At 72.6% G+C, this 56,062-nt stretch carries 50 protein-coding genes, 2 tRNA genes and 1 pseudogene (2 of these 53 running past the window's edge); 20 read left to right on the forward strand and 33 right to left on the reverse strand.

Annotation, left to right across the window (positions count from 1 at the left end):
• On the forward strand, nt 1–419 hold the end of the coding sequence (gene serS / locus GA0070216_RS02965; RefSeq protein WP_091238281.1) for a serine--tRNA ligase. The gene continues 868 nt to the left of window position 1, outside the view; only the last 419 of its 1,287 coding nucleotides appear in the window; its start codon lies off the left edge, out of view; its stop codon occupies nt 417–419.
• 227 nt (nt 420–646) lie between these two features.
• Here serS and GA0070216_RS02970 read toward each other — a convergent pair whose 3' ends face one another.
• The 4 genes from GA0070216_RS02970 to GA0070216_RS02985 are packed head-to-tail and all read right to left on the reverse strand — an operon-like array spanning nt 647 to nt 5,341.
• Nucleotides 647–1,501, reverse strand: coding sequence for a cytochrome c biogenesis CcdA family protein (locus tag GA0070216_RS02970; RefSeq protein ID WP_091238284.1), 855 nt, complete (start codon nt 1,499–1,501; stop codon nt 647–649).
• The gene (locus tag GA0070216_RS02975; protein ID WP_091238287.1) at nt 1,501–2,130 is read right to left on the reverse strand and encodes a TlpA family protein disulfide reductase; all 630 of its coding nucleotides are present in this window, start codon (nt 2,128–2,130) and stop codon (nt 1,501–1,503) included. Before GA0070216_RS02975 ends, GA0070216_RS02970 begins: the two co-directional genes overlap by 1 nt.
• 59 nt (nt 2,131–2,189) lie before the next feature.
• Nucleotides 2,190–3,656: an NADH-quinone oxidoreductase subunit NuoF family protein gene (locus GA0070216_RS02980; RefSeq protein WP_091238291.1), complete on the reverse strand. Its 1,467-nt coding sequence runs from the start codon at nt 3,654–3,656 to the stop codon at nt 2,190–2,192.
• Complete coding sequence (locus tag GA0070216_RS02985) at nt 3,653–5,341, reverse strand: ferric reductase-like transmembrane domain-containing protein (RefSeq protein ID WP_245722260.1); 1,689 nt, start codon at nt 5,339–5,341, stop codon at nt 3,653–3,655. Before GA0070216_RS02985 ends, GA0070216_RS02980 begins: the two co-directional genes overlap by 4 nt.
• Nucleotides 5,342–5,691: 350 nt before the next feature.
• Between GA0070216_RS02985 and GA0070216_RS02990 the strand changes: the two genes are divergently transcribed.
• Entirely contained in the window at nt 5,692–6,579 is an 888-nt protein-coding gene (locus tag GA0070216_RS02990; protein WP_091238296.1) for a L,D-transpeptidase, read from the forward strand.
• A gap of 52 nt (nt 6,580–6,631) precedes the next feature.
• On the opposite strand, the gene GA0070216_RS02995 is transcribed toward GA0070216_RS02990, so the two are convergent.
• The 4 genes from GA0070216_RS02995 to GA0070216_RS03010 all read right to left on the reverse strand — a co-directional run bounded on the left by GA0070216_RS02995 (nt 6,632) and on the right by GA0070216_RS03010 (nt 10,281).
• On the reverse strand, nt 6,632–7,255 hold the full coding sequence (locus GA0070216_RS02995) for a response regulator transcription factor (RefSeq protein ID WP_091238299.1): 624 nt from the start codon (nt 7,253–7,255) through the stop codon (nt 6,632–6,634).
• Complete coding sequence (locus GA0070216_RS03000) at nt 7,252–8,418, reverse strand: sensor histidine kinase (protein WP_141722998.1); 1,167 nt, start codon at nt 8,416–8,418, stop codon at nt 7,252–7,254. The genes GA0070216_RS02995 and GA0070216_RS03000 overlap by 4 nt, the downstream gene beginning before the upstream one ends.
• A 98-nt stretch (nt 8,419–8,516) precedes the next feature.
• Nucleotides 8,517–9,320, reverse strand: coding sequence for an ABC transporter permease (locus GA0070216_RS03005; RefSeq protein WP_091238304.1), 804 nt, complete (start codon nt 9,318–9,320; stop codon nt 8,517–8,519).
• Nucleotide 9,321: 1 nt separating this feature from the next.
• Complete coding sequence (locus GA0070216_RS03010) at nt 9,322–10,281, reverse strand: ABC transporter ATP-binding protein (protein WP_091238306.1); 960 nt, start codon at nt 10,279–10,281, stop codon at nt 9,322–9,324.
• A 258-nt stretch (nt 10,282–10,539) separates the two neighbouring features.
• Here GA0070216_RS03010 and GA0070216_RS03015 point away from each other — a divergent pair, with 258 nt between their 5' ends.
• Nucleotides 10,540–11,385 (forward strand): alpha/beta hydrolase, encoded by an 846-nt coding sequence (locus tag GA0070216_RS03015; RefSeq protein ID WP_091238956.1) that lies wholly within the window; start codon nt 10,540–10,542, stop codon nt 11,383–11,385.
• A gap of 73 nt (nt 11,386–11,458) precedes the next feature.
• Here GA0070216_RS03015 and GA0070216_RS03020 read toward each other — a convergent pair whose 3' ends face one another.
• Together GA0070216_RS03020 and GA0070216_RS03025 are read right to left on the reverse strand one after the other, a co-directional pair.
• Nucleotides 11,459–11,713, reverse strand: a complete 255-nt coding sequence (locus GA0070216_RS03020) for a hypothetical protein (protein ID WP_091238959.1) — start codon at nt 11,711–11,713, stop codon at nt 11,459–11,461.
• Nucleotides 11,710–12,027 carry a DivIVA domain-containing protein gene (locus tag GA0070216_RS03025; protein ID WP_091238309.1) on the reverse strand — a complete coding sequence of 106 codons (318 nt, stop codon included), beginning with the start codon at nt 12,025–12,027 and terminating at the stop codon, nt 11,710–11,712. The genes GA0070216_RS03020 and GA0070216_RS03025 overlap by 4 nt, the downstream gene beginning before the upstream one ends.
• A gap of 361 nt (nt 12,028–12,388) precedes the next feature.
• On the opposite strand from GA0070216_RS03025, the gene GA0070216_RS03030 reads away from it, so the two are divergent.
• The 4 genes and pseudogenes from GA0070216_RS03030 to GA0070216_RS03045 all read left to right on the forward strand — a co-directional run bounded on the left by GA0070216_RS03030 (nt 12,389) and on the right by GA0070216_RS03045 (nt 14,663).
• Nucleotides 12,389–13,267: a helix-turn-helix domain-containing protein gene (locus GA0070216_RS03030; RefSeq protein WP_176738814.1), complete on the forward strand. Its 879-nt coding sequence runs from the start codon at nt 12,389–12,391 to the stop codon at nt 13,265–13,267.
• A complete protein-coding gene (locus GA0070216_RS03035) occupies nt 13,260–13,487 on the forward strand; it encodes a DUF397 domain-containing protein (RefSeq protein WP_091238315.1) in 228 nt (75 codons plus the stop codon). The genes GA0070216_RS03030 and GA0070216_RS03035 overlap by 8 nt, the downstream gene beginning before the upstream one ends.
• A pseudogene (locus GA0070216_RS03040) lies at nt 13,480–13,679 on the forward strand (DUF397 domain-containing protein). The gene GA0070216_RS03035 and the pseudogene GA0070216_RS03040 overlap by 8 nt, the downstream one beginning before the upstream one ends.
• Nucleotides 13,680–13,919: 240 nt before the next feature.
• The gene (locus tag GA0070216_RS03045) at nt 13,920–14,663 is read left to right on the forward strand and encodes an NPCBM/NEW2 domain-containing protein (RefSeq protein WP_176738795.1); all 744 of its coding nucleotides are present in this window, start codon (nt 13,920–13,922) and stop codon (nt 14,661–14,663) included.
• A 134-nt stretch (nt 14,664–14,797) separates the two neighbouring features.
• On the opposite strand, the gene GA0070216_RS03050 is transcribed toward GA0070216_RS03045, so the two are convergent.
• The 5 genes from GA0070216_RS03050 to GA0070216_RS03070 form a co-directional block, all read right to left on the reverse strand.
• Nucleotides 14,798–15,205 carry a hypothetical protein gene (locus tag GA0070216_RS03050; protein ID WP_091238321.1) on the reverse strand — a complete coding sequence of 136 codons (408 nt, stop codon included), beginning with the start codon at nt 15,203–15,205 and terminating at the stop codon, nt 14,798–14,800.
• A complete protein-coding gene (locus tag GA0070216_RS03055) occupies nt 15,198–17,363 on the reverse strand; it encodes an ATP-binding protein (RefSeq protein WP_176738796.1) in 2,166 nt (721 codons plus the stop codon). The genes GA0070216_RS03050 and GA0070216_RS03055 overlap by 8 nt, the downstream gene beginning before the upstream one ends.
• A 93-nt stretch (nt 17,364–17,456) precedes the next feature.
• Nucleotides 17,457–17,996, reverse strand: a complete 540-nt coding sequence (locus tag GA0070216_RS03060) for a DUF6879 family protein (protein WP_091238327.1) — start codon at nt 17,994–17,996, stop codon at nt 17,457–17,459.
• Between the two features lies 1 nt (nt 17,997).
• Nucleotides 17,998–18,198, reverse strand: coding sequence for a hypothetical protein (locus GA0070216_RS03065; protein WP_091238330.1), 201 nt, complete (start codon nt 18,196–18,198; stop codon nt 17,998–18,000).
• A 201-nt stretch (nt 18,199–18,399) separates the two neighbouring features.
• The gene (locus GA0070216_RS03070) at nt 18,400–20,505 is read right to left on the reverse strand and encodes a prolyl oligopeptidase family serine peptidase (protein WP_245722261.1); all 2,106 of its coding nucleotides are present in this window, start codon (nt 20,503–20,505) and stop codon (nt 18,400–18,402) included.
• Nucleotides 20,506–20,583: 78 nt separating this feature from the next.
• Here GA0070216_RS03070 and GA0070216_RS03075 point away from each other — a divergent pair, with 78 nt between their 5' ends.
• The 3 genes from GA0070216_RS03075 (at nt 20,584) to GA0070216_RS03085 (ending at nt 22,448) form a co-directional block, all read left to right on the forward strand.
• A complete protein-coding gene (locus GA0070216_RS03075; protein WP_245722262.1) occupies nt 20,584–20,820 on the forward strand; it encodes a type II toxin-antitoxin system VapB family antitoxin in 237 nt (78 codons plus the stop codon).
• Nucleotides 20,817–21,236 carry a PIN domain nuclease gene (locus GA0070216_RS03080; RefSeq protein WP_091238336.1) on the forward strand — a complete coding sequence of 140 codons (420 nt, stop codon included), beginning with the start codon at nt 20,817–20,819 and terminating at the stop codon, nt 21,234–21,236. The genes GA0070216_RS03075 and GA0070216_RS03080 overlap by 4 nt, the downstream gene beginning before the upstream one ends.
• Before the next feature lie 75 nt (nt 21,237–21,311).
• Nucleotides 21,312–22,448, forward strand: coding sequence for a site-2 protease family protein (locus tag GA0070216_RS03085; RefSeq protein WP_091238340.1), 1,137 nt, complete (start codon nt 21,312–21,314; stop codon nt 22,446–22,448).
• 120 nt (nt 22,449–22,568) lie between these two features.
• Here the strand turns inward: GA0070216_RS03085 and GA0070216_RS03090 are convergent, their stop codons facing one another.
• Nucleotides 22,569–23,432, reverse strand: coding sequence for an AraC family transcriptional regulator (locus GA0070216_RS03090; RefSeq protein WP_091238343.1), 864 nt, complete (start codon nt 23,430–23,432; stop codon nt 22,569–22,571).
• Between the two features lie 164 nt (nt 23,433–23,596).
• Between GA0070216_RS03090 and GA0070216_RS03095 the strand changes: the two genes are divergently transcribed.
• Nucleotides 23,597–24,220 carry a phosphatase PAP2 family protein gene (locus tag GA0070216_RS03095; protein ID WP_245722263.1) on the forward strand — a complete coding sequence of 208 codons (624 nt, stop codon included), beginning with the start codon at nt 23,597–23,599 and terminating at the stop codon, nt 24,218–24,220.
• 192 nt (nt 24,221–24,412) lie between these two features.
• On the opposite strand, the gene GA0070216_RS03100 is transcribed toward GA0070216_RS03095, so the two are convergent.
• Nucleotides 24,413–25,660 carry an FAD-binding protein gene (locus GA0070216_RS03100; RefSeq protein ID WP_091238347.1) on the reverse strand — a complete coding sequence of 416 codons (1,248 nt, stop codon included), beginning with the start codon at nt 25,658–25,660 and terminating at the stop codon, nt 24,413–24,415.
• Nucleotides 25,657–26,415 (reverse strand): hypothetical protein, encoded by a 759-nt coding sequence (locus GA0070216_RS03105; RefSeq protein WP_091238351.1) that lies wholly within the window; start codon nt 26,413–26,415, stop codon nt 25,657–25,659. Before GA0070216_RS03105 ends, GA0070216_RS03100 begins: the two co-directional genes overlap by 4 nt.
• A 42-nt stretch (nt 26,416–26,457) precedes the next feature.
• Here GA0070216_RS03105 and GA0070216_RS03110 point away from each other — a divergent pair, with 42 nt between their 5' ends.
• A complete protein-coding gene (locus GA0070216_RS03110; RefSeq protein ID WP_091238355.1) occupies nt 26,458–26,832 on the forward strand; it encodes a hypothetical protein in 375 nt (124 codons plus the stop codon).
• A 76-nt stretch (nt 26,833–26,908) separates the two neighbouring features.
• Here GA0070216_RS03110 and GA0070216_RS03115 read toward each other — a convergent pair whose 3' ends face one another.
• From GA0070216_RS03115 to GA0070216_RS03130, 4 genes are all read right to left on the reverse strand, one after another.
• Nucleotides 26,909–27,838 carry an LLM class F420-dependent oxidoreductase gene (locus GA0070216_RS03115; RefSeq protein ID WP_091238358.1) on the reverse strand — a complete coding sequence of 310 codons (930 nt, stop codon included), beginning with the start codon at nt 27,836–27,838 and terminating at the stop codon, nt 26,909–26,911.
• A 90-nt stretch (nt 27,839–27,928) separates the two neighbouring features.
• On the reverse strand, nt 27,929–28,966 hold the full coding sequence (locus GA0070216_RS03120) for a hypothetical protein (protein ID WP_091238362.1): 1,038 nt from the start codon (nt 28,964–28,966) through the stop codon (nt 27,929–27,931).
• Nucleotides 28,966–29,235 carry a hypothetical protein gene (locus GA0070216_RS03125; protein WP_091238365.1) on the reverse strand — a complete coding sequence of 90 codons (270 nt, stop codon included), beginning with the start codon at nt 29,233–29,235 and terminating at the stop codon, nt 28,966–28,968. Before GA0070216_RS03125 ends, GA0070216_RS03120 begins: the two co-directional genes overlap by 1 nt.
• Nucleotides 29,236–29,452: 217 nt before the next feature.
• Entirely contained in the window at nt 29,453–29,869 is a 417-nt protein-coding gene (locus tag GA0070216_RS03130; RefSeq protein WP_245722264.1) for a hypothetical protein, read from the reverse strand.
• Nucleotides 29,870–30,060: 191 nt separating this feature from the next.
• On the opposite strand from GA0070216_RS03130, the gene GA0070216_RS03135 reads away from it, so the two are divergent.
• The 6 genes from GA0070216_RS03135 to GA0070216_RS03160 all read left to right on the forward strand — a co-directional run bounded on the left by GA0070216_RS03135 (nt 30,061) and on the right by GA0070216_RS03160 (nt 37,796).
• Nucleotides 30,061–30,366 carry a DUF6403 family protein gene (locus tag GA0070216_RS03135; protein WP_091238368.1) on the forward strand — a complete coding sequence of 102 codons (306 nt, stop codon included), beginning with the start codon at nt 30,061–30,063 and terminating at the stop codon, nt 30,364–30,366.
• Nucleotides 30,363–31,718 (forward strand): hypothetical protein, encoded by a 1,356-nt coding sequence (locus GA0070216_RS03140; protein WP_091238969.1) that lies wholly within the window; start codon nt 30,363–30,365, stop codon nt 31,716–31,718. The genes GA0070216_RS03135 and GA0070216_RS03140 overlap by 4 nt, the downstream gene beginning before the upstream one ends.
• Nucleotides 31,715–32,680 (forward strand): hypothetical protein, encoded by a 966-nt coding sequence (locus GA0070216_RS03145; RefSeq protein WP_091238372.1) that lies wholly within the window; start codon nt 31,715–31,717, stop codon nt 32,678–32,680. Before GA0070216_RS03140 ends, GA0070216_RS03145 begins: the two co-directional genes overlap by 4 nt.
• 205 nt (nt 32,681–32,885) lie before the next feature.
• A complete protein-coding gene (locus GA0070216_RS03150) occupies nt 32,886–33,917 on the forward strand; it encodes an endonuclease domain-containing protein (RefSeq protein WP_091238375.1) in 1,032 nt (343 codons plus the stop codon).
• Nucleotides 33,904–34,554 carry a hypothetical protein gene (locus GA0070216_RS03155; protein ID WP_091238378.1) on the forward strand — a complete coding sequence of 217 codons (651 nt, stop codon included), beginning with the start codon at nt 33,904–33,906 and terminating at the stop codon, nt 34,552–34,554. Before GA0070216_RS03150 ends, GA0070216_RS03155 begins: the two co-directional genes overlap by 14 nt.
• Nucleotides 34,551–37,796: an ATP-binding protein gene (locus tag GA0070216_RS03160; protein ID WP_091238381.1), complete on the forward strand. Its 3,246-nt coding sequence runs from the start codon at nt 34,551–34,553 to the stop codon at nt 37,794–37,796. Before GA0070216_RS03155 ends, GA0070216_RS03160 begins: the two co-directional genes overlap by 4 nt.
• 29 nt (nt 37,797–37,825) lie before the next feature.
• On the opposite strand, the gene GA0070216_RS03165 is transcribed toward GA0070216_RS03160, so the two are convergent.
• A complete protein-coding gene (locus GA0070216_RS03165; protein WP_091238384.1) occupies nt 37,826–38,818 on the reverse strand; it encodes a PaaX family transcriptional regulator in 993 nt (330 codons plus the stop codon).
• Between the two features lie 301 nt (nt 38,819–39,119).
• Here GA0070216_RS03165 and GA0070216_RS03170 point away from each other — a divergent pair, with 301 nt between their 5' ends.
• Nucleotides 39,120–40,508 (forward strand): extracellular catalytic domain type 1 short-chain-length polyhydroxyalkanoate depolymerase, encoded by a 1,389-nt coding sequence (locus GA0070216_RS03170; RefSeq protein WP_091238388.1) that lies wholly within the window; start codon nt 39,120–39,122, stop codon nt 40,506–40,508.
• Between the two features lie 137 nt (nt 40,509–40,645).
• Here the strand turns inward: GA0070216_RS03170 and rox are convergent, their stop codons facing one another.
• From rox to GA0070216_RS03195, 5 genes are all read right to left on the reverse strand, one after another.
• Nucleotides 40,646–42,079 (reverse strand): rifampin monooxygenase, encoded by a 1,434-nt coding sequence (rox, locus tag GA0070216_RS03175; RefSeq protein WP_091238392.1) that lies wholly within the window; start codon nt 42,077–42,079, stop codon nt 40,646–40,648.
• A 366-nt stretch (nt 42,080–42,445) separates the two neighbouring features.
• A tRNA-Ile gene (locus tag GA0070216_RS03180) sits at nt 42,446–42,519 on the reverse strand.
• Between the two features lie 154 nt (nt 42,520–42,673).
• Nucleotides 42,674–43,915: an NAD(P)/FAD-dependent oxidoreductase gene (locus GA0070216_RS03185; RefSeq protein ID WP_091238396.1), complete on the reverse strand. Its 1,242-nt coding sequence runs from the start codon at nt 43,913–43,915 to the stop codon at nt 42,674–42,676.
• Complete coding sequence (locus GA0070216_RS03190) at nt 43,905–46,031, reverse strand: MMPL family transporter (protein WP_091238971.1); 2,127 nt, start codon at nt 46,029–46,031, stop codon at nt 43,905–43,907. The genes GA0070216_RS03185 and GA0070216_RS03190 overlap by 11 nt, the downstream gene beginning before the upstream one ends.
• 196 nt (nt 46,032–46,227) lie before the next feature.
• A tRNA-Asn gene (locus GA0070216_RS03195) sits at nt 46,228–46,300 on the reverse strand.
• A gap of 291 nt (nt 46,301–46,591) precedes the next feature.
• Here GA0070216_RS03195 and GA0070216_RS03200 point away from each other — a divergent pair.
• Nucleotides 46,592–46,975, forward strand: coding sequence for a hypothetical protein (locus GA0070216_RS03200; RefSeq protein WP_091238400.1), 384 nt, complete (start codon nt 46,592–46,594; stop codon nt 46,973–46,975).
• 54 nt (nt 46,976–47,029) lie between these two features.
• Here the strand turns inward: GA0070216_RS03200 and GA0070216_RS03205 are convergent, their stop codons facing one another.
• The 5 genes from GA0070216_RS03205 to GA0070216_RS03225 all read right to left on the reverse strand — a co-directional run.
• A complete protein-coding gene (locus GA0070216_RS03205) occupies nt 47,030–48,040 on the reverse strand; it encodes a sugar phosphate isomerase/epimerase family protein (RefSeq protein WP_091238403.1) in 1,011 nt (336 codons plus the stop codon).
• Between the two features lie 373 nt (nt 48,041–48,413).
• A complete protein-coding gene (locus GA0070216_RS03210) occupies nt 48,414–50,126 on the reverse strand; it encodes a ThuA domain-containing protein (protein WP_091238406.1) in 1,713 nt (570 codons plus the stop codon).
• A 60-nt stretch (nt 50,127–50,186) separates the two neighbouring features.
• Nucleotides 50,187–53,048, reverse strand: coding sequence for a ricin-type beta-trefoil lectin domain protein (locus GA0070216_RS03215; protein ID WP_091238409.1), 2,862 nt, complete (start codon nt 53,046–53,048; stop codon nt 50,187–50,189).
• 664 nt (nt 53,049–53,712) lie between these two features.
• Entirely contained in the window at nt 53,713–54,780 is a 1,068-nt protein-coding gene (locus GA0070216_RS03220) for a polyprenyl synthetase family protein (protein ID WP_091238412.1), read from the reverse strand.
• Nucleotides 54,777–56,062, reverse strand: the 3' portion of a protein-coding gene (locus GA0070216_RS03225; RefSeq protein ID WP_091238415.1) for an alkaline phosphatase family protein. It continues 235 nt past the right edge of the window; 1,286 of the gene's 1,521 nt are visible here — the last part of the coding sequence; the start codon falls outside the window, past its right edge; it ends in the stop codon at nt 54,777–54,779. The genes GA0070216_RS03220 and GA0070216_RS03225 overlap by 4 nt, the downstream gene beginning before the upstream one ends.

A 56,062-nucleotide genomic window follows, 5' to 3' on the forward strand; every position in this document is an offset into this window, starting at 1 on the left:
AGTTCACCCTGCCGGAGCAGGCCGACGCGGCGCTGGAGGAGATGCTCGGCCACGCGGAGAGCCTGGTCGAGAAGCTGGGCCTGCACTACCAGCGCAGCCTGCTCTCCGCCGGTGACGCCAGCGCATCGATGAAGAAGACCCTCGACATCGAGGTGTGGATGCCGAGCACCGGCAAGTACAAGGAGGTGTCGTCGGTCTCCTGGGCCGGTGACTACCAGGCCCGCCGGGCGGCCATCCGATACCGCGAGCCGGGCGGCAAGCAGACCCGCTTCGTGCACACGCTCAACGGGTCGGCGCTGGCCACCAGCCGACTCTTCCCGGCCATCCTGGAGCAGTTCCAGCAGCCCGACGGCTCGGTGCTGGTGCCCGAGGTGCTCCGCGACCGGCTCGGCACCGACCGGCTCACCCCGCTGCGCTGAGGCTTCCGGTGAGGGGCGGGGCCTCCGGGCTCCCGCCCCTCACCGCACGCACCGCCGACCACGCACTGCCGACCACCGCACGCACCGCCCCGGCGACCGGCCGGGCAGACCATCCCGGCGACCACCGACCCGCCGCGCACACCATCCCGGCAACCATCGACCGGCCGCGCACACCACCTGGTCGACCGGCCGCGCACGCCACTGCGGCGACGACCGACCCGCCGCGTTCACACCCGTTCGGTGTCACCGGTCCGGGTGCGGCTGCGGTGCAGCAGTGCCGCCACCGCGAGCAGCCCGACCAGCAGCCCGGCGAGCACCACCGGACCGGCCGCGTCCAGGGTCGTCACCAGCATTCGTTGGACCCGGGCCGCGCCGACGACCACCGGGTCGCCGAAGGCGTCGTGCCGGCCCTGGGCGAGCCGGACCTCGTACCAGCCGTACCAGGCGACGTAGCCGCCGGCGACGAGCAGCACTAGGCCGCTGAGGCGGGGCACCCAGGCACCGGCCCCGCGCAGCCCGCGTACCACCCGGCCACGGAGCAGCGCCACGCCGAGCGCCGCCACCGCCACCACCAGACCCATCCCGATCGCGTACGCGACGAACAGCGCCAGGCCGCGCAGGGTCGAGCCGGCCTGGAGGCTGGTCACCACGATCGCCAGGAACGGCGCGATCGAGCAGCTCAGCGACGCCAGCGCGTACGCCATGCCGAACAGCGCCATGGACGGCAGCGAGCGGGTCAGCCGGGGCGCGCGGGCCGACGGACGCGGGGTGGGCAGCCGGCGGCCGGCGAGCAGCCACAACCCGAGCGCCAGCAGGCCCAGCCCCAGTGTCACGGTCAGCCACGGCAGCCGGGGGCGCAGCCAGTCGGCCAGGGGCGCGACGGCCAGCCCGAAGGCGCCGAACACCACGACGTACCCGCAGGTCAGGCCGGCCGCCGCGGTGAGCGCCCGGCCGATCGCCCCCCGGCCGTCCGCCGGCCCGGCGACCAGCAGCGACAGGTACGCCGGCAGCATCGCGAAGCCGCACGGGTTGACCGCGCCGAGCATCCCGGCGGTCAGCGCGAGCAGCAGCGGGCCGGTCATCAGCCGGCCAGGGCGGCGACCCGGCGGGTCAGGTCCTCACCGTCGAGGAAGCCCTGGTGGACGACCTTCCCGTCCCGATCGATGATCAGGAAGGTGCTCTGTTCGACGACCTCGAAGCGACGCCACAGCGCGCCCGCCCGGTCGTCGATCTGCGTGGTGCCGCCGAGTTCGAACTCGGTGACGAAGCTGCGCATCGCCTTCTGCTCACCGAGGCCGGCCACCCCGACGATCGGCACGGTGTCCCGGTACTTCGGGGCGATCTCGGCGACCGTCCACGCCTGGCTGGCGCAGGTGGCGCACCACGGCGCCCAGAACCAGAGCACCACCGGCCGGCCGGCCAGGGCGGCGGCGGAGAAGGCCGTACCGTCGAGGGTCTTTGCGGTGAAGCGCAACGCGTCGGGCACCGGGGCGGGTGCGCCGGTCGCGGTGGGCGCGCCGGTCGGGGTCGGCCCGGCGGACAACGGCGACGAGGTGGCGATCGGCACGGCGACCTCGGCGGCGGGTTGCGCCGCCGTCGGCCCGACGGCGCACGCCGAGGCGGCCAGCAGGGTGCCGGCCAGGGTGGCGGCGACGGCGAGCCGGGCGGCCGGGCGGCCACCCGGCCGAGTCCTGGGGTACGACGACCGCATCCGAATCTCCTCTCGGTGGTGCTACGTGACCTGGACGGTGCCGGGTGACCTCGACGGTGCTACTTGACCTCGACCAGCCGCAGCGCGAGTTCGGGGCAGACCTTGACGGCCTTCATCGCCCCCTCCTTCAGCCAGGTCGGCACGGGGGTGGGCGGGAAGGCGGGGTAGCCGTTGGCGTCGAGCCGGATGAAGTCCGGTACGACGTGGGCGCAGAGCCCGTGCCCGTCGCAACGGGACCAGTCCAGGGTGAGCATCTTGGGGTTGGCGTCGGGGGCGCCGGGCAACCCCATCACGCCCTTGACCCGTTTGCCGCACCCCTCACCGGTGGTGTGCTGCCGCAGGTCGTCGGCGAACACCTCCATCGCGGAGAGCGCGAAGCGGGAGGTGCCGTCGGGGTGGCTGCACGCGCCCCGGCCCTTCACGTCGCCGGCGGCGGCCCGGACGACCTCCACCGGGGCGCTGCCCGAGACCGCCAGGTCGACGGCGCGGGCCAGGTCGGGCAGGCCCCGCTTGCACGGCCCGCACTGGCCGGCGGACTCCCCGGCCAGGTAGCGGACCACCTGGGCGGCCTCGCCGAGCGGGCAGGTGTCCCGGCCGAGCGGGATGATGATGCCGGCGCCGAGGGTGCCGCCGACGCTGGTGAGGCTCTTGCGGGTGAGCTCGGCCCGCTGCGCCGCCTCCCAGGTGATCCAGCGACCGTGGTAGCCGCCCATCAGGATGCCCGGCCCCTCCGGCACCTCGCACAGTTCGAGGATGTCCCGTAGCGGGGTGCCGGCGGCGCACTCCACCACGGCGGCGCGCTTGGCCTGGCCGGTCACGGTGAGCAGCACGGTGCCCGGCTCGTCGTCGGTGCCGAGCGCCGCGTACTCGTACGGGCCGAGCCGGGCGGCGATCGCCACCTGGGCGTACGTCTCGGCGTTGGACAGCAGGGTGGGCAGGTTACGTACGCCCGAGTCGCTGGACCGCTTCTTGGTGCCCGGCGGGATGTGCGGCAGTCCGTTGATCCCGTTGACCAGCGCGCCGCCCTCGCCGGAGATGAACCGGTGCGGCACGGTGACGATGGTGGTGGGCACCGGCATCCGGCGTTCGGCGAGGGCCTCGGTGAGCGATTCCCGGCCGATCAGGTCGTCGGCGACGCAGAGCACGATCTCCTCGGCGTCCAACGCGTAGGCGGACAGCGCGGCGCCGTCGAGGATCAGGTGCGGGGCCCGGGTGAGCAGCACCTTGTCCTTCCAACTGGCCGGTTCCCCCTCGGTGGCGTTGACCACCACCACGGCGGGCAGGTCCTGCCGTTCACAGGACTCCAGCACCGCCTTGAACTTGCGGTAGAACGGGAAGCCGGCCCCGCCCTTGCCCTTGAGCTGGATGGCCTCGGCCAGCCGGAGCAGGTTGGCGGGTTCCATCGGGCCGATCGGGCCGTGCTCCATCTCGTGTGCCATCAGGTCGAGCCGGCCGTACTCGGCGAAGCCGGCGGTGAGCCGGGGCTCGCCGATGCAGGCGACCGGGGGCACCTTGGTACGCATCACTTGGCTTCACCGCGCAGCCCGGCCCAGTACGCCCCGTCGACGGCGTCCGCGTTGGCCTTGCCCTTGCGCCGGCTCCGGCCGTCGCCGGTGGCCTTGCGGGCCCGCCGGGAGGCCAGGTCGACCAGGGTCGGGGTGTCGTCGACCGGGATGTCGTCGGCGACGTAGCGGGCCGGCGGACGCCAGTAGTCCGGCTCCTCGGGCACCTCCGGCTCGACGCTGTGCCGGCCGGAGCCGCTGCGCGGGGCGGCGGAGATCGGTTCGGCCGAGACGGGGCGGTTGGACTCCGACCACCGGCTCGGGCTGTCCCACGGCTCCTCGGGCTCCTCGGTGCGCCGCCGGGGCGGTGCCGAGTAGCGGGCGGCCAGGTCGTCGTCGTCGCGTCGGGCCCGGCGACCGGTGGAGACCGGGGCGATGTCCTCCTCGTACCGGGACCGGCGGGTGCCCGACACCGGGGCCACGTCCTCCTCGTAGCGGGCGCGGCGACTGCCGGAGACCGGGGCCACGTCCTCCTCGTACCGGGAGCGACGGGTGCCCGACACCGGGGCCACGTCCTCCTCGTAGCGGGCGCGGCGACTGCCGGAGACCGGGGCCACGTCCTCCTCGTACCGGGAGCGACGGGTGCCCGACACCGGGGCCACGTCCTCCTCGTAGCGGGCGCGGCGGGTGCCCGACACCGGGGCGACGTCCTCGTCGCGGCGGCGGGGCCGTTCGTCGCGCTCCTCGCGTTCGACGGTCCGGCGGCGGGCGGCCGGTTCCAGGTCGCGCTCGCGGCGGGGGTCCGGCGGCGTCTCCCGGGCGGGTCGGCCACCGCGGACGGGTTCCCGCAGGGTGCCGGGCTCGGGCACCACCGGAACGGTGAACCGCTCGGGGTCACGACGCCGGGCGGCGCCGGGCGGCGCGTTCCACGACGGGGCCAGGGCGGCCTCGGCCCAACCCGTCCGGCTCTCCCTGGTCTCCTCCTCCTTCTTGCGGCCGAGCCCGCTGAGCAGCGTCCGGCCCTTGCCCTCCTCGGTCGCCTTGGCGGTCATCGCCTTGTTCAGCGCGGCGGCCTGCTGCTGCTCGCGGGTGCGCTTGCCGAGGTAGACCGACAGCCGCACCATCAGCGCCACCACCACCAGCAGGACGCAGGCCAGGTAGCTGAGCACCACCCAGGACTTGGCGGCGCGGCCGGCGTTGAGGCCGTGGAACAGGGCGAACGGCCAGGAGAGGTAGGCCAGGGAGTGCAGGCTGCGCCAGAACCACTTGGGGCCGACGCCGGCGAAGCGGACCCGGACGATGCCGGTCCAGAAGACGCTCACCATGAGGAACGCGGCCACCGTGCCGAAGCCGACGTAGAGCCCGCTGCCGCCGATGAACGGGACCACGGCGTCGCTGGGCCCGGCCCGGCCGATCGCGATCTTGGTGATGACGTGGAACACCAGGCCGGCGACGGCGAGGACACCGGTGGCCCGGTGCGCGGACTGCAGCAGCACCCGGTGCCGGATCATGAGGACCAGCCGGTCGGTGGCGAGCAGGCCCATCATCACGGTGAGGCTGAGCGCCACCAGGGTGACCACCCCGGCGAAGAACTCGGTGAAGAAGAACCCGTACGCGTACATCACCGCACCGTTGCCGGTCATCTCCACGCCCGCCCAGAGCAGGCCCAGCGCGGAAGCCACCATCAGTGCCAGCACGGATTTCGACACGGTCCGGACACCACGGCTACTGGTGGAGGTCCGGACGGTCGCGGCCTTCTCATTCTGCTTTGCCCGGGCCATCTGCTCCTCGATCGTCTAACGGCGGCGCCACCACCGGCCGACCTTGCTCCCACCTCCAGTACGGACCGCCGGCGCGTACGGATCAGTGCGGGTGGTGAAAATTCTCGGTGGATTGTCGAACCACCCCGGCCCGGCGCACGTGTAGCCCCCGGCGCACCGCGTCGACAGCGCCCGGCGCAGCGACGGCCGTCCATCCGCTGACCGGCACCGCCCCGTCGGGCCACCCCGTCCGGACGATTCACGCCGATCGGAAGCTCTGCACCCGTTAGCCTTGCTTTGTGCTGTTTGACCGAATGATTGACCGGTGGGGGCGGGGTCCGCTCGCCGCCGTCGTCGGCGTACCGGCGCTGCTGGTGCTGGCCCTGCTGGTCGGCGCGGCGCTGCGGTACGACGCACCCGCACCGACCCGCCGGGCCGCCCCGCCACCGACCGCGACCGCCGCCCCGGCCGAGGACGAGACCGTGCCGCCCGCCGCACCGGCCCCCGCCGGGCTGCCGGTGATCGACTACGACCCGGCACCCGCCGGCTTCCCGGCCGACCCGCGCCCGCTCGACGTGACCCCGTTGACCGAGGGGCTCACCCCGACCCGGCACATCGCCGCGTACGACGCACCCGGCGGACGCCCCCGCGCCCTGCTCGCCCCCACCATCAACGGTGTCGAGCTGACCATGCCGGTGGTGGAACGCCGGACCGGCTGGACGGCGGTCCTGCTGCCCTCGGCGAGCCGCCGACTGGCCTGGCTGCCGGCGGGCGGCTGGACCCCGGTGGCCCTGCGTGACCAACTCGTGGTGCAGCGGCGGACCCACCGGCTCACCTGGTACCGGCACGGCAGCCCGCAGCACACCTGGCCGGTCAGCCTCGGCCTGCCCGGCCAGGAGACCCCGCTCGGCCGGACCTTCATCCTCGGCACCACGCCCCCACCCGAGCCGGTCTACGGCGGGGTGGACGTCTTCGCCCTCGGCGCGATCCCCGACGACCTGGACGCGGTGCCCACCGGCCTCAAGGGCGCGCACATCGGCCTGCACACCTGGCAGGACGACGACACCCTCGGCGAGAACGTCACCAACGGCTGTATCCGGCTGACCCGCACCGCCCAGCAGACCCTCCTCGACGAGGTCCGCCCCGGCACCGAACTGGTCGTCGTCGACGCCCTCCCCGCCTCCTGAGCCGGCGCACCGCCACGGCACCGGCAGCGCCGCCCCGGGCCCGGCCCGGCGGTCAGTCGCCGAGCAGCCAGCCGTTCTGTTCGGCAAGGCGGACGGCGGTGGCCCGGTTGCGGGCGCCGGTCTTGCCGATCGCCGCCGAGAGGTGGTTGCGGACCGTCCCCTCGGACAGGTGCAGCGTCGCCGCCAGGTCGGCCACCGTGCCGCCGCCCCGGGCCGCCCGCAGCACCTCGGTCTCCCGCTCGGTCAACGGGCTGGCCCCGGCGGCGAGGGTCTCCGCCGCGAGCGTCGGATCGACCACCCGCAGCCCGGCGTGCACCCGGCGGACCGCGTCGGCGAGTTGCCGGGCCGGGGTGTCCTTGACCACGAAGCCGCCCGCCCCGGCCTCCATCGCCCGACGCAGGTAGCCGGGGCGACCGAAGGTGGTCACCACCAGCACCCGGCAGCCGGGCAGCGCGGCCCGCAGCGCGGCGGTGGCGGCGATCCCGTCCAGCCCCGGCATCTCCACGTCGAGCAGCGCCACGTCCGGACCGGTGCGGCGGGCCGCGTCCACCACCTCGTCACCCCGGCCCACCTCGGCCACCACGTCGAGATCCGGCTCCAACGACAGCAGCGCGGCGAGCGCCCCCCGGACCAGCGCCTGGTCGTCGGCGAGCAGCAGCCGGATCGGGTCGCTCACCGCTGCCCCACCGGGACGGTGACCCGGAGCAGGAACCCGGTACCGTCCGGCCGCCGGCCGACCGTCACGGTGCCGTCGAGCCGCCGGGTGCGTTCCCGCAGCCCCAGCAGCCCGTGCCCGTCGGCGCCGTCCCCGTCGGCCGGCTCCCACCCGGTGGCACCGTCCGACCCGGCCGGTCCCCGCCCGTCGTCGGCGATCTCCACCCGGTCCGGGTGGACCCGGATCACGCACCGTCGCGCGCCACTGTGCCGTACCACGTTGGTCGCTCCCTCCCGGACCGCCCAGCCGAACAGTTCCTCCCGCGCCGCCGGCAGTGCCGGCGGATCGTCCGGCAGGTCACCGACGATGCCCGCGGCGGCCAGCGCCGACCGGGCCCCGGCCAGTTCGCCGCGCAGGCTGATCTCCCGGTACGCCCCGACGGTGCGCCGCACGTCGGCCAGCGCCTCCCGGGCCAGCCGCTCGACGTCGGCGATCTCGGCGGCGGCGCGGGCCGGGTCCAGCGCCAGCAGCCGCCCCGCCAGCTCCGCCTTGACCGCCACCACGGTCAGCGAGTGCCCGAGAATGTCGTGCAGGTCGCGGGCGGTGCGGGCGCGTTCCTCGGCGACGGCGAGCCGACCGATCTCGGCCTGGGCGGCCCGCAGCTCACCGTTGCGCTGTGCCAGCCGGCTCACGCCGAACATCGCGAACGAGGCGAGCAGCACCGCGAAGACGACCGTGCTCTCCGCCTCCCAGCCGGGCACCAGCGCGGCGGTGACCGGCGGGGTCGAGGCGGCGAGCACCACCACCACCAGGGCGTCCACCGGGGGCAGCAGGAACACGGCCGCCGCCGCGACGAAGACCAGCGTGGTCAGCCAGTCCCCCTCGGTGCCGGGGATGCCGGCCAGGCCGAGCCCGAGCAGCAGCCCCACGGACGCCCGGGCCCGGCCGACCGGGATCGGTCGGTGCGTCTGTCGCAGGCCACGCGCCCACTGGAAGATCAGCAGGTAGAGCACGCCGAAGACGACCAGGGTGGCCACGCCCACCGCCTGCCGCCAGGGCTGCGCCTGGTGCACGGCGGTGAACAGCGGAATGTTGAGGAAGAACAGCCACACCCCGGCGAGCAGCCACCCGGTGACCCGCCAGCGGCGGGTCACCGGGGAAGGCCTGTCGAACGGGAGATCCATCGGGTACACGCTAGTCTCCGTCGATCGGTGCACCGGCCCGGTCGGCCGGACCGCCACTCAGGCCGTTGGGTGTCCCGGCGGAACAGCCGGACCGCCGCTCAGACCCGTTGGGTGTCCCGGCGGAACAGCCGGGCCGCACCGAGGGCGAAGACCGCCGTCCAGCCGAGGACGTTGGCGAGCACCCCGAGGGTCACCGGGTCACCGGTCAGCGGCGCGCGGGCCAACTGACCCACCCCCCACACCGGGGTGAACTGGGCGAGCCGCTGCAACACGTCGGGCAGCGTCTCCACCGGCAGGAACAGGCCGCCGAACATGGCGAGCAGGGCGAGCACCGGCCCCATGAACTGCATGACGTTCTCCGCCGGGCCGAGGTAGCCGATGAGCAGTCCCAACGCGGCGAAGACCAGCGAGCCGAGCCAGGCCGCCAGTCCGGCCAGCAGCCAGACGTGCGCCGGCAGCCGTACCCCGGCGGTGGCGCCGACGGCGAACTCGATCACCACCGCGGCCAGTCCGAGGACCATCGCGGTGGCGACCTTCGTCGCGACGTAGGCGGCCGGGCGCAGCGGGGTCAGCCGGAGCTGACGGCTCCAGCCCAGGGCGCGTTCGGTGGCGACCGCCGCGCCCGCGCTGGTGGTGGCGACCATCGCGCCGTAGACGGCGAGGCTGACCATGATCCAGGCGAGCACCTGCCGGCCGTTGGGCAGCGTCTCGCCGCGCTGCGGGAGGCCGAACAGCAGGAAGAAGACCGCCGGCATGACCATGGTGAACAGCAGGGTCCGCCGGTTGCGCAGCACCCGGCGCATCTCGATCAGCAACACCGCCGGGGAGAACCCGCCGAGGGCCGGCGGCCGGCGGTCCGCCGTGGCGGTGCCGGTGGGGGTGGTCAGGGATGAGGTGGTCATCTCAGGCTCCAGCGGTGGGGGCGGCGGTCGCGGCGACGCGGGCCGGCACGGTGGTCGGGGCGACGTCGGCGGAGGCGTCGGCCGTCAGGGCCAGGAAGGCGTCCTCGAGGTTGCGGGAGGTGATCTCCAGGTCCCGGGCCGCGGTGCGGGTGAGCAGGTGCCGGGCGACGGCGTCCGAGTCGCCGGTGCGGATCAGCACGGCGTCGCCGCGTACCTCGACGGTGTCGACGCCGGGCAGCGCGGCCAGGCCGGCCTGGTCGGCCCCGGGCAGGGTGGCCCGGACGATCCGGCCCGCCGCCAGGTTCTTGATCTCGGCGGTGGTGCCGTCGGCGACCACCCGGCCCTGCCGGACCAGCACGATCCGGTCGGCGTACGCGTCGGCCTCGTCGAGGTAGTGGGTGGCGAAGACGACCGTCCGGCCGGACCGGGCGTCGGCCCGGATCGCCTGCCAGAAGTCGCGTCGCCCCTCGACGTCCATGCCGGTGGTCGGCTCGTCGAGGACCATCACGTCCGGGTCGGGCAGCAGGGCCAGCGCGAACCGCAGCCGTTGCTGCTGACCGCCGGAGCACTTGCCGACGAGCCGGTCGGCCAGGTCGGCGATCCCGGCCCGGGTGAGCACCTCGGCGACCGGTCGGGTCCGGCCGAAGAAGGACGCGGTCAGCCGGACCGTCTCGGCGACGGTCAGATCCTTGAGCAGGCCGCCGCTCTGCATGACGGCGGCGACCCGGCCGTAGCGGACGGCCTCGGCGGGGGTGCCGCCGAGCAGCCGGACCTCCCCGGCGTCCGGACGGGCCAGGCCGAGCAGCATGTCGATCGTGGTGGTCTTGCCGGCGCCGTTGGGGCCGAGAAAGGCCACCACCTCGCCCGGGTGGATGGTCAGATCGAGCCCGTCGACGGCGGTCACCGCGCCGAAGCTCTTCCGCAGGCCGCGCAACTCGACGGCCGGACAAGCACTGGTCATACGGGAAATCGTGCGCCCGTTGCCCGGTCCGTTCCCGGCCCTCCCGTCACCTCCCACCCATGACAAATGTCAGTCCTTCCCCGCCCGCTCCCTCTCCCCGCCCCTCCCCTGCTCTCGCGCCGTCGATCGGACCGCCGATCGCGCGCAGCCCGGTGGGCCGAACCCGGGCGCGGGCGAGCACCGGCGGACCGGGGCATCGGGGGGTGGAAGGTGGGTATGCGGCCGGGGTTGGGGGTGGGTGAGGTCGGGGAGGACGGCATGGGGAACACGTCGGGCGGGCGGGTCGACACGGTGGTGCTCGTGCACGGGCTGTGGATGACACCACGTAGTTGGGAGGGGTGGGCCGAGCGGTACGCCGCACGCGGGTTCCGGGTGCTCGCCCCGGCCTGGCCGGGCTTCGACCGGGAGGTGACCGCGCTGCGCGCCGACCCGGGAACGATCGCCGGCACCACCCTGCGTCAGGTGATCGACCACTACGCGGCGGTGCTCCGCGAGCTGCCCGGCCCCCCGATCGTGATCGGCCACTCGTTCGGCGGCCTGGTCGCCCAGGTGCTGGCCGACCGGGGCCTCGGCGCGGCCACCGTGGCGGTCGCGTCCGCCCCGGTCAAGGGGGTGCTCCGGCTGCCGATCAGCACGCTACGGGCGTCGTACCCGGTGCTGCACAGCCCGGTCAACCGGCACCGGGGGGTGCAGATCAGCCCGGACGAGTTCCGCTACGCCTTCGGCAACACCCTCCAGCCGGACGACTCCGACCGGGCCTGGCGGCGCTACGCCGTCCCCGCCGCCGGTCACGTGCTCTTCGAGGGGGCGTTCGCCAACCTCGACCCGCACTCCGCCGCGACCGTCGACACCGGCCGCAACGACCGGCCACCGTTGCTGCTGATCGCCGGTGGCGAGGACCACGTGTCCCCGCCGTCGCTGGTCAAGGCGAACGCCGGGCTCTATCAGAAGTCGCGGGCGGTGACCGCGTACCACGAGTTCCCCGGCCGCTCCCACTTCACGGTGGGTGAGCCGGGCTGGGGGGCGGTCGCCGACTACGCCCTGGACTGGGCGGTGCGGATGACGCAGGCCCCGGCGACGGCGGGCAACGCCCCCCGCCGGTGAGCCGGACGGCATCGTGGCGTCACGGTCGGTCGGTCGGCCCGGACGCGCGGCGCTGCCCTCACCGGATGCCCGCTCACCGCCACCCGCGCCGCCGGGAGCACTCGCCGTCGTGGTCGGGGCGGAGCAGGCAGCGCCGACCACCGGAGAGCAGCCGGTCACAGAACACCCAGTGGCGGGCGTTCTGGTCGTCCTCGGCGGAGACGGTGGTGCCACCCGGGTCGGTCTGCGGCAGGACGTGCGTCCAGTGCGCCACCACCCGGGCCAACCGTTGCGCGGAGAGCAGGTCGTTGGCCACCACCGGCAGGTGGATGACGAAGCGCCCGGTCACCGGTCCCACTCCCGCCCGTTGCGGCCGTGCGCCCGCTCGGCTTGCAGCTGGCACAGCGCGATCCTGACCCGGCCGGCCTCCCGCCGGCTCTGCCGCAGCGCGTCGTAGGCGGCGGTCAGCTCAGCGGCGACCTGGTCGAGGAACTCCCGCACCTCCTGCGGGTCGAGCCCGCGCCGCCCGAACCGCGCCGGCCGGAACCGCCGCTCCCGCACCTGCCACGGCAACAACCGAGGGGGTACGGCCGAATGGCGCTCGGCCGACGCCTGCACCGGTCGCCGGCCGCCTGCAACCCGGCGGCGGAAGAAGTCGCGCATGACAGGACCTGCCTCTCCTCGAGATTGACCTGTGGAGGGGTGGGCCCACCGACCCGCCGCGCACCGGCGGACCCACCCCGGCACCCACCGCCGCAGCCTCCACGCAGCAGTACGACAGCAGGGCCCACATGGCCACTGAGCAGCGATAACTCCCAGCGACCGCCGAAGCAGTCAAACACCGCAGGCAACTGATTGCAACGTCTCAATTGCGTTGCGCGACCAGACTCGTAGCCATGGATGAGCACCGTGTGTAATGTGTCCATTACTGCAGAGACAAGCGGTCGTCGAAATTGGACGGCCAGGTGTCCAGGCCAGCCGAGCCGGGAGGACGACGTTGTCACAATCAGTGACCGGGACGACCATGCTGCGACGCCAGATCGGGCGGAAGTTCGAGTCGTTGCGCCGGGCGGCCGGGCTGACCATGGAACAGGCCGCCGAACGCATGGACCGGGCACGGGCAACCCTGCACCGGATCGAGAACGGTGCCGAACACGTCCGCTACCGGCAGGCCGACGTGCAGCAGATGCTCGACCTCTACGGTGCCTCTACCGCGGACAGCGAGTTGCTCCTGGCCATGACGGCGGCCACCCGTGAGAACAAGAACTGGTGGCACGACTACGTCGGCTCCGGCCTGCCCCGGTGGTTCCAGCTCTACATCGGACTGGAATCGGCGGCCTCACACATCCGCCAGTACGAGTCGGAGTTGGTCCCCGGCCTGCTCCAAACCCGCGCCTACGCGGAACATGTCTCCCGACTCCCCAGCGGCGGGATCGACACCAGCGATGACGAGACACATCAGCGGGCCGTTCAACTTCGGGTGGAGCGACAGGCGTTGCTCACCCGGTTCTCCCCGCCGCAACTCAGCGTGATAATCAACGAGGCCGTGCTACGCCGGCCGGTGGGCAGCAAGGGGATCATGGCAGAACAGCTTCATCAGACCATCAAGGCCGCAGAACTACCCAACGTCACCGTGAGAGTGATGGAATTTTCTGCCGGACTACATGCCGGAATGACGGCTGGAGGCTTCTCGATGCTGGAGTTTCCGCGGGACGCCACCGGCAGGGAGGTGGAGCCGCCCGTGACCTACATCGAGTCCGCGACGGGGGCGATCTACCTGGACAAGCCGCACGAGACGGCCGTGTATGGCGCCATCTGGGCCGACATGACGAGCCGTGTCCTCAATGAGTCCCGGTCAATGAGCCTGATCCAGCGAGTAGCAGAGGAGTACTCCCGTGCCTGACCTGACCGATGCCGTCTGGCGCAAGTCCACCCGCAGCAACGCTGGCGGCAACTGCGTCGAGGTCGCCAACAACCTCCCCAGCGTTGTCGGACTCCGTGACAGCAAGGACCCCACCGGCCCGGCACTGGCCTTCACTCCTGATGCCTGGGCGGCCTTCGTCCACGGCGTCAAAGCAGAATCACTGAACCCGGAGGCCACCGGGGAGTACGCCCGTGCCTGACCTGACCGGCGCTGCGTGGCGCAAGTCCACCCGCAGCAACAACGGCGGCAACTGCGTCGAGGTCGCCGACAACATCCCCGGCGTCGTCGGGCTCCGTGACAGAAGGACCCGACCGGCCCCACTCTCACCTTCGCGCCCCGAACGTGGACGCGATTCCTGACGAGGATCAAGCAGCAGTCGCCCCGGCACTGAGAGGGACACCGCAGAGGCCGGGCTTCCCTGCCCCTCGTCCGGTGCTGGTGCCCGCCGCCGCCAGCGGGAAGCCCCTGCTGTCGTGGTCACGACCGCCGCCACCCGGCCGCGATGCGCGGGGCGGATGGCGTCAGCTTTGCGACACCCACCTCGACACGCCCGCCCGAACGGCACACAATCGGCCGCCCCGACCTGCACAGGCGAGGGGCACGTCAAGATTCGCCGCCCGGAAGGTGCACCGTGTCACGCTACTTCGGCTGGGTCAAGGATCATCAGAAGCTGGCTCTCGCCGGAGTCATCATCGGCGCGGCGAGCCTCTTGGTGGCGACACTCGGCTTTGGGCGTGATCTGTTCGATATCGAATTCCCGCAGGCCAACCATCCCGCACCCACCTCAGCGGCCGGGCCGAGCGCTTCCGCGTACCCACCGCCGCCAGCTTCCGAGGACCCGACCTCCGGCATCTCGGAGAGGCCGAGCGATCAGACACGCCCCACGCCCACCGACACGGTCGACCCCACCCCCACCCCCACCCCCACCCCGGAGGACAGTCCTGAGGAAACCTCGGTGCGTTACCTCGACGAACTCGACGCGGAGGACCGCAACGGCGGTTACGTCAAAGGGCTGGTGACCATGGGCAACAAGCCCTACGACCGGAGCGTCGAACTCAGCTGCAACGGCACCAACACCTACTTCATCTTTCCCGTCGCCGGGATGCGGACCCTCGACTTCTGGCTGGGCATCGACGACAACACCCCCGGTGCCTCCGGGCTGGTCGCCGACGTGGCCTTCTACCGGGACAGCGGAGGACAGCTCGACAGCAACAAGGTGGCCAAGCTGGGGCCCGCCACCCACATCAAGGTCAATATCACCGGTACCACCCAGTTGAAGATCCGCTGCACCGGACGGAATGCCAACTCGGGCCGTCAGGCCAACGTCGCCCACGTCGCCTTCGGCAAGGCGATGCTCACCGCCTCCCCGCGCTGAACGGCCGGCTCACCTTCGTCCCTCGGCGGACGTGAGTGGCGCAGAGGTGCCGAGACTCCGGCCACGGGCCCGGCCCGATGCCCGGCCAGGACACGCGGTCAGCGACCACCCGGCCCTTGTCACCGCGTCGGCGTTCAGGGCTGGTGGCGCTGTTGCGGAGGCAGTCCCACGTGCACCCCGCCGGAGATGTCGCGCGCCTGCACCACCGGGCCGGTGACCTGGCCCGACACCGTGTTGGTCACCGCGTCGGCCCGTACGGTCGCCTGCTGGAAGGTCGCCCAGCGGCGGCGTAGCTCCTGGTCGAAGTCCGGATCACGGGCGGCGGCGTCGCCCAGTGCCCGACGCAACTCCACGGCCCGGTCGTCGCCCTCCGGAGATGTGGGCTCGGCGACGAGCGAGGCCCGAAGCTCTCGGTGGCCGGTCGCCTTACGGCGAACGAGATGCATCAGCGACGCGAGGGCCTCCCTTCCCGCATCGGTCAGGCCCTCGACGGCACGGGTCGACAGTGCCACGGCGATCGCCGTGAGAATCGGGTCATCCATCCCGCTCCCCCTGGTCAGTTGAGGTGTCGTCGTGGTCGATGGCCGCCAGGCGTCGTTGCACGTCCGCCGCGAGGGGGTCGTCGAGTTCCAGCAGCGTCAGCAGCGCATCGGCCAGGGCTTCGCGGGCAGCGTGCGGCTGGTGGAGCCGGAGGTGGGCGTCACCCTCGTACGCGCGGGCCAGCGCGGCATGCCGGCGGTCACCGAGTTCGCGGAACAACGCGGCGGCCGAGGTCACCGCCGCCAACGCCTGTTCGGGCTCACCGGTGTGCAGCAGCGTCTGCCCACGGTGGAGTGCGACAAGCCCCTGGCTCCACCGGTTGCCCAGCCGCGCGAACACCGTCGTCGCGTCGTCGTACGAGACAAGGGCCTCAGCGAAGCGACCGGCGCCGCGTTGCGCGTTGCCGAGACTCATCAGGGCCAGGCCGGTGCCGCGTTCCTCGCCCAACTGCCGGAAGGTCCGCAGCGCCTCCTGGGCGTAGCGGGTCGCCTCGGGGAAGTCTCCCCGGTCCTCGTCCACCAGGCCGCATCCGCGCAGGGCGTACCCGGTGGTCCACGCGTCTCCGACCTCCCGTGCCGCGTGCAGCGAACCGGCGTAGCAGCGCCCGGCCTCGTCGAGGTCTCCCCGGTCCCACCAGGCGTCGCCGAGGCTGAGCAGCAACCACCCTTCGGCACGACGGTCACCCAGGTGACGGGCGCAGACCAGACCCGCCAGGTGGCTGTCGATCCACGCCTTCCAGTAGGACCTGCGCTCGAAGAAGGCCATGCTGGCGAGCGCGATCTGCCAGCCGAGCCGGTGATGACCCCACTCCGGCGCGGCACGGATGACGTCGAGCAGGTTGAGCCGTTCGTGTTCGCACCACCGCAGCGCATCGTCGAGCGTGGCGTCGGGTGGGATGTCGACGTCGGGCAGGGGGCGGCCCTGCGGAAGGATCGCCCGGTAGGCCGCGTAGGTGTGGTGCAGATACCTTCGCAGCAGTCGCTCCCGGGCGGCGTGGACGGCCTCCGGGCTCTCGTCGAAGGTCGCTCGCTCCATCGCGTACAGCCTCAGCAGATCGTGCAGACGGAACCGGTGCGGTCCGCTGCGGGTGAGCAGGTGTAGTCCGACCAGCGAATCGAGGTGGCGGCGCGCGACCGAGGGGGCGTGCGCGGTGAGGCGGGCTGCCGCGTCGAGCGCGATGTCGGCTCCGGGGTGCAGGCCGACCAGCCGGAACATCCGCGCCGTCTCGGCGCTCAACGCCTGGTACGACCAGGAGAAGACCGTCCGGACGGCCGACAGGTCGTCCTCCTCGACGGCCAGCGCGTCGAGGCGGCTCTCCTCGGCGGTCAACTCCTCCACCAACTCCGCGAGCGGCCGTTCCTCGTCGAGCCGGGCACGGTCGGCGACGATGCGTAGGGCGAGTGGCAGGTACGAACAGAGTTCGATCAGCCGGGCCACCACGTCGGGTTGCCGGTCGACCCGCTCGGTGCCGATCGTCACCCCGAGCAGCCGGATCGCGTCCTGGCGCGACAACACCTCCAGCACCGCCCGGATGGCGCCGTCGCGGACGGTCAGCCCCGACAGCCGGCTGCGGCTCGTGATGATCACCATGCAGCTCGGTGCGGCGGGGAGCAGTGGCCGCACCTGCTCGGCAGTGGCGGCGTTGTCGAGCAGGATCAGCATCCGCCGACCGGTGGTCAACGACCGGTAGAGCGCGGTGCGGTCGTGCAGGTCGCGCGGCACCTTCTCGGCGGGCACGTCCATCGCCCGGAGGAAACCGTCGAGGGCCTCGTGCGGGGTCAGCGGCGGAACGGCGTCATATCCGCGCAGGTTGATGTAGAGGTCGCCGTCGGGAAAGCGTTGCCGTACCCGGTGCGCCCAGTGCACGGCCAGCGCCGTCTTGCCCACCCCGGCGCTGCCCGAGATCGTGGAGATGGTGACGACGGGCAACTGCGACTTGTCGGTGATCAGTTCGACCTCGTCGAGCAGCGAATCAAGTTGCTGAATGTGCACCTCGCGGTCGATGAACCCCTTGGTCGCGGGCGGCAACTGCCGGGGCGACGGCAATGGCGTCTCCGTGACCGTGCGCAGGTTCACGTTGCCCTGAATGAGCCCGGCCTGGATCACCGCCCCACTGCGGCCGGAAAAGTCGTTGTCCACCCGACCCCGGTCGTCACTCATGACACCGTCTACCCAGGAGTCGACGGGCCGGCAGGGCGCCGATCGCATTGACGTCCGACAGTCCGTGTCGACCCCGCAACATCGTGGTGCCGGTCAGGCCGCTGCCGCGACGGTGGTCGGCGGCGCCGAGAAGGGGAGGGCCCTCGTCCAGGCCCGGTCGCGGCACTGGCAGTGCTTCAACACCTCGGCCGGATCTTCGGTGGTGCTGAAACCCACGAACTGGTCGTCGTCGGTGAAGTGCAGGAACGCGACCAGTTGCGAGTCGAACAACCAGAAGTCGTACTGCGGCAGCGCCAGCTCGGTGGCCCGGCGGCGTGCGAGGTAGCGGATGTCCTCGCCCGCCGCGATGTTGTGCGGCGTCACCGACAGCTCGAAACGCAGGTAGTCGCTCGGTGGCTCGTCGACGACCCGCACCCGCTCCACCCGTTTGCCCTTCGCCGTCTCGGCCCGCATCAGATCGAGCCACGACCGCAGCCAGGCGACGCCCGGGTCTCCCCCGGCGAGAAAGACCTGGAACGGCTCGTCCTCGGACGGCACGCCGTACGACCGGCGCACCTCCAGCTTGAAGGCGGCGTGGTGGAAGTCCTCGAAGAGGCGCTGGAACGTGGCGGGGTCGGTGACGAGCGACCCCATGTCAGTCTTTCTGCTCGAACCAGGACATCAGCGCCCGGGGCACCACGACGAAGGTCTCGTCGGGCAGCACGTCCCGCAACTGGGCGAGCGCCTCCGGATCGGTCAACTGGTAGCCCTGCACCACGATGTCACCGTTGTCGGTCTCGTACAGGCTCGGGCACGATCCCGAATTGCTGGACGTGGCGAGAAAGCGTAGTTTCATGGTCCCCCCCGAAGTCGGCAACTACAGATAGTAGTCAATCGAGTACCGCAACTCAATAGGAGTCCCCCATCGAGTCGCCTCGCCGACAAACGTGAATAATGCCGGGGAAACTAATTCATCTCCATCTTGGAAATCCCGTACCCGCCGATGCTGATGGTCTCTATTCCCGCAATATGAGGGATCGCCCCGTCAGCACAGCGGTCACCGGCCGCCCAGCCGCTGCCACAGAAAGCGCCACGTCAACGCCGACAGGAACGCCCGCTGCGCGTTGTTGCTCGCCGCCCCGTGCCCGCCCTCGACGTTCTCGTAGTACGCCACGTCGTGGCCCTGCGCGCGCAGCAGGGCGGCCATCTTGCGGGCATGTCCCGGGTGCACCCGGTCGTCGCGGGTCGAGGTGACGAACAGGACCGGCGGGTACGTCACCCCGGGCCGCACGTTGTGGTACGGCGAATAGTCCCGCAGGTAGGCCCAGTCGGCCGGATCGTCCGGGTCGCCGTACTCGGCCATCCAGGAGGCCCCGGCGAGCAGTTGGTGGTAGCGGCGCATGTCCAGCAACGGCACGTTCGCCACCACCGCGCCGACCAGCGTCGGGTAGCGGGTCAGCATCGCCCCCATCAGCAGCCCACCGTTGCTGCCGCCCTCGATGCCGAGCCGCTGCGGCGTGGTGATCCCCCGCGCCACCAGGTCGGCGGCGACGGCGGCGAAGTCCTCGTACGCCCGGGGGCGGTTCCCCCGCAGCGCCGCCCGGTGCCACTGCGGGCCGTACTCCCCGCCGCCCCGGATGTTCGCCACCACGTAGCTGCCGCCCCGGGCCAGCCAGGCCCGGCCGAGCACCCCGTCGTAGTGGGGCGTCAGCGAGATCTCGAACCCGCCGTACCCGGTGAGCAGGGTGGGCCCGGCGGACGCCGTCGGGTCGCCGACCACGGAGTAGGGCACCCGGGTCCCGTCGGCGGAGGTGGCGAAGAACTGGCGCACGGTCAGGCCGGTGGCGTCGAAGAACGTCGGCTCCTGCTTGAGGATCTCGACCGCGCCGCCGATCCGCCCCAGCCGCAACGTCGCCGGCCGCAGGTAGCCGGTCGAGGCGATCAGGTAGTCGTCGCCGAGGTCCGGGTCGGTGTCCACGATCCAGGTGTCGTCGTCCGCCGACACCCCGGCCAACGGCTCCCGCCGCCACCGGACCCCACCGGACGACCCGGCGTCGTCGCCGGGCCCCGGACCACCGGGTGACTCCGGGCCGTCGAGAGGCTCCGGGCCGTCGGGGGTCAGCACCTCCAGCCGCCGGCGTACGTCGACCAGGGTGGCCAGGATCAGGTGGTGCCGGGTCCAGACGTGGTAGCTCAGCGCGGTCCGCTCGTCGGGCTCGAACAGCACGGTGAGGTCGCGGTCCCCGGCGAGGAAGTCGTCGAACCGGGCCACCAGCAGGGCCCCGGCCGGATGGGTGACCCCGGCGACCTCCCACGGTGTGCGCGGCCGGATCAGCAGCCACTCCCGGTGCACGTCCCACCGGGCGTCGTCGGGCACCGGGATCGGGACCTGCCCGCCGTCGGGGGTCAGCAGGAAGCTGCGGGTCCGGTAGAAGTCCAGGCTGCGGCCGACGAAGTCGCGCACGAATCCGGGCGTCGGGTCGTGCGAGGCGTACGCGGAGACGTCGTCGACCTGTCCCTCGTACACGATCTCGGCCTCGGCCAGCGGGGTACCCCGCCGCCACCGACGGATCACCCTCGGGTAGCCGGAGGTGGTCAGCGAGCCGGGGCCGAGGTCGGTGCCGACGTAGATCCGGTCGGCGTCGATCCAGGTGACGTCGCTCTTGGCCTCGTCGAGGGTGAACCCGTCGGCGACGAAGACGCGGGTGTCCAGGTCGTACTCGCGGACCACCACCGCGTCCGTGCCGCCCCGGGACAGGCTCACCAGGCAGCGTCGGTGGCCGGGTTTGAGCACCGCCACCCCGCCCCAGACCCAGTTCTCGTCCTCGGCGGCGGCCAGCGCGTCGAGGTCGAGCAGGACGTCCCAGGCCGGCTCGGGCCGCCGGTACTCCGCCAGCGTGGTACGCCGCCACAGCCCTCGGGGGTGCGCCGCGTCCCGCCAGAAGCCGTAGTAGAACCCGTCGCCACGCCAGCCCGGGTACGGGATGCGATCGTCGGCGTCGAGCACCTGCCGGATCTCCGCCTGCCACGCGTCGAACGCGTCGTCGCCGGTCAGCGCCGCGACGGTCGCCGCGTTGCGCTCGCGGACCCAGCCGGCGGCGTCCGCCCCGTCCAGCTCCTCCAGCCAGCGGTACGGGTCGTCGCCCTCATCGATCAGCGTCACCCCTGCCACTATTCCCGACCTGGTCAACCCACCCCAGCCTGATATCAGATGCGCCGAATTTTGATATCATCGATCCGAATGCAACCTGCCCAGGAGGCGCCGATCATGTCCCGCACCATCCTCGACGTCGATGACGAACTGCTCGCCGAAGCGGCCCGGATCTTCGGCACCACCACGAAGAAGGCCACTGTCAACGCCGCCCTTCAGGCTGCGGTCAACCGGGAGAAGCGACGCGAGTTCGCCGACTGGCTCAAGACCGGCGGCCTGCCCGACCTGACCGGTCCGATCCGATCCACCGAATCCGACGCGGCGTGACCCGGGAGCGCTACCTGCTCGACAAGTCGGCCCTCGCCCGCTGGCCGAAACCGGCCGTCGCGCCGGTGCTCGACGAATTGTCCGATCGCGGTCTGCTGGCGGTCTGCGGCGCGGTCGAGGTCGAGGTGCTGCACAGCGCCCGCACCGCACGCGACGCGCAGCGGGCCCGCTGGCTGTTGCGCGGCTTCGACTGGCTGCCGATGCCCGACGACATCTGGGACCGCGCGATCGAGGTACAGGTGCAGGCCCTGCACAAGGGCAACCACCGCGCGCTCTCCCTGGCCGACCTGTTGATCGCCGCGACTGCCGAGCGGCACGGGGTGACGGTCCTGCACTACGACGGCGACTACGACATGATCACCGCCATCACCGGCCAGCCCACCACCTGGGTGGCTCCGGCCGGTACGGCGGACTGACCAGGCCCGGCCGGTCGTCCTCAGGGCGACCTTCCGCCCTGGCATGGGCGCGGCGTCGCCGGGTATGACGGGGGCATGAGGGCGAGCTTCCGGCTTGGCCGGATCGCGGGGGTACCCGTCGGGGTCAACTGGAGCGTCCTGGTCATCTTCGTGCTGATCGCGTGGCTGCTGTCGGCAAACCAGTTCCCCCGCGCGTACCCCGACCGGCCCGGCTGGGCGTACCTGCTGGCCGGGCTGGCGGCGGCGGTGGTCTTCTTCGTCGGTCTGCTGGCCCACGAGGTGTCCCACGCGGTGGTGGCGAAGCGCAACGGCCTCCAGGTCGAGGGGATCACGCTGTGGCTCTTCGGCGGCGTCGCCGAGCTGCGCGGCGAGGCCCCCGACCCGGGTGCGGAGCTGCGCATCGCCGGGATCGGCCCGCTGGTCAGCCTGCTACTCGGGGTCTTCTTCGGTGCGATCGCGGTGCTGCTGGCGTTGGCCGGGCAGGAGGGGCTGCTGCTCGGCTCGCTGTCCTGGCTGGCCGGGATCAACGTGCTGCTGGCGGTCTTCAACATTCTGCCGGCCGCCCCGCTGGACGGTGGCCGGCTGCTGCGCGCCGCCGTCTGGAAGGCCACCGGCGACCGGGCCAGGGCATCGGTGGTGGCCGCCCGCGCCGGCTGGGTGCTCGGCGTGCTGCTGATCGGCCTGGGCATCTGGCAGTTCCTGGCCGGCTACGGGGTGGGCGGGATCTGGTTGGCGCTGATCGGCTGGTTCCTGATCGGGGCGGCCGGGGTGGAGGAGCGGCAGGCCCGGCTGGGCAGCGCGCTGTCCGGCGTCCGGGTCGGTGAGGTGATGACCCCGCAGCCGCAGACCGCCTCGGCGGAGATGACGGTCGCCGACTTCGTCGACCACTACCTCTTCGCCTACCGGCACACGGCGTTGCCGCTGACCGAGGACGGTCGGCCGGTCGGCCTGGTCACCCTGGACCGGGTACGCGGCATCCCCGCCGACCGGCGGTCCGCCACCACGCTGGCCGAGGTGGCCTGCCGGGCCGACGACCTGGTGCTGGCCCGACCGGAGGAGCAGCTCAACGACCTGCTCCCCCGGCTCAACGAGTGCGCCGACGGCCGGGCCCTGGTGGTGACCGGCGACCAGCTCGTCGGCATCGTCTCCCCCAGCGACATCAGCCGCGCCGTCCAACGCAGCACCCTGCGCGCCCACCCCGCACGCCGCTGACCTGCCCCGCCCCGCGTATGGCGCGCAATATCGTCGATGTTGCGGTGTCCGGAGCGTCCGGATGCCGCAACATCGCCTCCGATAAGTCGATCAACCGGGTCGGACACCCGTCCGGAACCCCTAGCCGACCCGCTCGACCGGGATCCACAGCTCGGCGTCGGCGTGGGCGCCGTCGGCCGAGATCCGGGTGCTGGAGATCTCCGGCCCCGGCCGGCTCCGGTACGGGTTGGACGGGAACCACTGGGTGAACACGTCCCGCCACAGGTTCTGCACGGCGGCCGGGAACTCGCCCGAGGTCTCGAAGACCGCCCAGGTCCCTGCCGGCACGTCGAGCGCCTCCAGGTCGTCCGGCACGTCCGCGCCGGTCACCGCGCCGTACCAGTAGTCCAGCTCGACGCCCTCGGAACGGTCCTCGCCGAGCAGGTCGCTGACGTTGACGATGCCGGCGGGCTCCTGGTCGGACAGGGCCTTGATCCGGGCCGTCGTGTCCGCCGGGATGCCCCGGACGAACGCCACGATCGCCGGGTTCATCCCCTGATGGACCAGGGGCACCCGGGCCCGGCGACCCACCAGCCGGAACGCCGGCTTCTCCACCATCCGATATCGCATGCTGCCACTCCCTTCGACGACGAGTCGGAAGGACAACCGCTGCTGGGAGTGCAACACGGCCCCCGTACGCCGTGCCTCACCCGGCCCGATCCCGTGCATCGCCCGGAACGCCCGGGTGAACGCCTCGGTCGAGCCGTACCCGTGGCGGACCGCGACGTCGAGCAACGTCCGGTCCCCCGCCAGCACCTCGGCCGCCGCGACGGTGAGCCGCCGCCGGCGGACGTACTCCGACAGGGGCATCCCGGCCAGCGCCGAGAACATCCGCCGGAAGTGGTACTCCGAGGTGAGGGTGATCCGCGCCAGGTCGGCCACCTCGATCGGTTCGTCGAGGTGCCGTTCCACGTGCGCCAGGGCCTCGTTCAGCCGCTCCAGCACCTGTTCTCCTTCCGCTTACGTGGTCCACGCTAGGCAGCCGGGGGGCTGCGGACCCGACTTCTGCTGCCCGCTGCGATCGGGTTCCGGGACGGGTGACATGGTCACCGGATCCTCCACCGGATCTCCGGCACCGTCGACGACGTCAGTACGAGGAAGGGCACCACGTGACCGAGCAAGCCCCCGGCGTCACCCGCACGTCGACGCGGATCGCCCAGGCCGTCACCGAGGTACTCCAGCCCGCCGTGTGGGCGGCTGCCATGCCCGTCGTCGTCGCGGTGGTCGCCGCCCGGACCGTCCCCGCCGGGATCGGTTGGGGAGCGCTCGCGGCGCTGTTCACCGCCGTGGTGCCGTTCGGGGCGATCCTCTACGCCAAGCACACCGGCCGGGTCACCGACCATCATCTCAGCCGCCGGGAGCAGCGCCGTGGCGTCCTGCTGGTCGGTGTCGCCTCGGTCGCCGCAGGGCTGGTCCTGTTCGTGGTCCTGGGCGCTCCCCGGCCGCTGATCGCCGTGATCGCGGTGATGCTGGTCGTGCTGGCCGGCACCACCGCCGTCAATCAGGTGTGGAAGATGAGCGCCCACACGGCCGTCTCCGCCGGCGCCTGCACCGTCCTGGCCCTGCTGGTCGGGCCGGCGCCGGCCGTCGGCGTGGCGGCCGTCGGGGTGCTGGTCGTGGCGCTGATCGGTTGGTCCCGGGTGCATCTCGGTGCGCACACCGTCGCCCAGGTGGTGGCCGGTGCGGTCACCGGCGCGCTTCTCGCGGCGGGGTGCTACCCGGCTGTCGTCTGAGCGGCACGTCGACCGGTGTCGTTGCCGGGGTGCCGGGGGAACCCGTGCCGCGACGAAGGTGGGTGCTGCGGGACACTCCCACCCCCGGACCGGCCGCCACCCGGCACGCCGCAGGTGGCCTATCCCGTCAGGCGCGGGGGAACCGGCCGCCACCCGGGCACGCCGCACGGTCGGCCCCGGCAGCCCACCGCGTCAGGCGCGGGGGAAGTAGTGGTCCAGCAGGTCGGTGCGGAACACCCCGGCCGGGTCCAGCTCGGTGAGCAGGGCGGCGAAGTCGGCGTACCGGGGGAAGGTGGCGGCGACCACGGCCGGGTCGAGGTCGAACACCTTGCCCCAGTGCGGGCGGGGGTCGAACGGGGCCAGCCGGGCCTCGATCTCGGCCAGCACCGGCTGCACCGCCGCCGCGTCGTCGACCCAGGTGAAGTGCACGGCCAGGGTGTCGCGCCCCTGGTGGGGGCTGAGCCACAGCTCGTCGGCGGCGATGGTACGCAGCTCACAGATCTGCAGCACGGGGGCGATCCGGTCCCGCATCCCGCCCAGCGCGGCCAGCGCCCCGGCCCCGGCCGACCGGGGGAGGTGATATTCGGACTGCAGCTCGTCGCCGCTGCTCGGCATGAAGCCCAGCCGGAAGTGCGGCAGCCGCTCGTGCCACGGGCCGGGCTCACCGAACTGCGGGGTACAGCTGACCGGGTCCATCCCGGGCACCGGGTGCGCCGGCCGGTCGGCCGGGGCGGTGCCGAGCCAGTCCGGCTCCGGCGGTGGGGCCTCGGCGAGCTGCTTGCGCCAGACCTGGTCGATCTCCGCCGACCGCCAGGAGGTGAACCCGCTGACGCTGTACGCCGAGGCGAACGCCGCGTCCAACGCCTCGACGGGTAGGCCCTCGTGGACGTACTGGCGGATGTCGAAGGCGGGCAGCACGTCCAGGGTGACCCGGGTGACGACGCCCAGCGCGCCGAGCGAGACCACCATGCCGGCGAACCGGTCGCCGGCGGACCGGTCGGCGGTGAGCACGTCCCCGTCGGCGGTGACGATTTCCAGCCCGGCCACGGCGGCGGCCAGGTTGCGGTTGCCGTCGCCGGAGCCGTGGGTGCCGGTGGCGATCGCGCCGGCCACCGAGATGTGCGGCAGCGAGGCGAGGTTGGCCAGGGCCAGCCCCTGCTCGTGCAGCCGGGTCGCCACGTCCCCGTAACGCAGCCCGGCAGCCACGGTCACCGTGCCGCGTTCCCGGTCGATCTCGACGGTGGGCGGCAGACCGGCCAGCGAGACCAGGTCGCCGGTGGTGTCGCCGATCCGGTTGAACGAGTGGCCGCTGCCGACCGCCCGGAGCCGGTCGCTGCCGGCCACCAGCCGGCGCAGCTCGTCCAGCGTGGTCGGCTCGTGGAAGGCACGGGCGGCGTAGTGGACGTTACCGGCCCAGTTGCGACGCGCGACCCCGCTCACGCGTCGACGCCGTCGGTCGGGGTGGCGGTCAGCGCCACGTGCAGGGCGTCCAACGCCTCGTCCACCTGGCGCACGTCATAGCCGCGCAGGCCGATCGGCAGGCCGTTCGCCATCGCCTCGGCCAGCTCGTCGCGCACCGCCCGCCGACGCGCCGGGTCGTCCGAGTCGAGCGCCGTCCGGGCGTGTCCCACCAGTATGTCGACCACGTCGGCACTGTACCCGCGCAGACTGACGGAGAAGTCAGGAGCGGACCGGACCGGTGTGCCCCGGTCGTCGCGGAACCGGTCGCCGGCGTGCCGGGCCAACGCCGTCGCGATCTCGTCCGGCCTCTCCCGGACGTGGGCCAGGTCGAGCAGTTCGGTGGCCGGCCGACCGTCGACCCGGGCGTCGGGCGGCAACCCGACGGCACCGTCGACGGGCACGACCAGCAGCCGCAACCCACCGACGCCCACCGCCGGGCGGTCCAGCACGACCAGGGCCAGCTCGGCCCAGCGGAGCTGACGGCGCAGGCCCCGCCGCCGTACGGTCAGCCCGTCGGCGTCGATGACGAAGCGGAACGGTCGCAGGGTGGCGGCCAGCCCCGCCCCGCCCAACGCGACGCCACCGAGCGCGGCCACCGTCCGCAGCAACCCGCCACCGGTGGTCAACAACACCGTCCCGGCCAGTACGCAGACCGCCGGCAGCACCTGTCGGCCCGGTTCCCGGTGCAGCTCCACGTCGTCTCCCCCGTCCGTGAGCGCGCTCCGCTGCATCATCCGGCACGGTTGTCGGTGGCGTCCACGGGGAACCATGGCGCGATGAGCAGCTACCGCGACCCCATCCTGCACGGCGACGTCTATCCGTCGGAGGAGGAGATCGACCCGACCGGGGTCGGCCTGGACCCGGCGAGCGACCCGCCGGCGGCGTACCCGCAGCGGTCCGCGCCGGCACCCGAGCCGCGACCCGCGCCGGCACCCCCGGTGACGGGGACCGGGGCGCACTCGATCGTCACCCACCACCTGGACGGGTCGACGCAGGTGGTGACCGACCTGGACGGGGACGGGATCGCCGACGTGGTCCAGTTCGACCTGGACGGCGACGGCGTACCGGACATCACCTACCTGGACAGCGACCGGGACGGCCGGTTGGACACGGTGCTGCGCGAGCCGGGCGGGATCACCCGCCACCGCTGACCGCCTGCCGCGCCCACCGGTCGCCCGGCCTCCCGCCCGCCCCACCGGACGGGCGGGCCGGTAGGGCCCGTCGGGGTCACAGCTGCGGCATCACCTCGGCGGCGACCAGTTCCAGCTGGTCCAGGTCGGCCAGGTCGAGCACCTGGAGGTAGATCCGTTCGCTGCCCGCCTCGGCGTAGCGGCCGATCGTGTCGACCACCTCGGCGGGGGTGCCGGCGACCCCGTTCTGCCGCAGCTCGGCCGGTTCCCGGTCGAGCACGGCGGCCCGCCGGGCCACCTCGGCGTCGTCCCGGCCGCAGCAGAGCACCAACGCGTTGGACCAGCGCAGGGTGCCCGGGTCGCGGCCCACCTCGGCGCAGGCGGCGCGGACCCGGCCGAACTGGGCCACGGTCTCGTCGACCGAGACGAAGGGCAGGTTGAACTCGTCGGCGTACCGGGCGGCCAGGCGTGGGGTGCGCTTGGGTCCCTTGCCGCCGAGCAGGATCGGCGGGCGGGGTTGCTGCACCGGCTTGGGCAGCGCCGGGGAGTTGCCGACCGGGTAGTACCTGCCGGCGAAGTCGAACGTCTCGCCGGCCGGGGTCGCCCACAGTCCGGTGATGACGGCGAGCTGCTCCTCCAGCCGGTCGAAGCGCTCACCCACCGGCGGGAACGGGATGCCGTACGCGGTGTGCTCCTCGGCGAACCAACCGGCGCCGATGCCCAGCTCGACCCGGCCGCCGCTCATCTGGTCGACCTGGGCGACGGTGATGGCGAGCGGGCCGGGCAGCCGGAAGGTGGCCGCCGTCACCAGCGTGCCGAGCCGGATCCGGGAGGTGTCCCGGGCCAGCCCGGCCAGGGTGGTCCAGGCGTCGGTGGGGCCGGGTTCACCGGTGGACGAACCCATCGCCACGTAGTGGTCGGACCGGAAGAACGCACCGTAGCCGGCGTCCTCGGCGGCGCGGGCCACGGTGAGCAGTTGGTCGTAGGTGGCGCCCTGCTGGGGCTCGGTGAAGATCCGCAGTTCCATTCCCCGAGCATAGGGAGCCGGGCGGTCGGCCGCTCAGGCTCGGCCGGCGCGGTGCCCGCCCCGCTCCGGCCCCGCCCGATCAGCAGGCGGTCACCCGAACGGCCTGGTCGCGTACGCGGCGCGTAGCGCGGCCACCCCCGCCTCCTTCGGCGACAGGGTGCCCCAACCCGAGTTGAAGTAGTTCGTCCGCACGATCCGGGGTCCCCGCTCCGCGTTGAGCCGGGCCAGGGCCGGTGGCACGGTGGCGATCCAGGCCGCCTGATCGGGGAAGGCGGCGACCTGCACCCCCCACTCGGCGACGATCACCGGTCGGGAGAGCGCCACCGGCCCGAGGTCGGCCACCGCCCAGTCCCTGGCGCGGCGGAACCGCCCCAGCGCGGTGTGGGTGGGGTCGGTCGCGTAGACGTTCCACTGGAGGAAGTCCAGCAGGGACATCAACGCCTCCGGATGGGTACGCCGGAAACCCGCCCGGTCGAAGCCGCCCGCACCGACCGAGAAGGTGGTGCCGGCCGGCAGACCCCGGGCCCGCAACCAGGTCACCACGTACGTCAGCGCCTGCACCGCGCGGGCGTCCGACTCGGCCCAGGTGTACGACACCCCGGACTCGGTGGTGCCGAACTCGTGATCGGTGTCCAGCTCCGAGGCGAGTTGCAGGTTCACCGGGACGCCCATCGTCCGGTACTGCGACAGGGCGCGGGCGAGCAGCCCGTCGCACTGACCGGCGAGCACCTGCCCGTACCCGTACGCCCTGGGCCAGGTGGTGCCAGGGCGCTGCTGGATGGTCATCGCCGGTGCCGGCACGGTCCAGGTCACCCCGTCGACGGTGAACGTCTGCGCGCCGGGGTTGCCGGTGCCGTAGTGCTTCAGCTCCAGCACCACGTTCAGCGCGACCCCGGCCCGCCCGAGGTCGCGCAGCCAGGTCATCCCGTAGCCGGGGAAGACGTACCCGTCGGCGAGGCTGCGGTACTGGGTCAGCGAGCGGAAGTTCCCGCCCACCAGGTCCGCTGTCGGGTCGGCGTTGCCGGCCAGGTAGTAGCCGCCCCGGACCGGCGGGGCGACGGTGTAGTCGGCCGTCGCGCTGGCGGTGTGCCCACCGAAGTCGCGCACCGTCACGGTGACCCGGGGCATCAGGCCACCACCCGGTACACGGCGGTCGTCCCGGTGTCCGAGACCTTCGTCCAGGCCCGGCCGGAGTCGTCGGCGACGCCGACGGTGAGTGGGTCGATGACCGCGGTGACCCGCACCGGGGCGCTGCTGTTGCCCTGGGAGTCGGTCAGCACGATGGTGAGGGTCACGGGGCGGGTATCCGGGTCGGCATAGCCGACGGTGAGGGTGATCGGGTCACCCGGGGAGTAGGTCGACGCGTCGAGGCTGGCGGTCACGGTGGGAGCGGCCATTGCGGCCCCTCCTCTCTGGTTCACCCGGTCGACACGCGCGACGGTGACGGCACGCTCCGACCGGCGATGGTGACGTCGTTGTCCGGGCCGGGCGATGGCGGCCGGCGGCGGCACGGATGTCGCCCGACCGGCCGGACGGGCGGGCCGCGCCTCCCCGGCCACACCCTCATCCACCTGCGTAAACAATGACCCCTGCTACCCCTCGGCGTCCTGTCGGCTATCCGCCACCCGGGCCGGCGGTGTGTGGTCGGCGGGCGCGGTGGCGGCGGGTGAGATGGGTGCCGAGACTGACCAGGGTGCTGCCGGCCCCGGTGCCGAGCAGCACCAGGACCGCCCCCACCACCCAGAGCCCGGAGTCGTCGGTCGCCGCCGCGTGCCCCGACCAGGCGGCGGTGAACGCCACCGTCATCACCGGGGCCACCAGCACCGGGCTCAGCAGCCACCCGGCGACGGCGGCGACCACGACCAGGGTGAGCACCGCGCCGACCACCTGCCAGACCGCGTACGGCCCGCTGGTCGCGCCGGTCCGCGGGTCCGTCCGGTAGCCGCTCTCCCAGCCCAGCCAGGCCGCCCACGTGCCGATCGTCACGGCCGCGAGGAGCACACCGCCGAGGAGGGTACGGGTACGCGTCATCTGCACACCCCGATCATCGCCCGCCGGGTCGGCCACCGGATGAGCACCCGTACTCACGATCACCGTGGGAACACCCGGCGCAGCCACTGCGGCCCTGGTCGGGGCCGGTGCGGGCGGGGTTGACCTGATCAGCGAGACTCGGTCGGACCATCCCGGGGCGGTCCCCCGGACCCGGCGGACGGTTGGAGCCCATGGCACACCCCTACCTGTTCTGGCTGGCCGGCGCGGTGCTGCTGGTGGGTGCGGGCGTGCTGACCGCGCTGCTGCCGCACCGACGGGCGCGGGAGGAGCAGCGACGGACCGCCCGGTCGGCCGCCCGGGCGGCGATCGACAGCGCGGCCGTCAGCCGGGACGCGGCCCGGGGCCGGGTGCCCGAGGCGGAGCGGCTGCTGACCCGCGCCGAGTCGCTCGTGGGCGGGCGTGGCGGGGCGGACGCGGCGCGGGCGGCGGCCGGGCACGCCCGGCAGGCCGACCGGTTGTGGCGGCAGCACCGGTGAGCGCCCGGGGGTACCGCCGCTGGGCCGAGCCGTTGCGCTGGACGGTGCTCGGGGTCGCCGTACTCGTGCTGGTGGTGTTCCTGGTCGCCCAGCGGCAGAGCATCGACGTCAGCTACGGCCGGTCACCGGCGTCGTCGTCGGGGGTCGACACGGACACCGCCGGCGCCTCCGACCAGGCCACCGTGCCGTCGGTGACCGAGATGACCGCGCTGGTCGCCGCCGCGCCGGTGGTACGCCTGCCGGGCGCGGTGGCGTCCTGGAACGAGGAGCGGGTCCGGGCGGTGGCCGGCGACACCCGGATCCTGGTCGCCCCGCCCGGACTCGACAAGGACGAGCGCGCCCGGGTCCGGGACGTGGAGAACGCCACCATCCGGGTGGTCGGCACCGAGGTCTCCGGCGGCCTCTACCAGGCCAGCGCCGACACGCTGCCCGGCTGGCGGGCCCAGTTCGCCACCGGTGACGTGACCGACCTGTTGCTCACCCTGATCACCACGCTGCGCAAGGAGCCCGCCCCCGCCGACCGGGACGAGTTGCGCTGGCGCGAGCCGAGCGGGCCGGAGCTGACCGCCGTCCTGACCGACCTGCGGGCCACGGGGCGGCACGTCGCCCCCGGCGCCACCCTCACCGACATCCCCGAGACCGCCGCCCGCAACGCCTTCCCCGACGGCGCGTGGTACGTCGCGCTGCCCCCGCACCGCTTCGGCGAACCCCTGCCCCGGTACGGGCCGGCCCTGAGCGCACGCTTCCCCGACCAGCCGGTCGTGGTGATGTACGGCCTCTGGATCGAGTACCACGGGCCCGGCGCGGCCGACTTCGCGGAGTTGGCCGGGGCGAGCTTCTACGGCCAGTTCGCCGGCGTGCTCAGCCGCGCCGACTACCCGCAGCGCAACGTGCTCGGCGTCTACCTCCACCGGGTCACCGACATCCGCTACGCCGGTCTGTTCGAGCGGCCGTTGCCGTACCGGCCGGCCGATCCGCTGCGGGTGGCGCTGCCGGCGCTGCCGTGGCTCTTCGCGGGCTGCGTGGCGGCGTTCCTGATCCTGTCGGCCCGGTCGCTGCGCCGCCCCGACCGGGGGCTGGGACGCCGACGGGACACCGCCCCGGTCCGGCTGGCCGGGTTGACCGCGCTGGCCGTCGAGATGTCCCTGCTGACCGACGCCGGCAGCAACCCGGCGCTGACCCGGGGCATCGTCACACTCCAGGCCGCCCGGTCGGCCTGGGAGGAGAAACTGCCCGCCCGGCACGTCCGCACGCTGCTCGACGAGGCGGCGGCCGAGTTGGACGACACCGCCCGCCAGGTCGGCATCGCCAGTTACCGCCCGGACAACTACCTGCGGGGCAGACTCTCATGACCCGTCCCGAATCCCGGCGGCAACGCGTCACCGCTCTGCTCGGCACCCCGTTCGGCCTCGCCGTCCTGGCCTGCCTGGTGCTGGCCGGCTGGGCGGCGTGGAGCGGTGGGGCGCTGGACGGCCCGATCGCCCGGCAGGTGCGCACCACGTCGTTCTATGCCGACCCGGGGCTCGACGTGGACCGGGCGGCGGCCGAACGGATCATCGGCAACCGGCGGCTGGTGGTGGTGCTGCGCTCCCCCGACGCCGACCTGCGGGGCACCTGTAAGCAGGTGAAGCAGGCCGCCGACGGGACCGTCGTGCTGGTGCTCAGCCGCGACGGGGACGACTACGACACCTACGGCTGCGCCCTGGTGCCCGGCTACGACAAGAAGAACCTGGGCAAGGCCGCCGCCGCCGAGATGGTCATCGGCCGGGGCATCGACACCTTCGCCGACCGTCCACTGGAGGCCGTGAAGGTCATCGCCGTCAACTACGACCGGCTGGTCAAGGCCGGCACCGTACCCGACGGGGCCCGCACGATCAGCCCGTCGCTGCCCCGCTTCCTGCTCGCCGCCGCCGCCGTGCTGGGCGTCGTCGCCGCCGCGACGGCGCTCTACCTCGGCGGCCGGCGGGCGGGGCGGCTGGCGGCGGCCCGGCGGGTCCGCCGCGACGAGCTGACCGACAGCCGCAGCGCGCTCGGCGCCGCCACCGCCGGCCTGGCCCAGCAGATCATCGACCTCGATCCGCAGTACGCCCTGGTGCACGGCCGTCGGGGCGGTGACGACAGCAGCTTCGGCCGGCGCTACCGGCAGTTGACCTCCGACCATGCCGCGCTGCTCGACCGGTTGGCCGCCCTGGACGACGCCGACGAGGCGGCGGTGCGGAAGCTGGTCCGGCGGGTCGAGTCGCTCAGCCGGCAGGCGCAGGCGCTCGCCGACGGACACCCGGCCCCGAACGACCCGCCGCAGCGGGAGAAGTGACCGCCGGAGCTTCTCGGTTTCCCCTCGCGCGGTCAGGTGTCCGAAGGACGACTGACCGGGGGCGGCTATGGCGCTGGCGGTGAACCGCTTCGTAGTGTGTTCGGGTTCGTCCGATGGCCACACGGGGAGGATGAAGACCGCTGAGTTCCGCCCGATCCGCGCTCCCTCGGGAGAAGGCGGTCGCGGTCCGCGCCGGTGACCTGCCATGAGTCTCGTCCGCCAGCTCGCCGCGCTGCCGACGGATCGCGTCGTGCAGATCCGAGGGGTGCCCGCCGGCACGATCGCGGCCACCGTCACCGGGGCACCGGTCGGCCCGGCCGCCGTCGTGCTGCGACCCGGTCCCGCCCGCACCGCCGGCGCCTTCGTCCACTCCGCCCTGGACGAACTGGAGCGGGTGGCGGTGGCGCTGCTGCCGGGTTGGCTGCCCGAGGCCGCGGACATCCCCCGCGCCGACCCGTACGGACTGGCCGCCGTCCGGGCCGCCGCGGTCGGCCGGGCGCAGGGCTCCGCGCACTTCGCACCGTTCCTGGCGCACCTCGCCGCCGTGGCGCTGTCCGGCCGGCGACCGCCGGTCGACCCGTTCTCCGTGGAAATCCGCTGCTCCGGCCTGATCCGGGTGGTGGCGGAGGGTTTCGGTCGGCCCCGGGCGATCCTGCTGATCCAGGTGCCCGCCGACCTCGACCCGGCGGGGGAACGGGCTCTCGTCGCGGGAGCGGAATGGCTGTGCCACCACGGCCGGGTCGGCGTGTGGCTGGTCGGCACACCGTTACGGCACGAGGACCGGGTGGTCACGGCCGCCCTTCCGCTCGGCCGCCCGGCCGACCATCCTGCCGGACCGGTGGCGACGACCCTCCCGCAGGGGATCGGCCGACCCCACCCCGGCAGCGCGACCGAGGCGGCGCTGGAGGCCGCCCTGGCCGGCGAGGGCTGGGCGGTGGGCCGACGCTGGAACCAGTACCACCAGTCCCATCCCCTCTCGCCTCCGGTCTGCCTCGATCTGCTCTGGCCCGACGAGCGGTGTGTCGTCGAGATCGACGGCCCGGAGCACTGCCGGCCGGCCCGGTTCGAGGCAGACCGGCAGCGCGACGTGCAGTTGCAGTTGGACGGTTACGCCGTCCTGCGCTTCACCAATGCCCGAATCAACCACGACGTCGGCGCGGTGGTGCACCAGATCGGCACCTTGATCCGGGCCCGGCGACGCGACCTTGCGGAAGGAAGACCCCATGCCCGGCGATGACCTCACCCCCTCTGAGGCCGCGATCCTGTTCGTCCTGATGGCTGAGGCCCGGGAGGTGCCCAACGCCGAGCTGCGCAAGCGCTACGGCGTCGACGTCCGGAAGTCCTACCGGGACAAGCTCAACCGCCTCGGTTTCGTGGACAGCCGTCGGGAAGGCAACACCTTCCTGCACCAGCTCGCCGACAAGGGCTGGGTCCGGGTGCAGGAGGATCTGAACTTCCAGTCGTCGCAGGGCCGGATTCTCGGCGGGGCGCTGACGGCGTTGCAGGTGAACCTGCGGGACCGGGTCATGGGACGCAGCGACTACCGCACGTTCGGCGAGATGTTCGCGCTGACCGACGTGCGGGCCGGCACGGCGCAGCCGGGGCAGCAGCGCACCCTCGATCTCCGCATCCGGCAGGCGTACGCCGCGTTGGCCGCCGAGCCGGGAGCCTGGGTCAGCCTGACCCGGCTGCGGCCCTTCTTCGGCGACGTCGACACCGCCGACCTCGACGAGGCGCTGCGGGAGCTGGAGCGCGAGCCGGACGTGGACATCGTCCCGGAGTCCAACCAGAAGGTGCTGACCCCGGCGGACGTCGCGGCGGCGCTGCGGCTGGGTGGTCAGGACAAGCACCTGCTGGCGATCGGGGTGGGATGACCGGGGCGGAACACGCGGCCCTGGCGGCGCTCCGGTTCGACTGGGCACCGGTGCCCGACGACGTCTGGCGGCCCTCGCCGTTCCACGTGGAGGGCCTACACACCGCCGTGGTCCGCGACATCCTCGACGGGGTGGCCGATGCCCGCAACAGCGCCGACGGCAGCCCGATCGGGCTGGTGCTCCAGGGGCAGCGCGGCTCGGGCAAGACCCACCTGCTGGGTTGGGTCCGGCAGCAGGTCCAGCAGGAGGGCGGCTACTTCTTCCTGGTCGGCCTGCTCGACGCGCGCGGGTTCTGGGACAGCGTGCTCGCCTGCGTGCTCGACGGGCTGGCCCGGCCGGTGCCCGGCAGCGAGAGCCAGCTCCGGTTGCTGCTGCGTCGACTCTCCTCGATGGTCGGGGCGCCCCGGTCGGCCCGCCGGGCGGTGATGGGTGACACCGAGCTGACCCGGGCTGCCCTGGACGCCTTCATCGAAGGGCTCGTCGGGTACGCGCCCGACGTGGCCCGCTGCCGGGAGACGGCGCGGGCGCTGGCGCTGAGCGCCTCGGAGGATGTGGCCCACCGGGACGTCGCGGAGAACTACTTCACCTCCGGCGAGGAGGGGGAGCCGGGGGAACGCGGTGCGTGGGGCATGCGGCGGGCCCCCCGCAGCGCGCAGCAGATCGTCCAGGAGATCTCCTGGCTGCTGGCCCTGACCGGACCGTCCGTGATCGCCGTCGACCAGATCGACACCCTCATCGCGCAGTCCGTGGCCACCGGCGACGCCCTGCACCACCGGTCGGGCGGGCAGGACGACCCGGAGCAGGCCGCGGTGCACGCCCGGATCGCCGACGGCCTGATGTCGCTGCGCCAGCTCACCCGCCGCACGCTCACCCTGGTCGCCTGCCTGCCGAACTCATGGACGATCATCCGGAGCCGGACGGTGGACACGGTGAGCGACCGGTTCCGGATGGCGCCCCGGCTCACCACCATCCACGACGCCGCCCTGGCCCAGCAGATCGTCGAGCGTCGGTTCGCCGCCCGGTTCACCGAGGTCGGCTTCACACCCCCGTATCCGTCGTGGCCGGTGCGTCCCGACGCCTTCGCGCAGGCCGAGGGGATGACCCCCCGGCAGTTGCTGATCGACATCGATCGGCACATCCGGGCCTGTCTCGCCGTCGGCGAGGTACGGGAGCTGACCCGGCTCGGTGACCAGACGGAGCCGCAACGCCGCAGCCCACGTACCGCCCTGGTGGACGATCTCGAACGCTTCGACACAAGATTCGCCCAGCTCAAGAGCGCGGCCGACGTGTCCGGCCCACTGACCCGGGACAGCGAGGACAGCACCGTCCCCGCGCTACTCGCGGCGGGTCTGACCGCCTGGGTGATGGCGCGCGGCGAACAGGGCGGATCGTTCAGCGTGGATCCACCCCCGAGCGCCCAGCCGCCGCTGCACGCCCGGCTCCGGCTCACCCTGGACGAGGCCACCGAGGACCAGGTCCACTGGTGTTTCCGGGCGATCAGCGAGGAGCATCACGCCATCGCCGCGCTCGCCCGGCTCCGCAAGGCCTGCACGGTGGCGGGGCTCGACGCGCGGGTGACCCGACGCAAGCTCTTCCTGCTCCGCAACGGCACCTGGTCGAGCGGTGCCAAGACCCGGCAGGCGGTCACGGCCTTCACCCAGGCCGGCGGGACGATCCTGCCGCTGGACCACGAGGATCTCCGCATCCTCGGGGCCCTCAAGGTCATGCTCGCGGAGTCACCCGTCGACATCCGGGGTTGGCTGACCGCCCGTCAACCGACCCGGGACCTCGCCGTGTTGCAGCAGGCCCTCGGCTCCGTCGCCGACTGGCTCCCCGCCGCTCCCGGCGACGACCCGACCGATTCAGCGGTACGACCGGACCACACCGGCCCGGTCACCTCAGGACCGGCCGAGACGGGACCGGCCGAGACGCCACCGGTGGGCGCGGGGACGCCCGGCGGGCGGACGCACCCCGGGCAGGTCGATCCACAGCCGGTCGACGGTGGGGAGTCCGGCCCGCACCTCACCGTGGGGTACGACCACCGCACCGGTGCACCCGTGCCGCTCTCTCTGGAGGCCCTCCGCAAGCACACCACCATCTTCGCCGGCTCCGGGTCCGGCAAGACCGTGCTGATCCGGCGGATCCTGGAGGAGTGTGCCCTCGCCGGGGTCTCCGCCATCGTCCTCGACCCCAACAACGACCTGGCCCGGCTCGGTGACGAGTGGCCGGAGCCACCGCCGGACTGGCGGGCCGGGGACGCGGAGAAGGCCCGGGACTACCTCGCCGGTACCGACGTGCGGGTGTGGACGCCGCGCCGGTCGTCGGGACGCCCGCTGAGCTTCCAGCCGCTACCGGATTTCCGCAGCGTGCGCGACGACCCCGACGAGTTCCACGAGGCGGTCGAGGCGGCTGTCGCGTCGCTCGCGCCCCGCGCCCAACTGACCGGCCGGACCAACAAGGTCCACCTGGGTCTCGCCGTGCTGCGCAAGGCCGTCGAGCACTACGGCCGACGGGGCGGCAGCCGGGTGCAGGGGTTGATCGACACCCTCGCCGACCTGCCGGACGGGCTGCTGGACATCGACGGGGCGGACAAGATCGGCGTGGGGATCGCGCAGTCGTTGGCGGCGGCGATGGTCAACGATCCGCTGTTCGGCGGCGAGGGCAGCCCGATGGACCCGGGGCTGCTGCTCACCCCCGAGCCGGGCAGGCGGGCCCGGATCTCCGTCATCAGCCTCGTCGGGCTGCAATCCGACGAGGCCCGGCAGGGCTTCGTCAACCAGTTGCAGATGGCGCTCTTCGCCTGGATCAAGCAGCACCCGGCGAACGACCGGCCACTGCTCGGCCTGCTGGTGATGGACGAGGCGCAGACGTTCGCCCCCTCCGGCGCGATGACCGCGTGCACCCAGAGCACGCTGGCGCTGGCGGCCCAGGCCCGCAAGTACGGCCTGGGTCTGATCTTCGCCACCCAGGCACCGAAGGGGCTGCACAATCGGATTCCGGGCAACGCGGCGACCCAGCTCTACGGCCGGCTGAACAGCCCGATCCAGATGGAGGCCGCCCGGGAGATGGCGAAGGCGAAGGGCGGCGACGTCGCCGACATCTCCCGCCTCACCACCGGTGAGTTCTACCTCGCCGCGGAGGGCGCCCCACCGGTGAAGATCCGTACCCCGCTGTCGCTCAGCCATCATCCGCGCAGCCCGCTCACCGCCGAGGAGGTGCTGGACCGGGCCCGCCGCCGGTGACGGTCACCTGGCGCAGCCCGGTACGGCGGTCACCGGCGGGCGGACGCCGGGTCCGCCGCCTCGGCGGCGGCGCAGACACCGGCGAGGAGGTCGGCGGTGGTGTGCGCGCGGACGTCGGCGTACGTGCCGTCGGCGAACCGCGCCACGACGGCCCGGACGTGCCGCTCGGCGGTGTCGGCCAGTCCGTCGTAGACGGCGGCGAACGTCTCCCGGGCCGGGCCGCGCAGCCACCCGGCGGGCAGCAGCCGCAGCGGTAGCTGCGGGTCGAGGGTGGGGAAACGCCGGAAGGTGTCCATCACCTCGGTCCGGGCCCGTACCGCCTCGGCGCCGTCGACCTGGCCGGCGATGATCCGCGGCAGGAGGGGCCGCCAGCGCCGCAGGAAACTCTCGTACTGTGCGGCGACGGCGGCGACGTCCCAGGCGTCGAGCGGGTCGCGGCCGACGACCGCGTCGAGGTCGACCCGACGGCCCCGGAACACGGTGACCGCGCCGAGGTGGAGCTGGGTGAGCTGGGCCCGTGCCTTCGGGGTCAACTCGTGCGGGGAGATCCACAGTCCGTCGTACAGCGGCGCGTATCCCAGCCAGCGGAGCCGGCCGCGCAGGGCCCGCCGTTGCGCGCTGCGCTCCTGGGGCAGGGAGAAGGCGACGAGCGTCCAGCACTCGTCCCACGGTTGGGTCGTGGTGGTGGCGGCCATGACCCAGCTGCCGCCGACGGAGAGGCTGACGGCGGCGGACCGGCTGAGCCGGTACGAGCTGCGCCGCCCCTGCCGGCTGCCCTCCAGGACCCCCCGCCGGGCCAGTCGGCTGATCACGGTCCGCGCGCCGGCGAGGCTGACGTGCGACTCGGCGAGCAGCGCGACGATGGCGGCGGACGGCAACCAGGCACGGGTACGCAGGGTGTAGTCAGCCAGCAGGGTCACCGCGACGCCCTGCGGCGAGTTGCCGGCCTGCCGCCGGGGCAGCCGTACCGGGTGGTCCCCGTCGTCGGGAAATATCTCCTCGATGTCGAACGGGTGTGGCACAGGGGACGCTCCGGGCTCGGCTCGGTGACGGTGGCACCGACTGTAGACGGCGCACCCGTGCCCGCCTACCGGGCGCGGGTCCGGGGTGGACCCCGGCGCGCATCAGTGACCGACCAGTGTATCGAGCCCATTCGATTGACACTTGTCGGACCGAGGAGAACACTAAGTGCCATGCAATGCCACCTCGGGCCGGGGCAGGGCATGCCGGATGCAAGGGGCCGGCGCGGACGACACGGGCCACCGGGCGTACCCGTGCCGCACGACCGCGCGGCCGATCTCAACCTGTGAGGGAGTCACGCCCATGAGAATCAGACGGAGCATGCTGCTCGCCCTGGCGGCGCCACTGGTGGCCACGCTGACGGCAGCAGCACTGGTGGTACCGACGCTCCCACCGGCGTACGCCGCGTCGTTGATCGAGGTGACCAACTTCGGCGACAACCCCGGCCGGATGCGGATGCACATCTACGTACCGGACACCCGCCCGACCAACCCGGCGGTCATCGTGGCCATGCACGGCTGCGGCGGCACCGGACCGGGCTTCTACTCCGGCAGCGAGTTCGCCTCGCTGGCCGACCGGTACGGATACATCGTGATCTACCCGTCCGCCACCCAGCAGGCCGGCTTCGGCAACTGCTTCGACACCTGGTCGGACGCCGCGAAGCGCCGGGGCGGCGGCAGCGACCCGGTGTCGATCGTCTCGATGATCAATTACGCCCAGCGGCAGTACGGCGGTGACCCCCGCCGGGTGTTCGCCACCGGCAGTTCCTCCGGCGGCATGATGACCAACCACATGCTGGCGCTCTACCCCGACGTGTTCGCCGCCGGGGCCGCCTTCATGGGGGTGCCCTACAACTGCTTCGCCAACGCCGCCGACTACCCGCCCGGCGCCAGCCAGTGCACCAACGGCAGCATGAACCGCACCCCGCAGCAGTGGGGCGACGCGGTCCGCCAACAGGCGTACCCCGGTTACTCCGGTCCCCGCCCGAAGGTGCAGCTGTGGCACGGCACCGCCGACACCCTGGTGCCGTACTCGCTGCTCCAGGAGACCATCGAGCAGTGGACCAACGTGTTCGGGCTCAGCCAGACGCCCACCTCCACCGACACCCCCCAGACCAACTGGAACCGCCGTCGGTACGCCGACGCCAGCGGCAACGTCCTGGTCGAGGCGTACAGCGTCCAGGGGGCGGGGCACAGCCTGCCCTCCGGCGGGATGGCCGCCGTCGCCCTCGGGTTCTTCGGCCTGACCAACCCGACCCCGACCACGCCGCCGGTCACCACCCCGCCGGTGCCGACCACGCCGCCGGTGACCACCCCGCCGCCGACCACCCCGCCCGTTCCCACCACCCCGCCGCCGACCACGCCGCCCAGCTCCGGGGCCTGCCGGGTCACCGCCAGCGTCAACGCCTGGAACAGCGGCCTGACCGAGAACCTGACCATCACCAACACCGGTTCCAGTGCCGTCAACGGCTGGTCGCTGGTCTTCACGCTGCCCGGCGGGCAGACCATCACCTCCGGGTGGAACGCCGCCTACTCGCCCTCGTCGGGGCAGGTGACGGCCCGTAACGCCAGCTACAACGCCGCCATCCCGCCCGGCGGGTCGATCGACATCGGCTTCCAGGCCAACCACGCCGGCAACACCGCCAAGCCCACCTCGTTCACGCTCAACGGCGCGGCCTGCACGGTCGCCTGACCGACCCGGCCCGACTCCGGTCCGTCCCGGCCGCCCGGTCATGGGCGGCCGGGCACGGCGTCGCCGTGCCGGACGACGCCACCGGCGCCGGCTGCCTGCTCCCCCGCCCGGTCAAGGGCGGGGGAGCACGGCCACGGTCACCCCAGGGCGGTGCCGAACCACCGGGACAGCTCGGCGCGCAACTCCTGCTGATCGTCGCCGACCCACGCCACGTGTCCGTCCGGTCGCAGCAGCAGCGCCGGCACGTCCAGCTCCTCGCTGACGTCGACGACGCGGTCGACCCGGTCCGTCCAACCCGCCACCGAGAGCCCGCCGGTCTGATCCAGCAGCAGACCCCGCCCCCGGTGCATCAGCCCGTAGAGGCGTCCCCGCTTCAGCTCCACGTCGCGCAACCGCCGGCCACGCAGGTCGTGGCCCGCACCGAGGTCGTAGCGGACCGAGACCGCGGTGATCTTCTCGATCAGGTACCGGTTCACCTCCTCGAAGTCCATCAGCTCCGCCACCAGCTTGCGCACGGCCTGCGGACCCGCCTCCAGCGACATCAGCTCCGTCTGCGCGCGGGTGTTGTCCAGCACGTCCGCCGCCACCGGCCGCCGCTCCGCCTGGTAGGTGTCCAGCAGGCCCTCCGGCGCCCACCCGGCGACCTGCGCGGCCAGCTTCCAACCCAGGTTGAACGCGTCCTGGATACCGAGGTTCAGCCCCTGCCCGCCCAACGGCGGATGTACGTGCGCCGCGTCACCGGCCAGCAGCAGCCGACCGACCCGGTACCGCTCGGCGAGGCGGGTGGCGTCGCCGAAGCGGGACAGCCAGCGTGGCGAGTGCACCCCGAAGTCCGTGCCGGCCGTCGCCCGCAACTGCTGCCGAAAATCCTCGATGGTCGGTGCGACCGCGCGGTCCTCGGCCACCCCCGCGGCGGGTACGACGACCCGGTACAACCCGTCACCGTCGCCGACCGGCCCGACCCCGAACCGCAGCTGCGTCCGGCGGACCCGGGTCATCACCTCGACCACCTCGTCCTGCGGCGCGGTCAACTCCATCACGCCCAGCAGCGTCTCGTTCCTGGTGGGCTCGCCGGGAAAGCCGACACCCAGCAGCTTGCGCACCGTGCTGCGACCGCCGTCGCAGCCGACGAGATAGCGCGTCCGCAGGTGGGTGCCGTCGGCCAGCTCGGCGGTCACCGCCTCCTCGTCCTGGCGAAGCCCGACCAGTTCACTGCCGCGCCGGATCTCGACGCCGACGTCGATGGCGTGCGCGGTCAGCAGCTGCTCGGTGACGGGCTGGGGGATGCCCAGGACGTACCCGTGCGCGGTGTCCATCCGTTCCGGCCACGCCTTGGAGATCCCGGCGAAGTAGCCGCCGATCCGGAACTGCCTGCCGTGCGCGAGGAACAGCTCCAGCAGGCCCCGTTGGTCCAGCACCTCGATGCTGCGTACGTGCATGCCGAGCGAGCGCACCACACTGGTCGGCTCGGCGTCGCGCTCCAGCACCACCACCCGTACGTCGTGCAGTCGCAGCTCGGCGGCCAGCATCAGGCCGGTCGGTCCGCCGCCCACGACGATGACGTCGATCATGGAATCCCCGTTCGATTGCTCGCGCCGACTGATGCGTCGATACCGACGCATGCTTCGCGAATCTCAGATTTCGCCAGGTTCTGACGTCGAGTGCAGATTCTGCACCCGCACCGGGGTCTTGCCACAAGCCCCGGGGTGCGATATACGTTAGAAGTGGCAGGGGGAACTATGACTCCCTGCCTTTGTTTTTGCCGCAGCCAAGAACGTCGAAGTCCCATGGGCATGGTGCGGGCGGGCGGGAGACCGGGTTGCCGCAGTGCGTCGTGACCCGGGCCGCTGACCACGCCGCCCCAGGATGTCCCCACACCGTGGGCAGCGACCCCTCCGAAAGCCACGCCGGGGGCCGTCGTCGCTGCTGGGCAAGGGTGGGGCGGGCGGGGTTCGAACCCGCGACCGAGGGATTATGAGTCCCCTGCTCTAACCCGCTGAGCTACCGCCCCCGATACCGCGCCGGATCGTAACCCGCCCGACGGACCACCTGCCAGCATCCGAACCGGTACGACGACAGGCGTCGCCGGCACGATGGGCTACGCGAGAATAACAGTCAGCAGTCACTCCGGACGCACCCGAACCGGAGTTCCGCGCGCACCCGGATCAGCCCACCGCGCGGAGTTCCGCGAGCACCGCCCCGGCCGTACGCCAACCGCTGGCCAGGGCCCCCTGGATGGACGGACTGTCCCGGTGGTCACCGGCGACGAAGAGCCCGTCGCCGAGGGCCACCGGCTTGCGCAGCCGTCCCTGTGGCGGTGGCGCGGCGGGCAGCGCGTGCGGCACCGACACCGTGGTCAGGTGGTCCCAGTCCGCGGTGGAGCGTCCGTACAACCGGTCCAGCTCGGCCCGGATCGTCGGCTCGGGCGGGGCGCCGGGGCCGACCACGGAGGTCGCCACCAGGTGCCGGCCGGGCGGGGCGTACGACGGCACGGCCCGGCTGACCACCACCGTGTTGGCGACGAGTTCCCGCCGGTCACCGTCGACGAGCAGGATCGGTTCGTCGAGCGGCGCTTCGGGCGCGCTGTGGTAGTAGGTCGTGTAGCTGTGGGTGCGTACCCGGGCCAGGGTCGGCAGCAGCGTGGTCGCCGCCGTCGGGTCGACCGCGACCACGACGGCGCGGCAGTCGATCTCGCCGGCCGGGGTGCGGACCCGGCCGGGGGCGACCGAGGTGACCGGGGTGTCGCAGGTGATCAGGTCGGCGGGCAGCGGGGCGGCCACGGCCCGCGGCAGCGCGGCCATCCCCCGGGCGGGCAGGCCGATCCGCCCCCGGGCGAAGGAGCGCAGGATCATCGCCAGCACGTGGCTGGAGGTCTCCAACTCCCGGTCGATGAGCACGCCGGACAGGAACGGCCGGATCAACTCCTCGATGATGGTGTCGGAGAGCCCGGCCCGGCGCAGGGCCGCCTCGCTGGTGGTCTCCGGCGCGGTGAGCAGCCGGTGCGCCGGCAGGGTCGCGCAGCCGGTGGCGAGGGCGGCGAAGCGCAGCCGGTCGCCCAACGAGCCGATGCCGGCGAGCGCGGTGGCCGGTGCGCCGCCGGGTTCGCGGATCGGATGGACCAGCCGGTCGAGGCGGTCGCCGCGCCGGACCAGGACCCCGGAGGTGAACCAGCCCAGGTCGAGGGTGCCCAGGTCGAGCAGGGTGCCGAGCCTCGGGTACGCGGTGTTGAGCACCTGGAATCCCCGGTCGAGCAGGTACCCGTCGACGGCGTCGGTGGCGACCCGGCCACCGAGCCGGTCGCCGGCCTCCAGCAGCCGCCAGGGCACGCCGGCCCGGTGCAACCGGCGGGCGACGGCCAGCCCGGCGAGGCCACCACCGACGATCACCACGTCCGTCTCAGCGGGCACGTTCCACCTCCGTGTCGTTGCGCGCCGGTCGGGACAACCGGCTCGGCCACCACACCCTGGGCCCGATGTCGTACGACAGGGCGGGCACCAGCAGCGAGCGGACCACGATGGTGTCCAGTAGTACGCCGACCGCGACCGCCACGCCCAACTCCACCAGCACCACCAGCGGGAGTACGGCCAGCGCGGAGAAGGTGGCGGCGAGCACGATACCGGCGGAGGTGATCACCCCGCCGGTGACGGTCAGCCCGGCCAGCACGCCGGCCCGGGTGCCCCGGCGGGCCGACTCCTCGCGTACCCGGCTCATCAGGAAGATGTTGTAGTCGATGCCCAGGGCGACCAGGAAGACGAAGGCGAACAGCGGGAAGGACGCGTCGATCCCGGGGAAGTCCAGCAGGTACCGGAAGATCAACGCGCAGAGTCCGAGGGTGGCCAGGAACGACAGCACCACCGTCGCGATCAGCAGCACCGGCGCGACCAGGGCCCGCAGCAGCAGGGCCAGGATCACCGCGATCACCACCAGGACGACCGGGATGATCACGTTGCGGTCCCGGGTGGACGCGTCGGAGGTGTCCACGTCGATCGCGGTGAACCCGCCGACCACGGCGTCGGCGGCCGGCACCCGGTGCACCGCCTCGCGCAGGGCGCGGATGGTCCGCTCGGCGGCGTCGCTGTCCGGCGGATCGGCCAGGGTCGCCTCCAGCTGCACCTGTCCGTCGACCACCAGGGGCGGGGCGTCCGGGTCCGGCGGGCCGGCCTGGTCCCGCCGGGTCACCGGCCGGACGGCGGCCACCCCGGCGACGCCCTGGGCCACCTGGGCGACCTGCGGGGCGGTCTGCTGGCGGGTGAAGATGGTCGCCGGGCTGCCGGTGCCGGCCGGGTAGTGCCGGGCGATCACCTCCTGCCCGGCAACCGAGTCGGTGCGGTCGGTGAACAGCTCGGACTGGCCGAGGGTGGTGGCGCCGAGCTGGGTGAGGCCGAGGGTGAGCAGGGCCAGCACCACGGCGGTGGTCAACCAGACCACCCGGGCCCGCCGGGCGACGAAGCGGGCGATCCGGGCCCACAGCCCATGTTCCGCCTGCGGGTCCGCAAGGTCCACTCCGGGGGTACGCGGCCAGAACGCCCGCCGGCCGCCGAGCACCAGCAGGGCGGGCAGGAAGGTCAGCATCACCAGCAGGGTGGCGGCGATGCCGACGGCGGCCACCGGGCCGAGCGCCCGGTTGGAGTTCAGGCTGGACAACAGCAGGCAGAGCAGACTGACGATGACTGTCGCGCCGGAGGCGGCGATGGCCGGGGCGGCACCCCGCCAGGCGGCGCGCATGGCATCCCAGGGGCGCTCGTGCCGGTGCAGCTCCTCCCGGTACCGGGCGATCAGCAGCAACGCGTAGTCGGTCCCGGCGCCGAAGACGAGCACGGTGAGAATGCCCTGCGCCTGCCCGTTCAGCTTGATCACGTCGCTCTTCGCCAGGTGGTAGACGAAGACCGACGCCAGCGCGTACGACATCCCGGCCGCCAGCAGCGGAAAGATCCAGAGCACCGGGCTGCGGTAGACGATCAGCAGGATGACCAGCACCACCACCAGGGTCACCAGCAGCAGGGGTCCGTCGATCGCGGAGAACACCTCGATCAGGTCGGCGAGCAGACCGGCCGGGCCGGCGACGTCCACGGTGAGCCCGTCCCGCTCGCCTCCGGCGATGGCCCGCAGCTCGTCGACCACCTGGCCGATCCGCTCCCCCTCGGAGTCGTCGATCGGCACCACCACCTGCAGGGCCTGGCCGTCCTGGCTGGCGATCGGCGGGGGCAGCGGCCCCAGCACGCCTTCGACCTGGGCGAACCGGGCGCTGTCGGCAACGGCCCGCTGCGTGTCGGCGGCGGTGATCCCGCTGGTGCGCGCGTACACCACCAGGGCCGGGGTGGTCGGCTCGGCGACGAAGCCGGCGGCCAGGTCCTGGGCCCGGGTCGCCTCGGCGTCGGCGGGCAGGAAGGAGGCGTTGTCGTTGGTGGCGACGTCGCCCAGCTTTCCCGCGTACGGCCCGGCGATCCCGCCGACGACGAGCCAGGCCAGGACGACCGCCACCGCGAGCAGCGTGGCCGTGCCCCGGCCCCGTCCACCGGCCATCTTCCGGTCCACCCCTCGAATCGACGCCAATCGACACCGCAGGAGTCCAGGTCGACAGCTGTCATCCTGCCGCCCGGGTACGCCCTCCGGAGCCGAAACCGCCCATCCGCACCGGGCACCTCACCGTCGGACATTCCTGGCCTGGCATGCGGAAACGCCCGCCGGCAGGGCCGACGGGCGTGAGCTGGAGACTGGGCTCCCCCGTTTGGACTCGAACCAAAAACCTGCCGGTTAACAGCCGGCTGCTCTGCCAATTGAGCTACGGGGGACTGCTTCGTCGCGGTGAACCGGATCTCTCCGGCGCTCGGCGACGGCACAAGAGTACAGGACTTCGGGGGGGTTCGGTCCAGGGGGTTACCGCAATCGACCACTGCGCCACGGGGTGGGACGATCGACACCAACAATGCAGACAAATCGTCATCCCCGCACAACCAGGTATGACTGCGGAGCAGGATGGGTAGTTAGCTGTCGACCGAAAAATGTGGGGCGCGACGATGGTCGGTCCCGACCGGGCACACCGGGCGGGAGCGACGGGAGCGTCAGGTACGGAAGGAGCCGCCATGCGCGGAAAGATCATGTTTCTTGGCGGGCTGGCTGCGGGCTTCGTCCTGGGCGCCCGTGCCGGCCGGGAGAAGTACGAGGAGTTGGTCGTGCGGGGCCGTAAGGTGCTCGACCACCCGACCGTCCAGGAGGCGGCCGGGGTCGCGCAGGCCCAGGCCAACCGCCTGTACAGCGAGGGCAAGGACAAGCTCGGCCAGTCCAAGCTCGGCGAGAAGCTCAACACCGGCAACGGCGGCAAGCCGGAGCTGACCCCGGCGGATGAGGCCTTCGCGGGCACCCCCGCCACTGTCGGCGCCAAGTCGGGCGTCAGCCCGACCAGTTCGTCGGTGACCACCCCGAAGCCCAAGGCGCCGGGCACCGGCGCCAACGGCAGCACCCTCTGATCGTCCGTACGTCGTCGGGCCGGTCGCCAGGTGGCGACCGGCCCGAAGTACGTCTCAGTCCTTGCCGCTGCTGAACGCCGCGTCGAACGCCGCAGTCGGGGCGTCGAAGGCGAGCCGACGGACGAACTCCAGCGCCTCCGGCGCGCCGACCAGCCGGTCCATCCCGGCGTCCTCCCACTCGACGGAGATCGGCCCGGTGTAGCCGATGGCGTTCAACGCCCGGAAGCAGTCCTCCCAGGGGACGTCACCGTGGCCGGTGGAGACGAAGTCCCAGCCGCGCCGCAGGTCGGCCCAGGGCAGGTGGGAGGCGAGCCGGCCGCGCCGACCGTCCCCGGTGCGCACCTTCGCGTCCTTGCAGTCGACGTGGTAGATCCGGTCGGCGAAGTCGAAGATGAAGTTCACCGGGTCCAGCTCCTGCCACACGAAGTGCGACGGGTCCCAGTTGAGCCCGAACGCGGGCCGGTGGCCGATCGCCTCCAGGGTCCGCTTGGTGGTCCAGTAGTCGTACGCGATCTCACTCGGGTGCACCTCGTGGGCGAACCGCACCCCCACCTCGTCGAAGACGTCGAGGATCGGGTTCCAGCGGTCGGCGAAGTCCTGGTAGCCGCGTTCGATCATGGCCGGCGGCACCGGCGGGAACATCGCCAGGGTGTGCCAGATGGACGACCCGGTGAAGCCGACCACCGTGTCCACCCCGAGCTTCGCCGCCGCCCGGGCGGTGTCCTTGATCTCCTCGGCGGCCCGCTGGCGTACCCCCTCGGCTTCGCCGTCGCCCCAGATCCGGGCGGGCAGGATGTCCTGGTGCCGCTCGTCGATCGGGTGGTCGCAGACGGCCTGGCCCACCAGGTGGTTGGAGATCGTGAAGACCTTCAGGTTGTACTTGGCCAGCGTCTCCCGCTTGCGCTCGACGTACGAGTCGTCGGCGAGCGCCTTGTCGACCTCGAAGTGGTCGCCCCAGCAGGCGATCTCCAGGCCGTCGTAGCCCCATTCGGAGGCGAGCCGACAGACCTCCTCGAACGGCAGATCGGCCCACTGGCCGGTGAAGAGCGTGATCGGTCGCGCCATCGTCTGTCTCTCCCCTGTTGTGGTGGGGATTCCTGGGCGGGACCGGGGCGAGGGGGCCGGGCCGGTACGTCGGCGGCCGTGTCGGATCACCGGTGGGTGCATGCGCACCTGGGCCCAACGGGTTGCGCCTCCCGTCGGGTCACCGGCCACCCGCAGGTCGCCGCCCCCCACTCTAAACCCACCCCACCCCCCACGAAACCCCGCTCCCACACCCCCACCCCACACCCCCACCCCCACCCTGCACCCCACCCTGCGCGCCCCCGCCTACTGCGCCCCAACGATCAAGAGGTTTGCGTCACGACGGGCAGCCCGCGTGACGCAAACCTCTTGATCACCGATGCGAACCCCACGGGCGTGGCCCGGGGTGGGTGGGTTACTGGGGGAGGGTCCACTTCTGGTTGGCGGCGGAGGAGTTGCAGGTCCACAGCAGGACCACGGTGCTGTCGGCGGAGCTGTTGCCGGAGACGTCGAGGCACTTGCCGGAGGCGGGGTTGCGCAGGGTGCCGTCGGACTGGGCCGACCAGTTCTGCGGGGTGCCGCCGGTGCAGGTCCAGAGCTGGATCTTCGTACCGTTGGCGGTGCCGCCACCGGAGACGTCCAGGCACTTGCCGAGCGCCTTGATGGTGCTGTTCGGGGTGACCGTCCAGGTCTGGCGGGCACTGCCGTTACAGGTGAAGATCTGGACCTGGGTGCCGTCGGCGGTGGCGCCGTTGCGGACGTCCAGGCACTTGCCGGCCAGGCCCTTGATCGGGCCGGTGCCGTTGGTCGGCGTGGTGCCGCCCAGCTCCTTGATCCGGATGTTGCGGAACGAGGCGTCGTCACCGGTGCCGTGGTTCTGGATGCCGATGTGGCCGGCGAGCGAGCGGACCGGGTCGGTGTTGGTGAAGTCGTTGATCTTCGCCCCGTTGAGGAAGACCTGGAGGCGTTCCCCCTCGACCAGCAGCTCGTAGGTGTTCCACTCCCCCGGCGGGTTCAGCGCCGCGTCCCGGGCGGCCTGGTCGGCGGCCTTGAACGAGTAGATCGAGCCGGTGGTCCGGTCGACGGCGTCGGTGGCGTCGATCTGCACCTCGTAGCCGTTGTTCATCGCCGAGTTCGGGTCGCTCGACGGCGGGAAGCCGACGAGGACCCCGGAGTTGTCGTCCCCGTCCACCTTCCAGTCCAGCTTCAGCGAGTAGTTGGTGAACTGCTTCGCGCTGTACCAGAGCATGCCCAGCCCGCCGACCGAGCTGAGGGTGGCGTTGGAGTTGGTGAAGCTGCCCGGCCCGGCCTGCGACCAGCCGTTGGTGGACCCGTTGTACAGGGCGGTGTAGCCGGTCTCCGGCCGGCAGTCGGCCTTCGTCCGGCCGGCCGCGTACCGGATGCCGCCGAGCAGGTGGGAGCGGAAGGCCGGCTCGGAGTACGCCGACTGGTTGTGCCCGGCGCCGGTGTAGAAGGACCGGCCGCCGCTGTAGGTCTTGCACCAGACGTGCGGGTGGTCGGCCCCCATCCCGCCCCCCGAGTACGACGACTCGTCGAGGTTGGCCAGCACGTGCGCGGTGGAGCGGGCGTTGGTGCGGAAGTTGTACCACTCGTCGGTGCGCTGCCAGGTCGGGCCGAGGTGGGCGGTGGCCGCGTGCGCGCGGTCCTCCACCCGTACGGTGGCCTGCTGGATCGCCGGGTGGGAGGCGAACCACGCCCCGACCAGGTTGCCGTAGAACGGCCAGTCGTACTCGGTGTCGGCGGCGGAGTGCACGCCGACGTACCCGCCACCGGCGCCGATGTACGACTCGAAGGCGGTCTGCTGGCTGGCGTTGAGCACGTCACCGGTGGTGTTGAGGAAGATCACCGCCTCGAACCGGGCGAGGTTGGCGGTGGTGAACTGGTTGCCGTCCTCGGTGGCGGTGACGGTGAAGTTGTTCGCCGCGCCCAGGTCCCGGATGGCCTGGGTGCCGACCGCGATGGAGTCGTGCCGGAACCCGGCGGTCTTGGAGAAGACGAGCACGTCGTAGGCGACGTCGGCGGCCGACGCGGAGGTGGCCGGGGTGGTGCACGCGATGGCGGCGAGGACGGCAGCGGCCGCGCCGAGGATGGGTCGGAAGAGTCTCATGTAGTGCTCCAGTACGCCGGGGGCGCGGGGCCGGGCGAGCCCGGTCCCGCGCCCGTCAGGTCAGGGCAGGGTCCACTTCTGGTTGGCGGCGGAGGAGTTGCAGGTCCACAGCAGGACCACCGTGCCGTCGGCGGAGCTGTTGCCGGAGACGTCCAGGCACTTGCCCGAGGCCGGGTTGCGCAGGGTGCCGTCGGCCTGCGCCGACCAGACCTGCGGGGTGCCACCGGTGCAGGTCCAGAGCTGGATCTTCGTACCGTTGGCGGTGCCGCCACCGGAGACGTCCAGGCACTTGCCCAACGCCTTGATCGGGCCGTTCGGGGTCACCGTCCAGGTCTGTGCGGTCCCACCGTTGCAGGTGAGGATCTGGACCTGGGTGCCGTCGGCGGTGGCGCCGTTGCGCACGTCCAGACACTTGCCGCCCAGGCCCTTGATCGGCCCGGTACCGTTGCCCGGCGTGACGGTGCCGGTGTTCAGGGTGAACGCGTCCAGGTCGTAGAGCAACCCGGTGCCACCGGCGAAGGTCACGTAGAGCGTGGTGGTGCCGGTGGGTGCGCCGGACACCGTGCCGGTGACCGTGGTGAAGACGTCCCAGCCGCCGGTGACCGGCACGGTGGCCTGCCCGAGCACGGTGCCGGTGGGCGAGCCGGCGCGGATCTGGATGGTGCCGCCGGCACCGGCCGACGAGACCCGGGCGGTGAACGAGGTCACGTTGCCCACCCGGTACGGCGTGAACCCGATCCAGTCCCCGTTCTCGATGTTCCCGACGGTCTTCCCACCCTCGGCGGGGGCCTTGTCGAAGGTGGCGATGCCGGACGAGGTCTTGTAGTGCTCGGCCTGCCGGTGCCGGGGCTGGAGGGTGTACTGGGTGTGCGTGGTGAGCCCACCGGCGTCGGTGTACTCGGCGTCGAAGATGGCGAAGATGTTCGCCGCGTCGTCGTGCTCGCCGTCGACCGGAATGGTGATCGTGCCGGAGCAGCCGTTGACCGAGGTGATCTGGTGGCCGTGCTGGTCGTGGCCGAGCACGTAGGTCATCTTGACCTTGGCGCAGTCGACCGTGCCGTCCTCGGGGTCGGTGACGGTGATGCTGAACGGCACGCTGTCACCGAAGGAGAACAGCGAGCCGTCGACCGGGCTGTTGATCGTGACCGTCGGGGCGGTGTTGCCGACGTTGACCGTCACGCTGTTGGTGCCGGTCGCCCCCTGCGCGTCCCGCACGGTGAGCGTCGCGGTGTACGACCCGTCCGCGGTGTACGTCTTCGTCGGGTTGGCCGCCGTGGAGGTGGTGCCGTCGCCGAACGCCCACGAGTAGGTCAGCGCCCCGCCCTCGGGGTCGGCGGAGCCGGCCGAGGAGAAGTTCACGGTCAGCGGCGCGGGACCGGAGGTCCGGTCGGCGCTCGCCCGGGCGGCCGGCGCCCGGTTGCCGACGCCGACGTAGTCGAAGCGGTACAGGGCGGAGTTGGCGTCACCGTTGTAGTAGCCGGTGCCGTAGTCCAGCAGGTAGTACGCCCCGTCGGGGCCGAACGCGGAGTCCATCACCTGCTTGCCCACCCAGGGGAAGCTGTCGATGGTGCCGGGCGACCCGTCGGAGTTGAGGTGGATCGGCTTGACCCAGCCCCGGCCGAACTCGGTGGCGAAGAACTGCCCGTCGAAGGTCTGCGGGAACTTCGTCGCCGAGGGGTTGTTCGGGTCGTACCGGTAGACCGGGCCGGCCGCCGGGGACTCGGAGCCGCCGCCGAACGCCGCCGGGCTGCCGGCGTCGCCGCCGTACCGGATCCAGGAGGGCTTGGCCGGCGGGAGGGTGCTCAGGCCGGTGTTGCGGAACGAGTTGTTGGTCGGCCCGCCGGTGCAGTTGTACTTGGGGCCGGTGGAGTTGTTGGCGAAGTTCCACTCGTTGTACGTCTCGGTCGTGGTGTTGGTGCCGGTGCAGTACGGCCAGCCGTAGTTGCCCGGGCCGGTGACCCGGTTGAACTCGACCTGGCCGGCGGGGCCCCGGTTGGCGTTGGTGCTGCCGGCGTCCGGCCCGTAGTCGCCGACGTAGACGATGCCGGTGGGCTTGTCGACGCTGATCCGGAACGGGTTGCGGAAGCCCATCGCGTAGATCTCGGGACGGGTCTTCGCGGTGCCCGGGGGGAACAGGTTCCCGCTCGGGATGGAGTACGACCCGTCGGCGTTCACCTTGATCCGCAGGAGCTTGCCCCGCAGGTCGTTGGTGTTGCCGGCACCGCGCTGGGAGTCGTACGCCGGGTTGCGGTTGGTCCGCTCGTCCAGCGGCGAGTAGCCGGCGGAGTCGAACGGGTTGCTGTCGTCGCCGGTGGACAGGTAGAGGTTCCCGGCGGCGTCGAAGTCCATGTCGCTGCCGACGTGGCAGCAGATGCCCCGGTCGGTCGCGACGTCCAGCACGTCGACCTTGCTGGCCTGGTTGAGGGTGAAGTCGCTGTTCAGGGTGAAGCGGGACAGCCGGTTCACGCCCTGCCAGGCCGACCAGTTGCTGCCGGTGGCGGGCGCGTCACCGCCGGGGGTGGACAGCGGCGGCGCGTAGTAGAGGTAGATGAACCGGTTGGTGGCGAAGCCCGGGTCGACCCCGAGGCTCTGCAACCCCTCCTCGTCGTGGGTGTAGACGGGGATGGTGCCGACCACCCGGGTGACGCCGGCGGAGTCGGTGCGACGCACGGTGCCGTTGCGGGCGGTGTGCAGCACGGAGCGGTCCGGCAGCACGGCGAGCGACATCGGCTCGCCCATCTCGTTGACGCCCCGGGCCAGTTCGACCTGCTGGAAGTCGCTGGCGTTGATGGTGTGGGCGGCGGCCGGGGCGGTCGGGCCGGTGGTGGCGGCGACCGTGCCGGCCGTGACCGCCAGCAGTAGCACTGCGGCGGAGGGTAGCCACCGTCGGGAACGGCGACCGGTTGGGTCCTTTATGGACATTGGAGGGCTGTCCCTTCCTGACGGATCACGGCCAGGGCGGGACGCGTGCCGCCGCGCCGGATGCCGGGTGGTGGAGTGGTGTGGTGGTGGGGTGTGGCAGGGCAGGCCGGACGGCCGGGAGTGCCCGGTCGGCCGTCCGAACCCTCGACCGGAGCGCGAACCGCCCAGCGGAGGGTTGCTCGCCAAGGGGTTACCGCGCCGCCGGTTCACCTTGACGAAACATGCCCGTGATGCCACAAACATTAATGGTGACCTATGTCAATGTCCATACCTTGCACCCACCCTTGTGGGTTTCATCAGATGAAGCCTGCGCACCAGCCGTCACCCCGGTTCCACGCCGCGCGGCAGCGGACCGGTCGGCCTGATCGACGACCTGCGGGTCACCGCACGGTGCCGAGCAGTAACGCCCAGGGTTCACCCCGGGCGCAGGGACGTGCCGCCGCCTGGCGACGCGCGCCCGCCACGTGGGGACGCCCGCCCGTGCGGGAATCCACATTCATCTGATGAAAGTCAGCCGCCCGCACCGGACGGACAGGCGCTCCTGCCGGTCGGCGCACCGGCGAACCTCCGCGCACCGCACCGAGGAAGCCAGCAGCACGGTCAACGCGAACAGGTGCCCGGTCGTCCGCGCCCCGGCCCGACGAGGGGCGCGGGCCGACGCGGGTCAGTGCCGCCGGTGCACGGCCTGGTCGGCCAGACCGGCCAGGGCGGTACGGGCCGGCTCCGCCAGCGGCACCTGGGCGAGCGCCACCCGGGCCGCGTCGGCCCGGACCCGGATCAGCCGCTCGATCTTCTCCCGCGCCCCGGTCGCCTCGATGATCGCCCGCAGGTCGGCGGCGCCCGCCGCGTCCAGCTCGGGATTGCCGAACAGCTCCCGCAGCCGGGTGGCCTGCGCCCGGTCGGCGGCGTCGCGGGCCAACGCCATCATCACCGTCGGCTTGCCCTCCCGCAGGTCGTCCAGGATCGACTTCCCGGTCACCGCCGGGTCACCGAAGACGCCCAGCACGTCGTCGCGGAGCTGGAACGCATCCCCCAGCGGGTCACCGAAGTCGACGAGCGCCGCGATCAGCTCCGCCGGGGCGCCGGCCAGCGCCGCGCCGATCTGCAACGGCCGGGTCACCGTGTACCGGGCCGCCTTCATCCGGATCACGGTGAGCGCGCTGGCCACCGAGCCGTCCCCGACCCCGGAGACCAGATCCAGGTACTCCCCCGCGATCACCTCGGTGCGCATCCGGGCAAAGACCCGGTAGCCCTGCCAGATCTGCGCGGAGGTCATCCCGCACTCGTGGAACATCTGATCCGACCAGGCCGCACAGAGATCACCGCAGAGCAGCGCGGTGTTCCGGCCATAGGTCTCCGGGTCGCCCCGCCACGCCGACCGGGTGTGCAGCTCGGCGAAGACCCGGTGCACCGACGGGGCCCCCCGCCGGTGGTCGCTGCCGTCCAGGATGTCGTCGTGGATCAGCGCGAACGCGTGGAACAGCTCCAACGCCGCCGCAGCCACCACGATCGGGCGGTCGTCCGCGCCCCCGGCACCCCGCCAACCCCAGTAGCAGAACAGCGGGCGCAGCCGCTTCCCGCCGGCCAGCACGAACCGGTGCAGCGCGGTGAAGATGCCCCGCGGCGCGCCGTCCGGCCAGTCCGGGCCCTGCCGGTCGAGAAACGCCCCCAACTCGGCGTCGAAGCGGGTCCGCAGGTCACTGGCATCGGTCGGGGCGGCGGTGACCGTCACCGCCGCTCCCCCGTACCCGGCGGACCGCTCGGGGCCGAGGACGGTCCACCGGCAGCCGACCCGGTCGGCGTCCCACCCGCCGCAGCCGTCGGCACGGCACCCGCAGCCGGCTCCGCCCCGGTCGGCGCGGTGGCCGGCACCAGGCCGGCCAGGTCCAGCAGCAACGCCTTGACCTCGGTGGCGGCGAAGGAGTCCCGGGCCGCGGACGGGTCGGAGCAGAGCAGCACCGGGCCGTCCGCCGGGTCGGCCGGCAACCGGCCGTGCGAACCGCGTACCGCCCGCGCCCCCGCGTCCAGGCCGACCACGCTCATCAGGTAGCGCATGCCCAGCTTCTTGCGGGCCAGGGCCACCCCCGCCCGACGCTTCGCCGCCCCCGGCCCGGCCGGGTCGAAGAACAGCTCCGCCGGGTCGTACCCGGGCTTGCGGTGGATCTCGACGTTGCGGGCGAAGTCCGGGGCGCGGTCGTCGTCCAGCCAGTAGTAGTAGGTGAACCAGGAGTCCGGCTCGGCCACCAGCACCAGTTCCCCGGCCCGCTCGTGGTCCAGCCCGGCCGCCGCCTTGCCCTCGGCGTCGAGCACCTCGGCCACCCCGGGCAGCCCGGCGCAGAGCTTCGCCACCGCCGCCACGTCCGCCGGGTCCTTCACGTAGACGTGGGCGATCTGGTGGTCGGCCACGGCGAACGCCCGGGACGTCCACGGGTCCAGGTACTCCATGCCGTCCTGGGTGTAGACCCGCAGCAGCCCCTCGGCGCGCAGCAGCCGGTTGACGTCCACCGGCCGGGAGACGTCGGTGATGCCGTACTCGGAGAGCGCCACCACTGTCGCGTCGGCGGCCCGTGCGGCGTCCAGCAGCGGCGCGAGCACCGCGTCCAGCTCGGCCGCCGCGGCGGCGGCCCGGGGCGAGGACGGGCCGAAGCGTTGCAGGTCGTAGTCGAGGTGCGGGACGTAGACCAGGGTCAGGTCGGGGGCCTGGTCGGCGAGGATCCGCTCGGCCGCCTGACAGATCCACCGGGACGAGGGCAGCCCGGCGCCCGGCCCCCAGTAGGTGAACAGCGGGAAGGTGCCGAGGGCGTCGGTGAGCGTGTCGTGCAGCTCCGGCGGATCGGTCCAGCAGTCCGGTTCCTTACGCCCGTCGGCGTAGTAGATCGGGCGGGGCGTGACGGTCCAGTTGACGTCCGCGCCCATCGCGTACCACCAGCAGACGTTGGCCACCGTGTAGCCGGGCTCGACCCGGCGGGCCGCCTGCCACACCTTCTCCCCGCCGACCAGCGCGTGGTGCTGCC

This window comes from Micromonospora matsumotoense (assembly GCF_900091525.1).
In the GTDB taxonomy this organism is placed as follows: Bacteria; Actinomycetota; Actinomycetes; order Mycobacteriales; family Micromonosporaceae; genus Micromonospora; species Micromonospora matsumotoensis.

What these genes read in the sequence shown, in the direction of transcription:
- GA0070216_RS03085 (WP_091238340.1), top strand. Translation starts at nt 21,312, where the DNA reads ATGAGGGCGAGCTTCCGGCTTGGCCGGATCGCGGGGGTACCCGTCGGG.
- GA0070216_RS03155 (WP_091238378.1), top strand. Translation starts at nt 33,904, where the DNA reads ATGCCCGGCGATGACCTCACCCCCTCTGAGGCCGCGATCCTGTTCGTC.
- GA0070216_RS02970 (WP_091238284.1), bottom strand. Translation starts at nt 1,501, where the DNA reads ATGACCGGCCCGCTGCTGCTCGCGCTGACCGCCGGGATGCTCGGCGCG.
- GA0070216_RS03025 (WP_091238309.1), bottom strand. Translation starts at nt 12,027, where the DNA reads ATGCGCGACTTCTTCCGCCGCCGGGTTGCAGGCGGCCGGCGACCGGTG.
- GA0070216_RS03190 (WP_091238971.1), bottom strand. Translation starts at nt 46,031, where the DNA reads ATGGCCGGTGGACGGGGCCGGGGCACGGCCACGCTGCTCGCGGTGGCG.
- GA0070216_RS03050 (WP_091238321.1), bottom strand. Translation starts at nt 15,205, where the DNA reads ATGGATGACCCGATTCTCACGGCGATCGCCGTGGCACTGTCGACCCGT.
- GA0070216_RS03055 (WP_176738796.1), bottom strand. Translation starts at nt 17,363, where the DNA reads ATGAGTGACGACCGGGGTCGGGTGGACAACGACTTTTCCGGCCGCAGT.
- GA0070216_RS03065 (WP_091238330.1), bottom strand. Translation starts at nt 18,198, where the DNA reads ATGAAACTACGCTTTCTCGCCACGTCCAGCAATTCGGGATCGTGCCCG.
- GA0070216_RS03015 (WP_091238956.1), top strand. Translation starts at nt 10,540, where the DNA reads ATGGGGAACACGTCGGGCGGGCGGGTCGACACGGTGGTGCTCGTGCAC.
- GA0070216_RS03120 (WP_091238362.1), bottom strand. Translation starts at nt 28,966, where the DNA reads ATGCCCCGGGTCACCGTGACGGTGCGCGACTTCGGTGGGCACACCGCC.
- GA0070216_RS03005 (WP_091238304.1), bottom strand. Translation starts at nt 9,320, where the DNA reads ATGACCACCTCATCCCTGACCACCCCCACCGGCACCGCCACGGCGGAC.
- GA0070216_RS03010 (WP_091238306.1), bottom strand. Translation starts at nt 10,281, where the DNA reads ATGACCAGTGCTTGTCCGGCCGTCGAGTTGCGCGGCCTGCGGAAGAGC.
- GA0070216_RS03170 (WP_091238388.1), top strand. Translation starts at nt 39,120, where the DNA reads ATGAGAATCAGACGGAGCATGCTGCTCGCCCTGGCGGCGCCACTGGTG.
- GA0070216_RS03030 (WP_176738814.1), top strand. Translation starts at nt 12,389, where the DNA reads ATGCTGCGACGCCAGATCGGGCGGAAGTTCGAGTCGTTGCGCCGGGCG.
- rox (WP_091238392.1), bottom strand. Translation starts at nt 42,079, where the DNA reads ATGATCGACGTCATCGTCGTGGGCGGCGGACCGACCGGCCTGATGCTG.
- GA0070216_RS03200 (WP_091238400.1), top strand. Translation starts at nt 46,592, where the DNA reads ATGCGCGGAAAGATCATGTTTCTTGGCGGGCTGGCTGCGGGCTTCGTC.
- GA0070216_RS02975 (WP_091238287.1), bottom strand. Translation starts at nt 2,130, where the DNA reads ATGCGGTCGTCGTACCCCAGGACTCGGCCGGGTGGCCGCCCGGCCGCC.
- GA0070216_RS03075 (WP_245722262.1), top strand. Translation starts at nt 20,584, where the DNA reads ATGCAACCTGCCCAGGAGGCGCCGATCATGTCCCGCACCATCCTCGAC.
- GA0070216_RS03130 (WP_245722264.1), bottom strand. Translation starts at nt 29,869, where the DNA reads ATGACGCGTACCCGTACCCTCCTCGGCGGTGTGCTCCTCGCGGCCGTG.
- GA0070216_RS03110 (WP_091238355.1), top strand. Translation starts at nt 26,458, where the DNA reads ATGAGCAGCTACCGCGACCCCATCCTGCACGGCGACGTCTATCCGTCG.
- GA0070216_RS03150 (WP_091238375.1), top strand. Translation starts at nt 32,886, where the DNA reads ATGAGTCTCGTCCGCCAGCTCGCCGCGCTGCCGACGGATCGCGTCGTG.
- GA0070216_RS03205 (WP_091238403.1), bottom strand. Translation starts at nt 48,040, where the DNA reads ATGGCGCGACCGATCACGCTCTTCACCGGCCAGTGGGCCGATCTGCCG.
- GA0070216_RS03160 (WP_091238381.1), top strand. Translation starts at nt 34,551, where the DNA reads ATGACCGGGGCGGAACACGCGGCCCTGGCGGCGCTCCGGTTCGACTGG.
- GA0070216_RS03105 (WP_091238351.1), bottom strand. Translation starts at nt 26,415, where the DNA reads ATGATGCAGCGGAGCGCGCTCACGGACGGGGGAGACGACGTGGAGCTG.
- GA0070216_RS03135 (WP_091238368.1), top strand. Translation starts at nt 30,061, where the DNA reads ATGGCACACCCCTACCTGTTCTGGCTGGCCGGCGCGGTGCTGCTGGTG.
- GA0070216_RS03125 (WP_091238365.1), bottom strand. Translation starts at nt 29,235, where the DNA reads ATGGCCGCTCCCACCGTGACCGCCAGCCTCGACGCGTCGACCTACTCC.
- GA0070216_RS03000 (WP_141722998.1), bottom strand. Translation starts at nt 8,418, where the DNA reads ATGGATCTCCCGTTCGACAGGCCTTCCCCGGTGACCCGCCGCTGGCGG.
- GA0070216_RS03210 (WP_091238406.1), bottom strand. Translation starts at nt 50,126, where the DNA reads ATGAGACTCTTCCGACCCATCCTCGGCGCGGCCGCTGCCGTCCTCGCC.
- GA0070216_RS03115 (WP_091238358.1), bottom strand. Translation starts at nt 27,838, where the DNA reads ATGGAACTGCGGATCTTCACCGAGCCCCAGCAGGGCGCCACCTACGAC.
- GA0070216_RS03060 (WP_091238327.1), bottom strand. Translation starts at nt 17,996, where the DNA reads ATGGGGTCGCTCGTCACCGACCCCGCCACGTTCCAGCGCCTCTTCGAG.
- GA0070216_RS03145 (WP_091238372.1), top strand. Translation starts at nt 31,715, where the DNA reads ATGACCCGTCCCGAATCCCGGCGGCAACGCGTCACCGCTCTGCTCGGC.
- GA0070216_RS03215 (WP_091238409.1), bottom strand. Translation starts at nt 53,048, where the DNA reads ATGTCCATAAAGGACCCAACCGGTCGCCGTTCCCGACGGTGGCTACCC.